The organism is Flagellimonas sp. CMM7 (assembly GCF_021390195.1).
Classification (GTDB): domain Bacteria; phylum Bacteroidota; class Bacteroidia; order Flavobacteriales; family Flavobacteriaceae; genus Flagellimonas.
Genome location: NZ_CP090003.1, coordinates 2,320,828 through 2,377,128 on the forward strand (window position 1 = coordinate 2,320,828; position 56,301 = coordinate 2,377,128).

The 56,301-nt window shown below is 37.0% G+C and carries 61 protein-coding genes (2 of these 61 cut by a window edge); 32 read left to right on the forward strand and 29 right to left on the reverse strand.

Annotated features, from left to right (window positions below):
* The 4 genes in view from LV704_RS10590 to LV704_RS10605 are tightly spaced (at most 19 nt apart) and all read right to left on the reverse strand, a layout consistent with a single transcriptional unit that may run on beyond the window.
* On the reverse strand, positions 1-156 hold the 5' portion of the coding sequence (locus LV704_RS10590) for a hypothetical protein (RefSeq protein ID WP_163420307.1). The gene continues 210 nt to the left of window position 1, outside the view; the window shows 156 of its 366 coding nt (coding positions 1-156); its start codon is at positions 154-156; its stop codon lies off the left edge, out of view.
* Positions 157-173: 17 nt separating this feature from the next.
* Entirely contained in the window at positions 174-1,136 is a 963-nt protein-coding gene (locus LV704_RS10595; RefSeq protein WP_163420305.1) for a sodium-dependent bicarbonate transport family permease, read from the reverse strand.
* Between the two features lie 5 nt (positions 1,137-1,141).
* A complete protein-coding gene (locus LV704_RS10600) occupies positions 1,142-1,435 on the reverse strand; it encodes a hypothetical protein (protein ID WP_163420303.1) in 294 nt (97 codons plus the stop codon).
* Positions 1,436-1,454: 19 nt separating this feature from the next.
* Positions 1,455-1,691, reverse strand: coding sequence for a hypothetical protein (locus LV704_RS10605; protein WP_163420301.1), 237 nt, complete (start codon positions 1,689-1,691; stop codon positions 1,455-1,457).
* A gap of 82 nt (positions 1,692-1,773) precedes the next feature.
* Between LV704_RS10605 and LV704_RS10610 the strand changes: the two genes are divergently transcribed.
* Entirely contained in the window at positions 1,774-2,697 is a 924-nt protein-coding gene (locus LV704_RS10610) for a LysR substrate-binding domain-containing protein (protein ID WP_163420299.1), read from the forward strand.
* 15 nt (positions 2,698-2,712) lie between these two features.
* Here LV704_RS10610 and LV704_RS10615 read toward each other — a convergent pair whose 3' ends face one another.
* From LV704_RS10615 to LV704_RS10630, 4 genes are read right to left on the reverse strand one after another with little or no spacing between them, the layout of a single operon-like run.
* A complete protein-coding gene (locus LV704_RS10615; protein ID WP_163420297.1) occupies positions 2,713-3,054 on the reverse strand; it encodes a hypothetical protein in 342 nt (113 codons plus the stop codon).
* Between the two features lie 3 nt (positions 3,055-3,057).
* Positions 3,058-3,372, reverse strand: a complete 315-nt coding sequence (locus tag LV704_RS10620; RefSeq protein ID WP_163420295.1) for a hypothetical protein — start codon at positions 3,370-3,372, stop codon at positions 3,058-3,060.
* A gap of 49 nt (positions 3,373-3,421) precedes the next feature.
* A complete protein-coding gene (locus LV704_RS10625) occupies positions 3,422-3,799 on the reverse strand; it encodes a hypothetical protein (RefSeq protein ID WP_163420293.1) in 378 nt (125 codons plus the stop codon).
* A gap of 2 nt (positions 3,800-3,801) precedes the next feature.
* Complete coding sequence (locus tag LV704_RS10630) at positions 3,802-4,176, reverse strand: hypothetical protein (protein WP_163420291.1); 375 nt, start codon at positions 4,174-4,176, stop codon at positions 3,802-3,804.
* 147 nt (positions 4,177-4,323) lie between these two features.
* Between LV704_RS10630 and LV704_RS10635 the strand changes: the two genes are divergently transcribed.
* The 6 genes from LV704_RS10635 (at position 4,324) to LV704_RS10660 (ending at position 11,067) form a co-directional block, all read left to right on the forward strand.
* Entirely contained in the window at positions 4,324-5,010 is a 687-nt protein-coding gene (locus LV704_RS10635; protein WP_163420290.1) for a TetR/AcrR family transcriptional regulator, read from the forward strand.
* Positions 5,003-6,670 carry a peptidase domain-containing ABC transporter gene (locus LV704_RS10640; protein ID WP_163420288.1) on the forward strand — a complete coding sequence of 556 codons (1,668 nt, stop codon included), beginning with the start codon at positions 5,003-5,005 and terminating at the stop codon, positions 6,668-6,670. The genes LV704_RS10635 and LV704_RS10640 overlap by 8 nt, the downstream gene beginning before the upstream one ends.
* A gap of 7 nt (positions 6,671-6,677) precedes the next feature.
* Complete coding sequence (locus LV704_RS10645; protein ID WP_163420286.1) at positions 6,678-8,030, forward strand: HlyD family secretion protein; 1,353 nt, start codon at positions 6,678-6,680, stop codon at positions 8,028-8,030.
* On the forward strand, positions 8,014-9,429 hold the full coding sequence (locus LV704_RS10650; protein ID WP_163420284.1) for a TolC family protein: 1,416 nt from the start codon (positions 8,014-8,016) through the stop codon (positions 9,427-9,429). Before LV704_RS10645 ends, LV704_RS10650 begins: the two co-directional genes overlap by 17 nt.
* Positions 9,430-9,463: 34 nt before the next feature.
* Positions 9,464-10,321, forward strand: a complete 858-nt coding sequence (locus LV704_RS10655) for a YitT family protein (protein ID WP_163420282.1) — start codon at positions 9,464-9,466, stop codon at positions 10,319-10,321.
* Positions 10,322-10,440: 119 nt separating this feature from the next.
* On the forward strand, positions 10,441-11,067 hold the full coding sequence (locus LV704_RS10660; RefSeq protein WP_163420280.1) for a thioredoxin family protein: 627 nt from the start codon (positions 10,441-10,443) through the stop codon (positions 11,065-11,067).
* Positions 11,068-11,292: 225 nt separating this feature from the next.
* Here LV704_RS10660 and LV704_RS10665 read toward each other — a convergent pair whose 3' ends face one another.
* From LV704_RS10665 to LV704_RS10690, 6 genes are all read right to left on the reverse strand, one after another.
* On the reverse strand, positions 11,293-12,312 hold the full coding sequence (locus LV704_RS10665) for a hypothetical protein (RefSeq protein WP_163420278.1): 1,020 nt from the start codon (positions 12,310-12,312) through the stop codon (positions 11,293-11,295).
* A gap of 164 nt (positions 12,313-12,476) precedes the next feature.
* Positions 12,477-13,196 (reverse strand): hypothetical protein, encoded by a 720-nt coding sequence (locus LV704_RS10670; protein WP_163420276.1) that lies wholly within the window; start codon positions 13,194-13,196, stop codon positions 12,477-12,479.
* An 87-nt stretch (positions 13,197-13,283) separates the two neighbouring features.
* Positions 13,284-13,970, reverse strand: a complete 687-nt coding sequence (truB, locus tag LV704_RS10675) for a tRNA pseudouridine(55) synthase TruB (protein ID WP_163420274.1) — start codon at positions 13,968-13,970, stop codon at positions 13,284-13,286.
* Positions 13,971-14,011: 41 nt separating this feature from the next.
* Entirely contained in the window at positions 14,012-14,806 is a 795-nt protein-coding gene (locus LV704_RS10680) for an undecaprenyl-diphosphate phosphatase (RefSeq protein WP_163420272.1), read from the reverse strand.
* A 1-nt stretch (position 14,807) separates the two neighbouring features.
* Complete coding sequence (locus tag LV704_RS10685) at positions 14,808-15,071, reverse strand: DUF3098 domain-containing protein (RefSeq protein WP_163420270.1); 264 nt, start codon at positions 15,069-15,071, stop codon at positions 14,808-14,810.
* 9 nt (positions 15,072-15,080) lie between these two features.
* Positions 15,081-15,959: an ABC transporter permease gene (locus tag LV704_RS10690; RefSeq protein ID WP_163420268.1), complete on the reverse strand. Its 879-nt coding sequence runs from the start codon at positions 15,957-15,959 to the stop codon at positions 15,081-15,083.
* 190 nt (positions 15,960-16,149) lie between these two features.
* On the opposite strand from LV704_RS10690, the gene LV704_RS10695 reads away from it, so the two are divergent.
* The 4 genes from LV704_RS10695 (at position 16,150) to LV704_RS10710 (ending at position 21,598) form a co-directional block, all read left to right on the forward strand.
* Entirely contained in the window at positions 16,150-19,209 is a 3,060-nt protein-coding gene (locus LV704_RS10695) for a leucine--tRNA ligase (RefSeq protein ID WP_163420266.1), read from the forward strand.
* 59 nt (positions 19,210-19,268) lie between these two features.
* On the forward strand, positions 19,269-19,523 hold the full coding sequence (locus LV704_RS10700) for a SemiSWEET family sugar transporter (protein WP_163420265.1): 255 nt from the start codon (positions 19,269-19,271) through the stop codon (positions 19,521-19,523).
* 185 nt (positions 19,524-19,708) lie between these two features.
* Positions 19,709-20,809: an alanine dehydrogenase gene (gene ald, locus LV704_RS10705; protein ID WP_163420263.1), complete on the forward strand. Its 1,101-nt coding sequence runs from the start codon at positions 19,709-19,711 to the stop codon at positions 20,807-20,809.
* A 93-nt stretch (positions 20,810-20,902) separates the two neighbouring features.
* Positions 20,903-21,598, forward strand: a complete 696-nt coding sequence (locus LV704_RS10710) for a zinc metallopeptidase (RefSeq protein WP_163420261.1) — start codon at positions 20,903-20,905, stop codon at positions 21,596-21,598.
* A 52-nt stretch (positions 21,599-21,650) separates the two neighbouring features.
* Here LV704_RS10710 and LV704_RS10715 read toward each other — a convergent pair whose 3' ends face one another.
* On the reverse strand, positions 21,651-22,121 hold the full coding sequence (locus tag LV704_RS10715) for an Lrp/AsnC ligand binding domain-containing protein (RefSeq protein WP_163420258.1): 471 nt from the start codon (positions 22,119-22,121) through the stop codon (positions 21,651-21,653).
* A gap of 48 nt (positions 22,122-22,169) precedes the next feature.
* A complete protein-coding gene (locus LV704_RS10720; protein WP_163420256.1) occupies positions 22,170-23,543 on the reverse strand; it encodes a saccharopine dehydrogenase family protein in 1,374 nt (457 codons plus the stop codon).
* A 79-nt stretch (positions 23,544-23,622) separates the two neighbouring features.
* Between LV704_RS10720 and LV704_RS10725 the strand changes: the two genes are divergently transcribed.
* Together LV704_RS10725 and pckA are read left to right on the forward strand one after the other, a co-directional pair.
* Positions 23,623-24,015, forward strand: a complete 393-nt coding sequence (locus LV704_RS10725) for a DUF423 domain-containing protein (protein ID WP_163420254.1) — start codon at positions 23,623-23,625, stop codon at positions 24,013-24,015.
* A gap of 62 nt (positions 24,016-24,077) precedes the next feature.
* Positions 24,078-25,694, forward strand: a complete 1,617-nt coding sequence (gene pckA, locus LV704_RS10730; protein WP_163420252.1) for a phosphoenolpyruvate carboxykinase (ATP) — start codon at positions 24,078-24,080, stop codon at positions 25,692-25,694.
* 59 nt (positions 25,695-25,753) lie between these two features.
* On the opposite strand, the gene LV704_RS10735 is transcribed toward pckA, so the two are convergent.
* Genes LV704_RS10735 through LV704_RS10745 form a run of 3 tightly spaced genes read right to left on the reverse strand, consistent with a single transcriptional unit; the run spans position 25,754 to position 28,815 of the window.
* Positions 25,754-26,497 carry a uroporphyrinogen-III synthase gene (locus LV704_RS10735; RefSeq protein WP_163420250.1) on the reverse strand — a complete coding sequence of 248 codons (744 nt, stop codon included), beginning with the start codon at positions 26,495-26,497 and terminating at the stop codon, positions 25,754-25,756.
* 6 nt (positions 26,498-26,503) lie between these two features.
* The gene (locus LV704_RS10740; protein WP_163420248.1) at positions 26,504-27,160 is read right to left on the reverse strand and encodes a DUF4271 domain-containing protein; all 657 of its coding nucleotides are present in this window, start codon (positions 27,158-27,160) and stop codon (positions 26,504-26,506) included.
* A complete protein-coding gene (locus LV704_RS10745; RefSeq protein WP_163420246.1) occupies positions 27,157-28,815 on the reverse strand; it encodes a glycosyltransferase family 39 protein in 1,659 nt (552 codons plus the stop codon). Before LV704_RS10745 ends, LV704_RS10740 begins: the two co-directional genes overlap by 4 nt.
* Positions 28,816-28,935: 120 nt before the next feature.
* Between LV704_RS10745 and LV704_RS10750 the strand changes: the two genes are divergently transcribed.
* The 3 genes from LV704_RS10750 to LV704_RS10760 are packed head-to-tail and all read left to right on the forward strand — an operon-like array spanning position 28,936 to position 31,426.
* A complete protein-coding gene (locus LV704_RS10750) occupies positions 28,936-29,664 on the forward strand; it encodes a polyprenol monophosphomannose synthase (protein WP_163420244.1) in 729 nt (242 codons plus the stop codon).
* A gap of 1 nt (position 29,665) precedes the next feature.
* On the forward strand, positions 29,666-31,000 hold the full coding sequence (locus LV704_RS10755) for a dihydroorotase (protein WP_163420242.1): 1,335 nt from the start codon (positions 29,666-29,668) through the stop codon (positions 30,998-31,000).
* Between the two features lie 3 nt (positions 31,001-31,003).
* Complete coding sequence (locus tag LV704_RS10760) at positions 31,004-31,426, forward strand: DUF4296 domain-containing protein (RefSeq protein ID WP_163420240.1); 423 nt, start codon at positions 31,004-31,006, stop codon at positions 31,424-31,426.
* Here LV704_RS10760 and LV704_RS10765 read toward each other — a convergent pair.
* Entirely contained in the window at positions 31,423-32,421 is a 999-nt protein-coding gene (locus tag LV704_RS10765) for an NAD-dependent epimerase/dehydratase family protein (RefSeq protein ID WP_163420238.1), read from the reverse strand. The genes LV704_RS10760 and LV704_RS10765 overlap by 4 nt on opposite strands.
* 84 nt (positions 32,422-32,505) lie before the next feature.
* Here LV704_RS10765 and tyrS point away from each other — a divergent pair, with 84 nt between their 5' ends.
* Together tyrS and LV704_RS10775 are read left to right on the forward strand one after the other, a co-directional pair.
* Positions 32,506-33,801, forward strand: coding sequence for a tyrosine--tRNA ligase (tyrS, locus tag LV704_RS10770; RefSeq protein ID WP_163421823.1), 1,296 nt, complete (start codon positions 32,506-32,508; stop codon positions 33,799-33,801).
* Between the two features lie 57 nt (positions 33,802-33,858).
* Positions 33,859-34,245, forward strand: a complete 387-nt coding sequence (locus tag LV704_RS10775) for a hypothetical protein (RefSeq protein WP_163420236.1) — start codon at positions 33,859-33,861, stop codon at positions 34,243-34,245.
* Here LV704_RS10775 and LV704_RS10780 read toward each other — a convergent pair.
* The 5 genes from LV704_RS10780 to LV704_RS10800 all read right to left on the reverse strand — a co-directional run bounded on the left by LV704_RS10780 (position 34,242) and on the right by LV704_RS10800 (position 41,311).
* Entirely contained in the window at positions 34,242-35,228 is a 987-nt protein-coding gene (locus LV704_RS10780) for an acyl transferase (protein WP_163420234.1), read from the reverse strand. The two genes, LV704_RS10775 and LV704_RS10780, sit on opposite strands and share 4 nt — an antisense overlap.
* Before the next feature lie 67 nt (positions 35,229-35,295).
* Entirely contained in the window at positions 35,296-35,619 is a 324-nt protein-coding gene (locus tag LV704_RS10785; RefSeq protein ID WP_163420232.1) for a T9SS type A sorting domain-containing protein, read from the reverse strand.
* A 140-nt stretch (positions 35,620-35,759) separates the two neighbouring features.
* Positions 35,760-36,068: a T9SS type A sorting domain-containing protein gene (locus LV704_RS10790; protein WP_163420230.1), complete on the reverse strand. Its 309-nt coding sequence runs from the start codon at positions 36,066-36,068 to the stop codon at positions 35,760-35,762.
* A 147-nt stretch (positions 36,069-36,215) separates the two neighbouring features.
* Positions 36,216-38,321 carry a hypothetical protein gene (locus LV704_RS10795; protein WP_163420228.1) on the reverse strand — a complete coding sequence of 702 codons (2,106 nt, stop codon included), beginning with the start codon at positions 38,319-38,321 and terminating at the stop codon, positions 36,216-36,218.
* 50 nt (positions 38,322-38,371) lie between these two features.
* Positions 38,372-41,311: a TonB-dependent receptor gene (locus tag LV704_RS10800; protein WP_163420226.1), complete on the reverse strand. Its 2,940-nt coding sequence runs from the start codon at positions 41,309-41,311 to the stop codon at positions 38,372-38,374.
* 181 nt (positions 41,312-41,492) lie between these two features.
* Here LV704_RS10800 and LV704_RS10805 point away from each other — a divergent pair, with 181 nt between their 5' ends.
* Both LV704_RS10805 and LV704_RS10810 read left to right on the forward strand, forming a co-directional pair.
* Positions 41,493-42,179 (forward strand): response regulator transcription factor, encoded by a 687-nt coding sequence (locus LV704_RS10805; RefSeq protein WP_163420224.1) that lies wholly within the window; start codon positions 41,493-41,495, stop codon positions 42,177-42,179.
* The gene (locus tag LV704_RS10810) at positions 42,179-43,234 is read left to right on the forward strand and encodes a cell wall metabolism sensor histidine kinase WalK (protein WP_163420222.1); all 1,056 of its coding nucleotides are present in this window, start codon (positions 42,179-42,181) and stop codon (positions 43,232-43,234) included. The genes LV704_RS10805 and LV704_RS10810 overlap by 1 nt, the downstream gene beginning before the upstream one ends.
* Here LV704_RS10810 and LV704_RS10815 read toward each other — a convergent pair.
* Positions 43,159-44,271, reverse strand: a complete 1,113-nt coding sequence (locus tag LV704_RS10815) for a glycosyltransferase family protein (protein ID WP_163420220.1) — start codon at positions 44,269-44,271, stop codon at positions 43,159-43,161. The two genes, LV704_RS10810 and LV704_RS10815, sit on opposite strands and share 76 nt — an antisense overlap.
* An 86-nt stretch (positions 44,272-44,357) precedes the next feature.
* Between LV704_RS10815 and trmB the strand changes: the two genes are divergently transcribed.
* From trmB to LV704_RS10855, 8 genes are all read left to right on the forward strand, one after another.
* Positions 44,358-45,029, forward strand: a complete 672-nt coding sequence (gene trmB, locus LV704_RS10820) for a tRNA (guanosine(46)-N7)-methyltransferase TrmB (RefSeq protein WP_163420218.1) — start codon at positions 44,358-44,360, stop codon at positions 45,027-45,029.
* Positions 45,030-45,656 carry a LysE family transporter gene (locus LV704_RS10825; RefSeq protein WP_163420216.1) on the forward strand — a complete coding sequence of 209 codons (627 nt, stop codon included), beginning with the start codon at positions 45,030-45,032 and terminating at the stop codon, positions 45,654-45,656. It begins immediately after the preceding gene.
* 3 nt (positions 45,657-45,659) lie between these two features.
* Entirely contained in the window at positions 45,660-45,998 is a 339-nt protein-coding gene (locus LV704_RS10830) for an MGMT family protein (RefSeq protein ID WP_163420213.1), read from the forward strand.
* A 119-nt stretch (positions 45,999-46,117) separates the two neighbouring features.
* On the forward strand, positions 46,118-47,257 hold the full coding sequence (locus LV704_RS10835) for an Mrp/NBP35 family ATP-binding protein (protein ID WP_163420212.1): 1,140 nt from the start codon (positions 46,118-46,120) through the stop codon (positions 47,255-47,257).
* Positions 47,258-47,259: 2 nt separating this feature from the next.
* Positions 47,260-47,499 (forward strand): NifU family protein, encoded by a 240-nt coding sequence (locus LV704_RS10840; RefSeq protein WP_163420210.1) that lies wholly within the window; start codon positions 47,260-47,262, stop codon positions 47,497-47,499.
* 69 nt (positions 47,500-47,568) lie between these two features.
* Positions 47,569-48,627 carry an NAD(P)/FAD-dependent oxidoreductase gene (locus tag LV704_RS10845; RefSeq protein ID WP_163420208.1) on the forward strand — a complete coding sequence of 353 codons (1,059 nt, stop codon included), beginning with the start codon at positions 47,569-47,571 and terminating at the stop codon, positions 48,625-48,627.
* A gap of 42 nt (positions 48,628-48,669) precedes the next feature.
* Positions 48,670-49,017, forward strand: a complete 348-nt coding sequence (locus LV704_RS10850) for a four helix bundle protein (RefSeq protein WP_163420207.1) — start codon at positions 48,670-48,672, stop codon at positions 49,015-49,017.
* Positions 49,018-49,059: 42 nt separating this feature from the next.
* Positions 49,060-49,392: a 2Fe-2S iron-sulfur cluster-binding protein gene (locus tag LV704_RS10855; RefSeq protein ID WP_163420205.1), complete on the forward strand. Its 333-nt coding sequence runs from the start codon at positions 49,060-49,062 to the stop codon at positions 49,390-49,392.
* Here the strand turns inward: LV704_RS10855 and LV704_RS10860 are convergent.
* Positions 49,389-51,125, reverse strand: a complete 1,737-nt coding sequence (locus LV704_RS10860) for an ABC transporter ATP-binding protein (RefSeq protein ID WP_163420203.1) — start codon at positions 51,123-51,125, stop codon at positions 49,389-49,391. The two genes, LV704_RS10855 and LV704_RS10860, sit on opposite strands and share 4 nt — an antisense overlap.
* A 135-nt stretch (positions 51,126-51,260) precedes the next feature.
* Here LV704_RS10860 and LV704_RS10865 point away from each other — a divergent pair, with 135 nt between their 5' ends.
* The 4 genes from LV704_RS10865 to LV704_RS10880 are packed head-to-tail and all read left to right on the forward strand — an operon-like array spanning position 51,261 to position 55,264.
* A complete protein-coding gene (locus LV704_RS10865; protein WP_163420202.1) occupies positions 51,261-52,310 on the forward strand; it encodes a YgcG family protein in 1,050 nt (349 codons plus the stop codon).
* Between the two features lie 54 nt (positions 52,311-52,364).
* Complete coding sequence (locus LV704_RS10870) at positions 52,365-52,574, forward strand: alkylphosphonate utilization protein (protein ID WP_163420200.1); 210 nt, start codon at positions 52,365-52,367, stop codon at positions 52,572-52,574.
* A 10-nt stretch (positions 52,575-52,584) separates the two neighbouring features.
* Complete coding sequence (locus LV704_RS10875; protein WP_163420198.1) at positions 52,585-54,762, forward strand: acylase; 2,178 nt, start codon at positions 52,585-52,587, stop codon at positions 54,760-54,762.
* 4 nt (positions 54,763-54,766) lie between these two features.
* On the forward strand, positions 54,767-55,264 hold the full coding sequence (locus LV704_RS10880) for a hypothetical protein (protein WP_163420196.1): 498 nt from the start codon (positions 54,767-54,769) through the stop codon (positions 55,262-55,264).
* On the opposite strand, the gene LV704_RS10885 is transcribed toward LV704_RS10880, so the two are convergent.
* Both LV704_RS10885 and LV704_RS10890 read right to left on the reverse strand, forming a co-directional pair.
* Positions 55,265-55,909 (reverse strand): hypothetical protein, encoded by a 645-nt coding sequence (locus LV704_RS10885; protein WP_163420194.1) that lies wholly within the window; start codon positions 55,907-55,909, stop codon positions 55,265-55,267.
* A gap of 71 nt (positions 55,910-55,980) precedes the next feature.
* Positions 55,981-56,301, reverse strand: partial view of an acyltransferase family protein gene (locus LV704_RS10890; RefSeq protein WP_163420192.1) — the 3' portion only. 825 nt of this gene lie beyond the right edge of the window; 321 of the gene's 1,146 nt are visible here — the last part of the coding sequence; the start codon falls outside the window, past its right edge — the gene reads right to left on this strand; its stop codon occupies positions 55,981-55,983.

Genomic DNA, 56,301 nt, shown 5'->3' on the forward strand with positions numbered 1-56,301 from the left:
TAATGAATCATGGAGATATAGATAAGACTTGTTTGCGGGCTCCCCAATTTTAAATGAGGCCCCTAGCCTTACTTCATAGGTTTTACGAAAGGGTTTAGAAGAAGTTTTATCAGATTTGTGATTTGGAAAAATAACAGGATATTCTTTCTTTTTCATCTGTCATTACTTTATGGTTAGGAGCATTGTATTATAAACAAGTAAAGAGGCATTCCCAGAGTAATATTAAAAGGAAAGGTGAAGGCCAGTGCCATTGGCACATAAAGACTTGGATTTGCCTTTGGGGCAGCTATTCGCATTGCAGCTGGCACGGCAATGTAGGATGCGCTCGCCGCCAAAATGGCAAATAAAAAGCGATTTCCAACACTTTCGGTAATGAATTGACTGAACCAAGCTACAAAGCAACCATTGATTACCGGTAGACCAATTGAAAAGATAAGGGCAAACCAGCCCTTCTTTATAAAATCATTTAGTTTTTTTCCACTAGTAATGCCCATATCCAAAAGAAATACCGCTAGAAAGCCTTTGAAAATATCTGTAGTAAATGGTTTAATGCCTTCTGCTTGATGTTCATTGGCCAAAAAACCAATGGCCAAACTACCTAAAATCAGTAGTACACTACCATTTGTTACAGAATGATGCAAGACTTTTTTAAAGTTGCTTTTTTCTTCCTTCCCTTTTTTGAAAAAAGCCATTAACAATACTCCTATAATAATGGAAGGTGCTTCCATTAAAGCCATTACAGCAACCATATGCCCGCCAAAATCTATATTCTCAATTTCTAGAAAAGAGATTGCGGTCACAAAGGTGACTGCACTAACGGAGCCATAAGCTGCCGCTATTGCACCAGAATTTTCAACACTAAATTTTCTTCTAAGAATGAAATAAGCGAAAACTGGAACTGAGATGGCTAAAAAAATACCGAATAAAAGTGACCATATTATTTCCATGTTAAAATCACTATGGGAGAGTTCTAACCCTCCCTTAAAACCTATTGCAAAAAGTAGGTATAGTGAAATAAACTTTGATGAATTTTGTGGAATTTCAAGGTCACTCTTTAATTGAACTGCTATGATACCGAGAAAGAAAAATAATAAAGCAGGATTGGTTAGGTTATCAACAAGAAGGTGTAGATCCATTTAGTCTATTCTTCCAAAGAGATTTTTAGAATACCATCAATACGAAGCCTTTTTCCTTCACTTCTTAAGCTATTGATGAACTCATTTGCAATTACTTTTTCTCTTTCCAATTCAGCTATTCTTTCATCTGGATATTTAGTGTTAGCGTCTCTGTCACCTTCACACCATGACAAGCGTTGAAGCTTATGAAAATTTATCTTTTGATCCAATAAAGATGTAATTACGTCACATGCTTCAGATGGTGTAAAGCTGCCATCAACCAATTGAATTTTTTGTTTTGTTTCGATTAAAGTTTCCATTTTCTTGTTTTTAAATTGTTTAAGATTTTTTTGTTTGTCTCTTTCCAATAATGTTAATGGACAATAGACCAAATACGATTGACATTGAGATGCTCAACCATCCAAAGAATAGAAAATCATTGAGCGCAGAAAGTATTAGAATACTAGCGAACATAAAGCCCATTAAAGCATAGTATATTGGATAGAATCTTTCTGCATCTTTTGTTTTCGTCTTTTTGGTTAATAGTTTTTGCGAATGTGAAAGTTTGTACAGCATACTTTTTATTTTGATGCAAAGTTGAAACATTATAATCATATATTTTTATTTATATTTATTATGAAATACATGAATTATATTTATGAACTATACATTGCATCAACTACAAATTTTCTTGAAAATTGTTGAAAAACAGAGCATTACAAAAGCTTCAGAAGAACTCTATCTAACACAACCAGCGGTATCTATCCAGCTAAAAAATTTTCAATCCCAGTTTCCAATTCCGTTAACCGAAATAGTGGGAAGAAAATTGTTTGTAACTGATTTTGGAAGAGAAATAGCTCATTCGGCAGAAAGGATTTTGAATGAAGTGGAAGGGATAAATTATAAAATGCAGTCTTTTATGGGTGAACTGGCTGGGCGATTAAAAATATCTGTGGTCTCAACGGGAAAATATGTGATGCCATATTTTTTGTCAGGCTTTATGAAATCCAATACCGGAGTAGATTTAATAATGGATGTTACCAACAAAACAAAAGTGGTAGAGGGCCTGGAAAACAACGAAGTTGATTTTGCCCTTGTTTCGGTATTACCTGACCATTTAAAACTCAATAAGGTTGATTTAATGAAGAATGTATTGTACTTGGTAGGTAATCCCAACTATTTTGAGCAGATTCTGCTATCTAAAAGTATGTTTGTTAAGGATACTCCTTTAATATTTAGAGAACAGGGTTCTGCCACTAGATTGGCAATGGAAAGTTATTTAAAAAGAAGGCAAATCCAAGTTGGAAAACGTATAGAACTTACTTCCAACGAGGCTGTAAAACAAGCTGTAATTGCCGGACTTGGATGCTCGGTTATGCCATTGATAGGGATAAAAAATGAATTAAGTAATGGGGATTTAAAAATATATCCTAAAAAAGGCTTACCCATACAAACAACATGGAATTTGGTTTGGTTGAGGTCAAAAAAACTCTCTCCTGTTGCTTCATCTTTTTTAGATTATTTAGGAAAAGAAAAGGAAAGAATAATTCAGGAGGATTTTAGTTGGTACGAAAAATACTAGGGATGAACTGAACTATTATCCTTTTGTAATTTCAATAGTGCTATGAATTTTTAATTGGTTGCCATGGCTTCTGGCATCCAGAATAATTTCTGTCATCCTACCTTTTGCCACTTTTAACTCATTTATTCTACTTTCAGAATTAAGATAATCCACCCTGTCAGTATCTTTAAGGTTTAGCAACTGAACGGTATGGAATTTGATTTTGTCATTGAGTAAGGACAAAAGTACCTCTGCTGCATCCGCTGGAGTAAAGCTTCCTTCAATCAGAAGAAAAGATTCAATGTTATCTGCTTTTATAGCAGATGATTTTTTGTTTTGTGAATTGGAACGATAAAGGGACCGCAGCAATTTTTTCATAAACTAAACTTTTAGCGTTTTGGTTTGCAGTTCAAGATTCTGATGTTCATCCATATAAATAATGGGCATTGCATAAATAGAAGGAAGGTTTTCCAAAAACCTTTTTTTAATACGTTTTTTTATTTTGTTGAAGAGCAACGCTTTTGTTGTGCCCATTATTAAAGTTTGTTCCAAACTTTCATTTTGTCCATTCTTTAGTCGTTTATGGAGCATTTTACTTGAAACGAGCGCATTGAGCATTAGTTTTTCATCAATGAGAAAATCCACAATACTATTTGCTTGAGAAGGAGAGCTACACAAAATGTGAATTAAAACCATATGAAATAATTAAGTACTCACTTGCCACATGAGCGATCATCATTATAAATTAGTTGACAAGCATCTCTTTTTTCTGATATGGCATCATTTCACCACTATTAATTGCGCTATTCAGGTTGGCGGTCAATGTGCTGTATGCTTTAAAAAACTTTTTGCCATCAGACCTTTTAAAGGTGATTACAGGATTGTTGCTTTCAGATATTTTGGTAATTGTGACGATTGATTTTTTTAGAGTTGACATATTTGGGATGCCGCCACGCTTGATGATAAAATTCTTGCGAGGCACATTAATATTCTTATATGAAACGCTAATTGGGTCGCCTATAACAAGTTGATCGCCAACCTTTGCTGAACTAGCATAGTTTTCTTGTGCATTCATAATATATGCAAATAAGGAGAACGTCAATAAAAGAATTATAGATTTCATAACTACATAGATTTATTGTTTTCAGTTTTTTCTTTAACCAAAATGGCTTTAATGGTAGGTTTATAACCATAGAAATTTCTGCCATCTTCTCTTCTTAAGACAATTTGTGTACTTCCATCAGGCATAACATTCATCTGATCTATTACCACAATATTCCCGTGAAAATTCATGGTAAGTCCAAACCCAGAGGAAGAATTTAGATGGTTATCAACCATTACAATATCAGAATATGGAATCTCTAGTAACATCCCTTTTTCAGAATCACCTCTGCTCTCAACAAAATGTTTAAAGTTAATGTGTTGTGCTTTATTTTGAGCGGTAACTAGAGGTCCAGATAACAGAATAAAACATAGATAAAATAGCATTTGCTTTTTCATAAGCTTTAGTTTTAAAGAAACTATCTATATAAAGGTACGATTAATCAGTTGTAAAAAAAGCATTACTATTGTTAAATAGTAGTTAAACTATCACATATTAATAGTAATACTGTTATATTTGTTTCAAATCTATAACAGAGTTTATTTATGGAAAGGTTAATGCAGTCAATTCGAATTGGTATCAATGACAAAATATATGTAAAAGATCCCGAATCATCGGACTTAGGAAAAAGAATAATTGAACAGAGCATTTTAATGATTGATGAAATGGGCTTTGAAAGTTTCACATTTAGGAAGCTAGGTGAGCGCATAAAATCCAATGAAAGTTCCATTTATAGGTATTTTGAAAATAAGCATAAACTACTTCTCTACTTAACTTCGTGGTACTGGGGTTGGTTGGAGTATAAAATGGTCTTTGCCACAAATGGCATAACAGACCGTAGTGAAAAACTTAGAAAAGCTATTGAGATTCTTACTCAGACGGTAGAGCAAGATGTTTCTTTTTCTCACATAAACGAGGTATTGTTAAGCAAGATTGTTATTAATGAATACTCCAAATCATACCTTACCAAAGAAGTGGATCAAGAAAATAAGGATGGTTATTTTATCATATATAAAAGATTGGTAAACCGCTTGTATGAAATGATTGTATCCCTCGATAGTGATTATCCTTACCCTTCTAGTCTAGCAAGTACAGTTTTAGAAGGGAGTCTGCATCAATATTTTCTTAAGGAACATTTTCCCATGTTGACAGATTGCAACCAAACCACAACGCCAACACAATACTTTACAGACCTGGTCTTTAGGATCGTAAAACCTACAAAAAATGCCTAAAAATATTCTTACTGCTTGGCAGCGCCTAATGGGCATGCTAGCATTGGATAAGAAAGATGTGCTTCAAGTTTTTTATTATGCCATATTTGCTGGTGTGGTAAATCTTTCTTTACCTCTTGGTATACAAGCAATTATAAATTTAATTCAAGGTGCACAAGTAAGCACATCTTGGATTGTCCTAGTTGTTTTAGTGACTCTAGGCGTAGCATTTGCAGGAGCTTTGCAGTTAATGCAAATGCGTATTATTGAAAATGTTCAGCAAAAGATTTTTACTAGAGCTTCTTTTGAGTTTGCTTACAGATTTCCAAAGATAAAAATGAGTGAATTAAGGAACTATTATCCACCAGAATTGGCTAATCGGTTTTTTGATACACTAACCGTGCAAAAAGGTCTTTCAAAAATCTTAATAGATTTTCCGGCCGCATTGTTGCAGATAGTGTTTGGGTTGTTACTGCTGTCATTTTATCATCCTTTCTTTATCATTTATGGCCTACTTCTATTGTTGCTCATATATGTGGTTTTTAAGTTTACGGCACAACGGGGCTTGGAAACCAGTTTGGATGAGTCCAAAAACAAGTATAAGGTGGCTCATTGGATTCAAGAAATAGCAAGGTCAATAATCAGTTTTAAGCTATCAGGTGGCACTACCCATGGTATTGATAAAAATGACACTTTGGTGGCTAATTATCTAGATGCCCGCGAAAGCCATTTTAAAATTTTAGTGCTTCAGTTTATTCAGATGATTGGGTTTAAGGTTCTGGTAACTGCAGGGCTTTTGTTAATTGGAGGACTACTTGTGCTCAATCAAGAGATGAATATAGGACAGTTTGTAGCTGCGGAAATCATTATTCTTTTGGTTATTAGCTCTGTAGAGAAAATGATTTTAGGTCTAGAAACGTTTTATGACTTGCTTACTTCTTTAGAAAAATTGGGGCAAGTAGTAGATAAAGAACTAGAACCGCAAGATGGTGAAAAACCTTTTGCAAATGATGAAGGATTTGTGGTCGAGCTCTCGGATGTTTCGTATAATGTTCCAGAAAGAGACAAAAAGATTATTGATGATGTCTCTCTGGCTATAACACCTAGCTGTACCATTTTATTGCAAGGACCAAGTGGCTCAGGAAAATCGACCTTGTTAAGGCTAATTGCTGGTATTTTAGAACCTGATCAAGGGAAAATATTTGTAAATGATGTTGCTTTACAAGGAGTAAACCTTAACTATTACCGGTCTCATCTAGGAAAGTCATTAAGTGAGGAATCTCCATTTGAGGGGTCCCTGCTTAACAATATAACATTTGGAAATAAGAATATTTCCCAAGAAGATGTGTATTGGGCATTGGAGAAAACGGGATTGACCCAATTTGTTAAAGAACAACCACACGGATTAAACACAGTTTTGTATCCCGAGGGAAAACAAATACCCTACACCATTTCCAAGAAAATTGTTCTGGCACGCAGTATTGTTACAAGGCCCAAGTTACTTATCCTAAAGGATCCATTGGATCAATTTGCAGAAAATGAAGCTACGGAAATCATGGATTTTTTAACAGATGGTTCTAATGGATGGGCATTGGTCATAGCCAGTGAAAACCCCAAATGGATAGAACGTTGCGGGCGTATCATTACTATGGAAAATGGAAAATTGATTAACGAAAGATAGAGAGACAATGCTAAATATATCACCAAACAGGTTAAACGAAAAGGTTGACATAAGTGACTATAAGGCCGTTAAGAAAGTCTTCTATAGAACACATTATAAGCACTTTAATAGATTTTTGGCTGCTTTTTTTGTGATAGCCATAATTATCCTTTTCCTGCCTTGGACACAAAATATCACCGGGAAGGGTTATTTAACCACATTAAGACCTGATCAACGTCCGCAGACCATACAGTCACCTATTCCTGGGAGAATAGAAAAATGGTACGTTAGCGAGGGAGATTTTGTAAAGAAAGGGGATACCATTCTCTTTATTTCTGAGGTTAAAAGTGAATATTTTGATCCAAATTTGGTAGAACGTACGGGACAGCAAATCAAGGCCAAGTCGATGGCGGTGAATTCTTATGAAGGAAAAGTACAAGCCCTCAACACACAGATTGGTGCATTGTCCAATGAGCGAGGATTAAAACTGGAACAGTCCAAGAACAAATTACTTCAGTCTAGGTTAAAAGTTCAGAGTGACAGTATCGATTTAGAAGCTGCCAAGACCAATATTTCCATTGCCCAAAGACAATATGACCGTGTGGTTCAGCTTCAACAAGAAGGATTAAAGGCTGTTACAGATGTTGAGGAAAAGCGTTTGAAATTGCAGGAAACCCAAGCCAAATTAATTTCGCAAGAAAATAAATTGCTGGCCAGCAAGAACAACGTTATAAATGCTCAGGTAGAGATTAGTAGAGTACGGGCCGAGTATACAGATAAGATTTCTAAGGCACAGAGTGATATGTTCACTGCGCAGTCCAATCAGTTTGATTCTGAAGCGCAGGTTACCAAATTAGAAAACGCTTATACCAATTATGAAATTCGTAACGATCTAATGTATATAAGGGCCCCTCAGAGTGGATTTATCAATAAAGCAATACAATCTGGTATTGGTGAAACCTTTAAAGAAGGAGATAGGTTAGTCGGCATTATGCCATCTGAGTATGATATGGCTGTAGAAACATTTGTTGAACCCATAGACTTACCATTGCTTCATATTGGTGAAAAAGTCCGTATACAGTTTGATGGTTGGCCTGCTATCGTTTTTAGCGGTTGGCCCAATGTTTCCTTTGGAACTTTTGGGGGGGAGGTAGTGGCTATAGAAACTTTTATAAGTGATAATGGAAAATATAGAATTCTGTTGGCTCCAGATAGGGAAGATCAGGCATGGCCTAAAGACATACGTGTAGGTTCCGGGGCCAATACTATGGCATTGCTAGAAGATGTTCCTATTTGGTTTGAGCTATGGAGACAACTAAATGGTTTCCCTCCAAATTATTATCAACCTGAAAATAAAGTTGCCGATGTTAAAAAGAAATAAGCAAGGAATCCAGTTATGGATACTCTTCTTTCTATTCACTTTTTGGGTTCAAGCACAGCAAGATTCTAACGTACTCAATTTTAGTGAGTATTTGGGCTATGTAAAAAAGTATCACCCTGTTGCTAAGCAAGCACAGCTTACCATTGCTATGGGACAAGCTAACTTAATGAAAGCACGAGGAGGATTCGACCCAAAAATTGAAGTGGATTATGACAGAAAGGACCTTAAGGGGACAGAATATTGGGACAGATTGAACACAACGTTTAAAATTCCTACTTGGTTTGGAATTGAGTTAAAAGGAAATTTTGAGCAAAATCAAGGAGAACACATAAACCCAGATGAAGAAGTTCCTGAAGATGGCCTGTACAGCGCAGGGGTGTCAATGTCATTAGGAGAAGGTTTTTGGATAAACGAAAGAATGGCGACGCTTAAAAAGGCAAAATTCTTTAGAGAACAATCAAAAGCGGACCAGGATTTATTGGTGAACCAAGTATTGTACAGAGCTTCTTTGGCTTATTTTGATTGGCTTAGAGCGCATAAGGATGCCATGATTTTTAATGATTTTCTTCAAAATGCCGAGGTGAGATTTGAAGGAGTTAAGCAAAGTGCCTTGGCCGGCGATATTGCCATAATAGATACTGTTGAAGCTAAGATTGCCGTTCAAAATAGAGCTTTGAGTCTGGAACAGGCCAAAGTTAGATTGATGAAAAAATCTTTGGAACTTTCTAATTTTCTATGGATTAACAATATACCCGTAGAATTGCAACCAGAAGTAATTCCAGATGAAAATGTGGAGAGCGAGATTGATGTTACTTTGGAGATCATGGGTAAACCTTTGGATAGTTTTACACTGGAAAATCATCCTAAACTAAGGTCTTTGGAATACAAGATTGATGGTTTGGTTGTGGATAAGCGATTAAAAGCAAATAAGTTACTGCCCATATTGGATGTGCAGTATAATTTCTTAACAGAATCACCTGATCAAATAAATTCTTTGGACATTGACAATTTTAAAGGTGGTGTAAGTTTTCGTTTCCCTTTGTTTTTGAGGAAAGAAAGAGGGGATTTAAAATTGGCAAAGTTTAAACTACAAGATGCACAATTTGAGCGAGACAATGCCCAAGTGGAAATCCAGAATAAGGTAGTTGCTATTTATCGTGAATTGGACTCGTACATTACACAAAACCAATTAATTGCCAATATTGTAACAGATTATAATACTTTATTGAATGCCGAAGAACGAAAATTCAGTTTTGGTGAAAGTTCGTTGTTTTTGATTAATTCAAGAGAAGGTAAACTGATAGATGCGTCACTAAAACAGAACGAAGTACAGAACAAGTTTTTTTATACGAAAGCACGATTATTTAAGAGTCTGGCCATAAACCCAGAAATCTTATAGATGATCTAGTTTTCTTAACCATTAAAATCCCGCAATGAAGATACCCCCAATTTTAAAAGATTTGTTTTTCATTTTAACGGGAATTTTTTCTGCAGCATTTGGTTTGGAGAGCTTTCTGTTGCCAAATAGATTTATTGATGGCGGAGCTACAGGAATTTCGTTATTGGTTACTGAGGTCACTTCCGTTCCATTATGGGTTTTGATTATTTTGGTTAATATTCCATTTCTATTTTTAGGATATCGGGTATTAGGGAAACAATTTACCATAAAGGCAATCTTGGCTATTTTAGGATTGGCTTTGGTATTGGTGTTTATTCAGTTTCCAGAAGTGACCCAAGACAAGTTGTTGGTTGCCGTTTTTGGCGGATTCTTTTTAGGTGCTGGAATAGGGCTTTCTATTAGAGGGGGCAGTGTTCTTGATGGTACTGAGGTTTTGGCTATTTTTTTAAGCAGAAAACTAGGAACTAAAATTGGAGATATCATCATTTTAATTAATATCCTCATTTTTTTAGCGGCAGCTTATTTATTATCAATTGAAGCGGCTTTGTATTCTATGCTAACGTATTTGGCGGCCTCAAGAACTTTGGATTTTGTGCTTGATGGTATTGAAGAATATACAGGTGTAACGATCATTTCTGAGAAAAGTGAAGAGATCAGGGTAATGATTACGGAAAAACTTGGTAGGGGACTGACCATTTATAAAGCGAGCGGAGGTTATGGAAAAAAAGGACAACACAATGAATATGATGTTGTTTATACGGTGGTCACAAGGTTGGAGATTAGGAAGCTCAATATTGAACTCAATAAAATTGATGCCAACGCTTTTGTGGTCATGAACAGCATAAATGATACTAAAGGGGGCATGGTAAAGAAAAGACTGCTAAATCAATAAAGGCTAAATCATTATTTTTCAAGTAATTAAGTTTTGTAAGTTTTCATCTAGGAATACAACCAATGATAAAAGTCAGCTCTTATGGAGTTTTTGAGGCTTAATTTTGGAAAAATTATCACATGGAAGTAATTGAAGAAAATATACAGAAAGAACGTTTAGAACTTGTTCAAAAGGGCATTTCAAACGGAATGTATTATTCAGAATATAGAGATTTGGTACGTCATTTAGCCAAAAATAGACAGACTACAGGCGTTGATCAATTGGAATCACTTATCAATTATACGGAACTGAACGATCGCCGTATGAATAGATGGGACAAGACGCTAAAAATTCCAGTGGAGGTTCAAGAAAGAATTTCCAAGGTAAAATCCAAACTTACCTTTTTAGTGCTGAGTGAAAGCTGGTGTGGAGATGCTTCACCTAGTTTGCCTGTTATGAATAAGATTTCAGAGTTAAACCCAAATATTGAGTTTAAGATTGTACTAAGGGATGAAAACTTGGATTTAATGGATAAATTCTTGACCAATGGCAGTCGTTCTATTCCTAAATTGATTGTTTTGGATAAGGAGAATAAAGAAATCATAAATGATTGGGGGCCAAGATCAAGTGCTGCCACAGAAATGGTTGAAGCCTTTAAGAAAGAACACGGTACACTTACTTCAGAGTTTAAGCAAGACCTTCAAGTCTGGTACAATAAAGATAAAGGGCAGAATATTTTGGCGGATTTATTGGAGCTGCTTTTTTAAATAAGAACCTTTTTTACAAGAGCACTTATCGTCTCGGCTATGTTTAGTACGGGAATTAAAAGTAGTGAACTTTCGATTAAGCACTTACCCAAAACTTTTTATTTTGTTTTATCTTTTTCTTTATAAAGCCAAATCAAAAGATTTGGCGGACTTGGTTAAAAGCTCTGAACTTTGGGTTAAGTACCAAAACCCGTATTAACTATAGCCATTGTTGGCAATAGTTTTTTATTTATATGTCAGTCTCATTCCTTGGCAATATTTGTTTACCACCAAAGAATTCGACCACAAACTTTTATTATTTTCCGCATAGAAAGTATAATTTCCTTTTGGAAGGTAAAACTTTATTACATTTTTAGTCGTTTGACAATCTGGCATCTCATTCCAATACTCATCCATAAATCCACCCCAATAAACCTTGTCTTTAGATTCAAGCACTAAAGATATTTCCCCTCCATTATTCGATTCAGTAACATAAAAGAAAACAACACTTGGATAGTCAAATTCAGGTGTGTTTTTTAATGGCTCTTCTTGATAAAGAAACACTTTGAAATAAACTTTGCTGATTGAGTTGTCAGGAAATATAATTTTCACTTCATATCCACTTCCACTTTTTCTAAAATCATAAACGTCATAGACCATATTCTCTGAACCAATATATTTTATGATTTTTCCATTTTCGATTAAAACTTGTCTTTCCAAAAGAAGGTTTTCGGCCTTTTTATTAATTTCAGCTGTTCTAGCGAAATTTATATTGTACCATCCATTTGAACGATTTTCAACCGTTAGTGCCTTATTCTTTTTTGCAACACGTCTTTGCTTTTTGGTTTCAGAACGCAAAGATTTATTATAACTTTTGTCTTTCTTGAGAGATTTCTTTGCATAACGATAAAGTTTATTCTTTATCCATTGCTTTTGCGAACCGTAATTTTTAATCTTTTCAGTTTTTCGATATGTTTTTACTGATTTATTTCTTGTGGATGTCGATTTGGATGAAAAATAGTTGTAAGCATAATTATCATCTCTTGGAACCCAACCAGCTTTTCCAGTATAAGGATTAGTGTTACCTACAGTTGAAAAATTATCGATATTAGTTGAGTTTGACGCAGTTCGATAGTATGGTTTAACTACAGTTCCGTCACTTCTTGTATAACCTGATACATATATGTGATTCGGATTAACTTGTCCAAATATTGAACTAACAAATCCGATTAAAAAGATAAATATTAATGCTATGTTTCGGGTCATTTTCAAAGTATTGCCAACTAAAAGGATATGAATTGGTTTTAATGATTAATATAAAACGATAAGTGAAGTTCGGGAAATTTAACGTAAGATTCAAGAGACAGCTATTGTATGAATATCTCGGATTGCTAAAATGCTATGGTTGTGACAAACCTAAAATGGATACTCTACTTCCTTTGGAATAAATAGGTGATAGTTCCTATTTGAGAGGCTTTGGAATCTGGACTAAATCTTGCTTTTAATGCATAGGCAATGGCATTGTCTACCAAGCAACCGTTACTTGTTCCAGAACTCTGATCATTGTAATCAGCTTCGGTAACATACCCAGATGAATCTACTTTTATATTGATGACCACTTTTCCACCTTCAATGCAAGTGTAAATAGGTGGTGGTAAGGAATAAGCATTTCGTTCAATTAGAGAATATGAAATAGAAGTACGTTTGTCCTTTAAATTATTGGTAAACTCCTCTTTTTGAGCTTCGCGTTCACCTAACAATTGTTTTTTCTCTTGTCGTTTTTCGGCAAGTTCTTTAAGGTGTGCTTCATATTCGCTGTCCGAGCCAGAAAATTCGCTTGGGTCACTGTTCAAAGCACGTTCTTCCAAAATCTCTTCAAGCGTTTTTAAAGGCTCAGGATTACCAACAGAAGGTTTAGCGGTTTCGTTAAAGGCCATATGGCTTTTAATAGGGTCATTATTGGCCAATTCCTCCATTCTTTCCTCTTCCTCCTTCAATAGTTCCATGATATCCTCATCTGCCAAGCTCATTTCAATAACATACTCTTCCTCTTGTACTCCGCCTAAATGAATGTTGTACAACAACAATACAATGAGAGACATAGAGAAAAAAGTTATTAATAACGATAACTGGTTTCTGTTTAGGTTCATGGTGATATAATAACCGCTTTTTTCTAAAAATATTTTATTCCAATGATTATGCCTAACCTAATTTTTTAAAAGTATTTAACCTTTTGATTATAGATTTTCCTTGAAAACCAATGGAGTAACAGCATTAATTACGTTGAAATCACCTATTTTGGTTCTTCTGAGCTCAGATAAATATGCGCCAGATTGTAGTGATTTTCCAAAATCATGTGCCAAAGAACGAATGTATGTTCCTTTACTGCAAACAACCCTAAAATGGATTTTCGGCATTTTTATCTGTGTAATTTCAAATTCGAAGATTTCTATTTTCCTGGATTTGATTTCCACTGCTATCCCTTCTCGCGCAAACTCGTATAATCGTTTGCCATCTTTTTTCAAAGCTGAAAACACTGGAGGGATTTGCTCAATTTCACCAATAAACTCCTTTGTGGCGGTTTGAATGAGTTCTTCGGTAATATGATCCGTTGGAAATGTATGGTCGACTTCGCTCTCCATATCAAAAGAAGGCGTGGTTCCCCCTAAAGTAAAGCTGCCCGTATATTCTTTAACCTGCCCTTGTAGTTCAGGTATTTTTTTTGTGAATTTCCCTGTGCAGATGATCAATAGTCCGGTAGCCAAAGGATCTAGTGTGCCAGCATGGCCTATTTTAAACTTTTTTAGGTCAAATTTTTTACGGATGCCCCATTTTAAAGCATTAACGGCTTGGAAAGAACTCCATTCCAGCGGTTTGTCTATCAACAGGATTTGTCCGTTTAAAAAGTCCTCTTTGGTTTTCAAGCAGCGTTGAATTTAGATTAAAAGGGATTGGTTAAAAGAAATTACCCCCAAATGCTCCAAGCAATGGCAATAAGACCAACAATCAAGCAATAAATTGCAAAATAAGTGAGCTTGCTTTGGCGTACTATTTTTAGCATCCAGGTACAAGCAGCGAGTCCTGCAATAAAGGCGGCTGCGAATCCTGCACCCATGGCAGCAGTTTCTCCACCTTCAAAATTTATATCTCCGCTTAGAATGTCTTTTGCCACTTTCCCAATAATCAATGGAACGACCATTAAAAAGGAAAAACGCGCGGACTTTGATTTATCAATGCCCAATAATACGGCTGTGGATATGGTAGCTCCACTTCGGGAAATGCCGGGTAACATGGCTACTGCCTGTGCCATACCAATAACAAAGGCACTTCTGTAAGAAACTCCTTTGTCCGTAGTTTTTGCTAAATCTGCCAAGTACAATAAAATGGCCGTAATAATCAGCATAATACCTACAATGATGATTGCCCCATCAAAAAAGACTTCCATAAAATCTTCAAGGAAAAAACCTATCAAAGCAGCAGGAATCATAGAAATGATAATCTTCAATGAAAATTGGGTCTGTTCATTCCATGTAAACTGAAAAAGCCCTTTTATAATATCCCAAACATCTTTTCTAAATACTACTATGGTGCTCAATGCCGTTGCAAAATGTAAAACCACAGTGAACAAAAGACTCTCTTCTGGGAGAGAGTTGCTTCCCAAAATAGCTTTCCCCAGTTCTAAGTGACCACTTGACGATACAGGTAAAAATTCGGTCAGTCCTTGAATAATACCAAGGATGATAGCATCTATAATATCCAAACTATTTTTTCTTTTTGTTAGGGTTCAACAAAATGGCATAAACCTGAATGCCAAGACCAACAAGCACTAAAGTGGGCGCCAAACGGATTCGTCTAAAATTGTATATATCTGGATTAAAGACATTGGGGTCATCACTACCACCTCCGGTCATTAAAATAAAACCAAGTGCAATAAAGGCCAGTCCTATAAAAAGAAAGAGATAATTTCTTTTTTGAAAAATAAATTCCGAGGTTGATTTTTGTATGTTCTTATTTTTCTTACTCATGGTGTAAAGTTAATAATAAAGATCATCTGTTCTTAAGTTCAAGAAACGTTGGGTGGCAATATGGGTACTTGCCCAAGAAATGACGACTCCAAGCCCAAAAACTCCTACAAACAATGCTATTAAAACAACAAGGTCTTGAAATAAGTTCAGTTCTGGAAAATTATTGTTTACGTAGTACAGCACAATCGCAAGGGCAATAAGTGCAAGTGCAGCTCCCAACATTCCCAGTTTTATATTGGTCCAAATAAAAGGTTTACGAATAAATGTTTTGGTGGCGCCAACCATCTGCATCGTTTTAATGATAAATCTTTTGGAATAGATGGAAAGCCGGATCGAACTATTGATCAACAATACGGCTATCAAGGTGAAAGCAGCACTGGCAAAAAGAATCCATAAACTTATTTTACGCACATTATCACTTAGCAGCGAGATAAGGGGTTTATCATAGCTTACTTCAGCTACATAGGTTTTAGCGGCAATACCACTGGCAATTTCTTCAATCTGTTCCGGTGATACAAAATCAGCCCTAAGATTGACATCAATAGCATTTTGAAGCGGATTATAGCCCAAAAACTCGATAAAATTCTCACCAATGTCCTCGCTGTATTGTTCGGCAGCATCCTCTTTGGAGACATAATCGGCAGATTTAGTATAATCGGCCATGGCCAAACTCTTTTGCAATTGTTCAATTTCCACTGGTTTTGCATTATCCTTTAAAAAGACAGAAATGGTTATCTGTTCTTTAAAATGATCGGCAAGTTTTTTAGTGTTTAAAACCAAAAGCCCCAAAACTCCAAGTAGGAAAAGCACCAAGGCGATGCTCAAAACCACAGAAAAATAAGAGGAAATCAGCTTTCTTCGTTGATATCGTTCAATATATTGACTCATAAAGGAAAATCAGTATGTAAAAATAGAAAAGTAAATCGTAATTAGGGGATTAAAGCTATTTTTGCAATTCGAAAAGTTAGACACTATAGGTGTCATTTTGAGAGATAATACTATAGGAGCGAGAAATCTTTGGGTTTAATTTGAGACATCTCGACTGCGCTTTATGTGACATTATAAATTGATTGGTACTATGAACTACGATTTTCAAAAAATCGAAGAGAAATGGCAGAAGTATTGGAAGAAAAACGAAACCTTCAAGGCTTCAAACAATTCAGATAAACCAAAGTTCTATGCGCTTTCCATGTTTCCTTATCCTTCAGGAGCCGGACTGCACGTAGGTCATCCGTTGGGATATATTGCCACGGATATCTATGCACGTTACAAAAGACATAAAGGATTTAATGTATTGCATCCAATGGGGTACGATTCTTTTGGTTTGCCAGCAGAACAGTATGCCATCCAAACAGGGCAACACCCAGCAATTACCACGGAGACCAATATAAAAAGGTATCGAGAGCAGTTGGACCAACTGGGGTTTTCGTTTGATTGGAGTCGTGAAGTGAGAACCTCTGACCCAAATTATTACAAATGGACGCAATGGGTTTTTATTCAATTGTTCAATTCCTGGTACAATAAGAATTCAGATAAGGCTGAAGCTATAACCGATTTGATTTCCATTTTTGAAAAAGAAGGGAATTCAGCAGTGCATGCAGCTTCTGACGACGACACTCCTATTTTTAGTGCAGAAGATTGGGCCAGTTTTTCAGAAAAAACCAAGCAAGAATTATTATTAAAATATAGATTGACGTACTTGGCTGACACCGAAGTAAACTGGTGTCCGGCATTAGGTACTGTTTTGGCCAATGATGAAATTGTCAACGGAGTTTCGGAACGTGGTGGGCATCCTGTTATCCGAAAGAAAATGACACAATGGAGCATGAGAATTACGGCCTATGCCCAACGTCTGTTAGATGGTTTGGATACTATTGATTGGCCTCAACCACTAAAAGATTCGCAGACCAACTGGATTGGTCGCTCCCAAGGAGCATCCGCCATTTTCAATGTCATTTCGAGCGCAGTCGAGAAATCTGGCGCAGTCGAGAAGACTCAAATAGAAGTGTTCACAACCCGTCCCGATACCATTTTTGGTGCGAGCTTTATGACATTGGCACCAGAACATGAGCTGGTTGCTAAAATTACGACCCCAGAACAAAAAGAAGCTGTAGCAGCTTATGTGGAAGCCACGGCAAAACGCTCGGAGCGTGATCGTATGGCTGATGTAAAAACCATATCGGGGGCTTTTACTGGAGATTACGCAGAACATCCATTTACCAAAGAACCCATTCCTATTTGGATCGGGGATTATGTTTTGGCAGGATATGGAACAGGTGCCGTAATGTCCGTTCCCTGTGGTGATCAACGCGACTACGATTTTGCAAAACACTTTAATATTCCAATCCCCAATATTTTTGAAGGAGTGGATATTTCTGAAGAAGCTTTTGCGGATAAAGAAAACACAGTTATTGCCAATTCTGATTTTTTGAATGGACTGACCTACAAGAAAGCGGTGAAATTGGCGATTTATGAGTTGGAAAAACTTGGACAAGGCAAGGGGAAAATAAATTACCGTTTACGTGATGCTGTTTTTAGCCGTCAGCGGTATTGGGGAGAACCCTTTCCGGTGTATTATGTGGATGGAATGCCGCAAATGATTGCAGATGAGCATTTGCCTTTGGAATTGCCCGAGGTTGAAAAGTACCTTCCTACAGAAACGGGAGAGCCACCCTTGGGCAATGCAACTGTTTGGGCTTGGGACACCGAACAATGTACAGTGGTTAATAATCAATTGATCAATCACAAAACGGTGTTTCCTTTAGAATTGAACACCATGCCGGGTTGGGCGGGAAGCTCTCAATACTTTAATAGATACATGGATCCTCACAATGATGAAGCCATTTACTCCCAAGAAGCCATTGACTATTGGGAAGATGTGGATTTATATATAGGAGGAAGCGAGCATGCTACCGGGCATTTATTGTATTCCCGTTTTTGGCAGAAATTTTTGTTTGATAGAGGCATTGCCCCAAAAGATGAGTTTGCCAAAAAGTTGATTAATCAGGGAATGATTACGGGGACGAGTGCTTTTTTATATGGCCTCAGAATTCATCAAAAAGGGAAAGAGTTGCTTAATGTTATTGGAAAAGAGTATAATCTTGATTCGGTGGATGTAGCCTACATTCAAAAGATAGTAGAAGCATTTAATTCACGCCATAGATTTGCGTCCAAATCGTATATTGTTGGCAATGGTAATGAATTGTGGAAAGTGTATAAGGGGCAATATCAAGATATTGAGCTATTTCCTAGGCTTTTTGAAAAAATTAAAAATGAATGGGTTGATATTGAGGATGATATGGCCAAGTATTTATGTGTTGAGGTCTTTGAACTACATGCTGATGTAGAAATGATAGATGGCTCCAATAACTTGAATATTGAGCAATATTTAAATTGGATGCCACAAAGCAAAAATGGATCATGGATTTATGAAGAAGATGGAACTTTTAAAGTTCATCGAGAAATCGAAAAAATGTCCAAATCCAAATACAATGTTGTCAACCCAGATGCCATTTGTGAGGAATATGGGGCAGATTCTCTTCGTTTGTATGAAATGTTTTTAGGGCCATTGGAGCAATCCAAGCCTTGGAACACGGCTGGAATTACCGGCGTGCATTCCTTCCTTAAAAAATTATGGAAACTATATACCACTGTTGATGAAGGTGGGGAACCATCCACAGAAAACCTAAAAACCCTGCACAAAACCATCAAAAAAGTAGAAGAGGACATTGAACATTTCTCTTTCAATACTTCGGTATCCACTTTTATGATCTGTGTGAATGAGTTGACCGCACAAAAATGTACAAGTAAAGCCATTTTGGAACCGTTGGCCATTTTGGTTTCGCCCTATGCCCCACATATTGCAGAAGAGCTTTGGGAAAGATTAGGGCATTCAGCATCCATTGCCGAGGCACCGTTCCCAAAGTTTGAGGAAAAGTATTTGGTAGAGAGCAGCAAAGAATATCCCATATCCTTTAATGGTAAAATGCGGTTTACCATGGAGCTGCCATTAGATATGGGTAAAGATGATATAGAAGCTGCGGTTATGGCCAATGAAAAAACCCAGGTACAGCTTCAGGGGCGCACACCAAAAAAGGTGATTGTGGTCCCAGGAAAGATTGTGAATATTGTAGGATAAAATAGTTCCGATGTCATACTGAGCCTGTCGAAGGATGATGTTATATAAATAAAATGTCCATGGAAACTTTTGAAATTATAGGCCTTATAGCGGCCACATTGACTACATCTTCATTTATTCCACAGGTTTATAAAGCATGGAAGTATAAATCAACAAGAGATGTTTCTCTACTCATGTATCTAGTCCTCTTTATAGGCAGCGTCTTATGGTTGTATTATGGACTTATGATTGAAAGTGCACCTGTAATTCTAGCCAACGGAATTACAAGCACTTTAGTGGCTTTTGTAGTGGTTTTAAAATTGAAGTATAAGTAACCTATGAATATTTAGGGTTCAAATTTATTTTTTATTAAAATTTTAAATAGATACCCCTATAAATTAAAGGTATATTTATTTAAAACACACATTATAATAAGATAACCCCCTATTTTTATCGATTTTATTTCGTATTCTGTTTTTTTTGTAACACTTTTGAAGTGTAAATCAAAAAAAGTAACAAAATGATTGTAGGTGTACCTAAAGAAATCAAGAATAACGAAAGCAGAGTAGGAATGACTCCGGCTGGGGTTTTTGAATTGGTAAAGAACAACCATACCGTTTATGTGCAATCGGAAGCTGGCGAAAGAAGCGGCTTTTTCAATCATGACTATCAACAGGCTGGGGCCACCATTTTGGATACTATAGGGCAAGTATATGCTATAAGTGATATGATAGTGAAGGTCAAGGAACCTATAGCTGAGGAGTATGGTCTTATCCAAAAAGGGCAGATAGTGTTTACCTATTTTCATTTTGCATCCAGTGAAAGTTTGACTAAGGCAATGATTGCTAGTAAATCCATTTGTATTGCCTATGAAACAGTAGAGGACGAAGACGGAACATTACCGCTTTTAACACCAATGTCTGAAGTTGCTGGTCGTATGGCCATTCAGCAAGGCGCAAAATATTTGGAAAAACCAGTAAAGGGCAGAGGTGTGCTCTTGGGAGGAGTTCCCGGTGTAGCCCCTGGAAGGGTTTTGGTATTGGGAGCAGGCACCGTAGGGATACAAGCTGCAAAAATGGCAGCAGGATTAGGGGCACATGTTACTATTTTGGATGTTAATATGAAACGACTTCGGTACGTAAATGATGTAATGCCCAGTCATGTAGTTACTGAATTTTCAAGTGAATTTAACATCAGAAAACTTATAAAAACCCATGATCTAATTATTGGCGGAGTATTATTGAAGGGGGCAAAAGCACCTAATCTAATTACTAGGAACATGCTTAAGGAAATGCGCCCGGGAACTGTTATAGTGGATGTTGCTGTAGATCAAGGTGGGTGTGTTGAAACAACAAAGGCCACTACACATGAAGACCCAGTATATATCATTGATGATGTTGTGCACTATTGCGTAGCAAATATGCCTGGGGCAGTCCCTTACACTTCAACAGTTGCCTTGACGAATGTAACACTGCCCTATGTATTAAAGCTGGCTAATATGGGCTGGCGCAGTGCTTGTAATTTGGATAAATCTCTTGCCAAAGGATTGAATATTGTTGATGGTGAAGTAGTGTATGAAGAAATAACCGAAGCCTTTAACTGGGAGCCTGTGCTCGCATAGCATAACATTTTGTCAGTATAATGACCCTGCCCAACAATGGCGGGGTTTTTGCTTTATTGTTGGTATATTTATATCAATTAAAACACAAAAGCTATGATGACATATTATATATTGATTGGCGGAATTGCGTTAATCAGCTGGTTGGTAAGTAGCCGATTAAAGAGCAAATTCAAAAAATATTCAAAGGTTCATCTACGCAATGGGATGAGCGGTGCGGAAATTGCCCAGAAAATGTTGGATGACCATGGAATACGAGATGTAAAAGTAATTTCAACAGCTGGAATGCTTACCGATCATTACAATCCAAAGAACAAAACCGTTAATTTGAGCGAGGGAGTATACAGCCAACGTAATGCATCTGCAGCTGCGGTTGCAGCCCATGAAGTTGGGCACGCGGTTCAACATGCACAAGCCTATGAGTGGCTAACCATGCGCTCTAAGTTGGTGCCCATTGTAAGCGTTACATCTAGTATGTCAACATGGGTTGTTTTTGGAGGTTTAATGTTAGGTGCAGCAGCTGGCGTAGGTTTTGGCTTTTATATTGCTGTGGCTGGATTGATCATGATGGGATTTGCTACCATATTCAGTTTTGTTACGCTACCCGTGGAATATGACGCCAGTAATCGAGCCCTTGCATGGTTAAAGCAGAAAAATGTTGTGAGTCAAGAAGAATATGCTGGGGCAGAAGATGCGTTAAAATGGGCTGCCAGGACCTATTTGGTTGCAGCTTTAGGTGCTTTAGCTTCTTTGGTTTACTGGGCTTTCCAAGTTTTTGGTGGAAGGGATTAATGAATCTTTATAAAATAAAAAGAACCTGTTTGGAGCAATTCAAGCAGGTTTTTTAAATAGATATCTGTCGATCTATCTGCTGGTTCAATGAAATAAAGGTTTCAGTTCGGGAAACTCCATCTATTGACTGAATTTTTTTGTTCAAGACCATCATTAAATGCTCATTGTCCTTGCAAAGGACTTTAATAAGTATGGACCAATTTCCTGTGGTATAGTGGCATTCCAATACTTCAGGGATTTTTTCCAACTCTTTCACAGCTTGTGGATTGGCCATGGCTTTATCCAAAAAAATACCAATATAAGCCATTGTTGTATAGCCCAGCACTTTTGGATTGATGATAAATTTAGAGCCTGATAACAAACCAGAGTTTTCCAATTTCCGCAAACGTTGATGAATGGCAGCTCCAGAAATGCCTATGTTTCTAGCAATTTCTAAAATTGGTCTTCGAGCATCTTCCATTAAATACCTTAGTATTTTCTTATCAATACCGTCAATTTTAACCGATTTGTTATTGGTTTTCATGAGAATGATTCAAAATTGTAGTTAAAGATACCTAAAAGCGGTAAAACTTTAACTTCCAATAGAATCCGGATTATATCCTAAGTAAGGCACCTCATATTCTCTAAAGTTGATTCCGTAAGTTTTCAATTCTGAAAGAATAGGACTGTAAACTTCACTACTTATGGGAATTTGTACTCCGGGTGTTGTAATCTTTTTGTTTAGGATTTGTAGTGTAGCCATTGCAACTGGCAACCCCACAGTTTTGGACATGGCGGTATAGGTTTGATTTTCGCCCAGTACAACCATGTTGGCGTCTATTTGTTTTTTCTTGCCGTCCAGTTCGTAACCAAACTTGTGGTACATAACGATCATATCCTTTTCATCCTTACCTAATGTCCAACTATCTTCAAGAATATATTGTAGCATTTGCGCTGGGGTAGCATCTTTAAGAGGGATTGTTTTAGAATCATCAAAAAGATTGAGTTCCATTAGTTTGCCCCAACGAATATCATCTTGGTCAATTTTAAGGTAGTGCCTTAGCTTTAACTCAACAGAATCTGTAGGGGAATAAGGTAAAAATTGATTTACAAATTGGCGGTAAGACATTCCTTCAGAATTTTCAATAACATAACTGTCATCCGTCATCCCAAGAATTACAAACATCTGCCACGCTTTGGAAAAACCTACCCTGCGCATAGTTCCGCGATATAAGGTTAAACTGTCTTGAAGGCCGTATGCTTCCCTATATTTTAAAGAATCCCTATTAGGATAAACTTCAAAACTGCCATACCCTTCAACGTCCAAAAGTTCAGTTCTACGAAAAAGTTTTTGGTAAGGTATATATTTATAGGCGCCCTCTTGGATAAATTTAGCGGCTCCACCTTGGCCTGCCACTACTACATTTCTTGGATTCCAAGTAAACTTATAGCTCCATAGGTTAGAGTCATGTTCTGGGGCAACCAAGCCACCTGTAAAAGATTCAAAAAGCAACATTTTTCCGCCTTTATCACGAATGCGATCAATAACTTCCATTGCGCTCATATGGTCAATGCCTGGATCAAGACCAATTTCATTCATAAAGACAAGGCCATTTTTCTTAGCATCATTGTCCAATTTCTGAATTTCCTTGCTCACATAGGAAGCAGTAACAAGGTGCTTTTTAAAATGAATACAATCTTCCGCTATTTTAATATGTAATCTTGGAGGTAACATTGAAACAACAATGGATGCAGAATCTATGGCCTTTCTTCTGTCCTCATCATTGAATATATCCAAGGTAATAATACTACAATTTTGGTGTGAAGAAATGTCTTGAGGAATATTTTCAGGATGAAGGTCACCTATAACTAAATGAAGACTCTCCTCTCCAGATTTTTTTAGAAGATAATCTAATAGATATGAGGTGGACTTTCCTGCTCCAAGAACCAAAATAGTGCGGACCATAGGTTTTGTTTACTTTTGATTAAAACGGATACTAAGGTATCAAATTGTTATATTTTTAAAAATATAGACACATTAAGTTATGAACAAAACAATTTTGACAACGGGAATTTTGTTTGGATTCTTGGCTATTCTTTTTGGTGCATTTGGTGCACATGGCTTAGAAAAACTAGTTGATTCAGAGTCTGTTGATACTTTTGAAACAGGGGTGCGGTATCAAATGTACCATGCACTTTTTTTGTTGATTTTGGGAATTTGGAATGGACCTTCAAAAAGGCAGAAAAAAACGGTATTTCTTACTATCTTCATTGGTACTGTTCTTTTTTCCTTTTCAATCTATTTATTGGCCATAAACAGTTTAATTGCTATAGATTTTAAAAAGATAGCATTTTTAACCCCTATAGGCGGAACATTTTTAATTATTGGCTGGTTTTTACTGGGATACTACGTTTTAACCCAAAAAGCATTTAAATAAATAAATATTAGGTTGTAAAAGCTATATTTTTCTAGCTTTGTGCCAACTAAAAAAACTTAGAAATGAATGCATTTATCCCGGCAACGAAAACGATTTCGTTAAAGTCATATGGAATACTGCACAACAACGTACACTACCAACTCTCTTCTAAAGAACTCCATGATTCAACAATCGCTAAAGACATGGGCAAGGAGGCCTCTTCTGGCGCTCTGGCCGTGCATACGGGAGAGTTTACCGGAAGGTCGCCAATGGATCGTTTTATTGTAAAGGATACAATTACTGAAGACAAAATTTGGTGGGGAGATATAAATATTCCCTTTGATAGTGAAAAGTTTGACAAACTCTATGATAAGGTAATTGCTTATCTAAATGAAAAAGAACTGTTTGTTCGTGATTGTTATGCTTGTGCAGAGGATGCATATAAGCTTAACATTAGAGTTGTTAATGAGTATTCCTGGTCCAACATGTTTGCTTACAATATGTTTTTAAGGCCAACCGAAGAAGAACTTGAAGCCTTCGATCCCGAGTGGACAGTAATCAATGCTCCTGGTTTTATGGCTGATGCTGAAGTTGATGGTACCCGACAGCATAATTTTGCGATTCTTAATTTTTCAAAGAAGATTGCATTAATAGGAGGTACAGGGTACACAGGTGAAATTAAAAAAGGGATTTTCTCTGCATTAAATTTTATTCTTCCTGTGTTTAAAAACACTTTGCCAATGCATTGCTCGGCAAATGTTGGGGAAGATGGTGATACAGCCATTTTCTTTGGTCTTTCTGGAACTGGGAAAACAACACTTTCTACGGACCCTAATCGTAAACTGATAGGAGATGATGAACATGGATGGACTGTAGACAATACTGTTTTCAATTTTGAAGGAGGCTGCTATGCAAAAGTGATAGATCTTTCCAAGGAAAATGAACCTGAGATTTATGGCGCCATCAAACAGGGTGCTATTTTGGAAAATATAATTATGGATGATAAAGGCGTTGTCGATTTCTCAGACACGTCTATTACCCAGAATACTAGAGTTAGTTATCCGATATATCATATTGATAATATTCAACAACCTTCAATAGGTAAAAATGTAAAGAATATTTTCTTTTTAACGGCTGATGCTTTTGGTGTTTTGCCCCCAATATCCAAACTTACTCCTGCACAGGCGGCATACCATTTTATCTCTGGTTATACTGCTAAGGTTGCTGGTACAGAAGCTGGAGTGGTAGAGCCACAACCATCATTTTCTGCGTGTTTTGGAGCTCCTTTCATGCCTTTACATCCTGCCAAGTATGCAGAAATGTTAAGTAAGAAAATGAAAGAATCTGGAGTGGATGTATGGTTGATCAATACTGGATGGACAGGAGGTCCTTATGGAGTGGGAACCAGAATGAAGTTAAAGTATACTAGGGCTATGATCAGTGCTGCTTTAAATGGAGAATTAGGGCTTTACAATTATGATAACTACCATATCCATTCCGTTTTTGGAGTTGCCCAACCTAGGGAATGCCCTGGAGTTCCAACAGCTGTATTAAGTCCAAGAACAACTTGGAACAATGATGAAGCATATTATAAAACAGCTTTTAAACTAACGAATGCTTTTAGGGAGAATTTTAAGAAGTTTGAAGAATATGCAAGCGAAGAGATTAGGCGTGGCGGACCGCAGCGATACGCTTTCTAAAACAAAAAAGGCCCAATCATTTGATTGGGCCTTTTTTGTTTAATATCGATAAAAACCAGTTATTTGTTTACACTGGTTATGTATTTCTGAAGCGCCATTGTCATAGATGGTGTCTCAGGTGTTGGAGCTTGTATATCAATACGAAGTCCAGCATCGGCTGCAGCTTTTACCGTACTATTCCCAAACACAGCTATACGAGTTCCATTTTGTTCAAAATCTGGAAAGTTTTTTAACAAAGACTCAATGCCAGAAGGGCTAAAGAATACCAAAACATCATAAGTAACTTCTCTAAGGTCGGATAAGTCACTAATAACCGTTTTGTAAAAAATACCACGCTTCCAATCTACTTTAAGTTCATCCAAAGTTTGCGGAACTGTAGCTTTTAGAGTATCAGATGAGGGTAGTAAGAACTTTTCATCCTTATATTTTTTTATAAGTGGAACCAGTTCATTGAACATTCGTTTTCCCACATAAATTTTCCGCTTTCTATACACCACGTACTTTTGCAAATAATAAGCAACCGCTTCAGATTGGCAAAAATATTTCATGCTATCGGGAACTTTAAAACGCATTTCTTCTGCAATTCTAAAGAAGTGATCTACAGAATTTCTGCTTGTAAGGATAATCGCAGTAAAGTTATTTAAATCAATTTTCTGCTGCCTTACATTTTTAGCTTCTACTTCCTCAACATGAATAAAAGGTCTAAAATCCACCTTTACCTTTTCTTTTTCAATTAATCGTGAGTAGGGAGAATTTTCTATTTTGGGTTCTGGCTGGGAAACCAAAATTGTTTTTACTTTCATAAGCTTTCAATCTTTTAGATAGCTTCCAACTAACACTAAGGGTGCAATTTCGAGTGCGCAAAGGTACAAAATAAAATAGAAAAAATAAGGGATTATCGCTTTTTGATGGTTCTTCAATAGCCTTGTCAGTCCAATGACATTAATGGAAATAATTAAGATGATAGCAACGGAAATTATGATTTTTGAGTCATTTAGAACATAAATAAGAACTATGTTACTAACGAACATTACCAAACTACTGTAGTTGAGGTAAGAGATTTTGTTAAACAATAATTCTGAAATCAGCCCTTGGGTATTAAAAACATACCCTTGACCAAATTGAAGTAATATCTTGACAATTTGAAAAAGAAGCAACCCTGCCATTATTATCAAGAAAGAGGAAGGATTATTATCGCTTGGTACAGTAAAAAAAACGTTCAGAACCAAGAACAAAAACAGTGAAAAATTAATCAGTTGAAAGATGGTCAATAAAATATGGAACCAATTAAACAGGCGCCCTTTTTTATTATATAGCACAACGTACTTATTGTTAAAAGGCAGTATCATAAAATTCAGGAACCTATTTTGAAAAAGATATTTTCCCAAGGCAAGCACGACCATACTAAAAAATAGAACAATCGTTATCCAATCTAAGGATTCAATGGTTTTATAAACTGGGTTCATTCTTTTAGTTTAACTGGTTTACCATTTAATCCGGGCAGGAGGCCATTTTCTGCAATACCAATTCTAAAGTGCCCAGGATTTTCCATTTTAGACTTTGGCAGCTCAAATTGGAAAAATAAGGTATCCTTAGATTTTAGAACTGTTTCGTTGTGAGACAAGTTCTTGACTTTTAAGGGGACTAACTCCTTCACCTGTTTGTGTTTGTTGGAATAGGCTACCGTGTATTTAAGTTTGTCAAGTAAAATATCAAATGGATAAGGGTTATATACTTTTAATGTAAGAGGGGATTCGTCTAGGGGCTCTTCCACAATACATTGCAGTTTGCGATATGACGAAAAATCTTTTATCAGAGTCCCATAAAAAATAGTGCTATCGGGGTTATAATATGAAATATCCCCACTATTTCTATATTTAGAAACATAAACTATTTTTTTGCCTCGAACACGTTCTTCGGAATCATCTATAGAATATTGGTTTTTTCTATACATGTGATTGTTGAGGGTAAACGTTGGGATTTTTGAATAAAACTCGTACATAGGCGCTCTACGGTATGAATTTTCAAATACTATTGGCGCGTCTTCTGCCTCGGAATTTAGTGCTGCAACCCATTGTTTGTTTCCATGAGTTTCAAACCAGATTGGAAGTAAAGGTTTAAAAACCAACCACGCCCTAGCATAGATTAGAATCACCATACTAACAATACCTATTCTATACATCCATTTTCTGCTTTTGGCATTTTCTAAAAGATGGTTAAAGGCTACAATCGCCATGGGGATAGAGATAATAATAACCCATTGCGTTTGCACTCTTCGATTAAAACTGGATATAAAAAAGAAAATTAGAACTCCATAGGTTAGATGTAATAGTGCCTTGGTGAATTTATTGGCGGACTTGGTTTTGATTAACGATAGATATACCCAATAAAAAAGCAGGCCAAAAATGGCCACAAGGTTTACAAAGTAACCTAAGGTAAACTTGGTAAATGAATACGCCTGATTGGGACGTTCGTAAAGATGGTACTTAATGGACACAAAATCATTTTGGTAAAGCCACAGAAAATGAGGAGTATAGCATACTAGTGCAACGGCAACGGCCAGCCAAGCTTTCGTGTCTTTAACAAGCTTTAAATTGGACAGAAATACAAATAAAATCACCAAAACAGCATGATATTTACTGTACATCAAGGCAGCCATTACAACTCCCATAAAAATTGAGATCCAAATTGTTGGATTGTTCAAAAAACGCCTGTAAAGCAATAAGAACAACGCTGTAAAAAATAATAAAGGTGTATCAGGCAGTGTTAAAAAGCCATAGGCGTTCATCAGGGTCATTGAAAACAGAAGAAGAAAAAAGTGGACTACATAATCTTTCTTTTTCGGGTTATCTATTAACTCCCATAGAATCAAATAGGTGCCCACAGAAAGGACACAGCTCATAAAGCGAACCCCTAACTCTCCATCAAACAAAAAACTACTTAGCTTAATTAAAAAAGCAACCATTGGTGGGTGGTCAAAATAGCCCCAATCTAGGTTCTGTGCATAGTACCAATAATACGCCTCATCATAAATAAGTTCCGTAAAATAACTCTGAACAAGGTTGAGAACAAAAAGAACTGCCAGGAGAATAAGAAAAAGCCTGGGAAACTTTTGGGCCATTAAATGAATTTTAGATAGTCCAAAGTTACAAATATTGATGAATAAGATACGTAGTAATCCATGCTACAACTTGTAAACGCAACTTATAAAACGTTATTTTTGCGGTCTAATCTTATGTGAATGGCAGACGGTTTAGTTATAATACCAACCTTCAATGAAATCGAAAACATTGAAGCCATCATAAAAACTGTTTTTGACCTAAGGAAAGATTTTCATGTTCTTGTGGTTGATGATAACTCACCTGATGGTACTGCTCAAAACGTCAAGAAACTTCAAGAACAATTTCCTGAGCGCTTATTTCTTGAGGTTCGAAAGGAAAAATCAGGTTTGGGAACGGCTTACATTCATGGATTTAAATGGGCTTTAGAAAAGGACTACGATTATATATTTGAAATGGATGCCGATTTTTCTCATCGTCCAGCTGATTTATCCCGATTGCACAGAGCTTGCTTAAATGGGGCGGATGTTGCAGTTGGTTCCAGATATAAAAAAGGAGTTAATGTGGTCAACTGGCCTCTTTTTAGAATTTTGCTGTCTTATGGAGCATCATTTTACGTAAAAATTATCACGGGGATGCGGGTTCACGACCCAACAGCTGGTTTTGTGTGCTATAAAAGGGAGGTTCTGGAAAATATAGATTTGGATTCGGTCCGGTTCATTGGTTATGCATTTCAAATTGAAATGAAGTACAGAGCTTATCTCAAAAAATATAAAATTGAAGAAGTTTCCATCATTTTTACAGATCGGGTAAACGGAAAATCAAAAATGAACTCTGCCATAATAAGAGAAGCTATTTTTGGCGTATTCGTAATGAAGTTAAGAAGTATATTTTTCAAAAAGAGTTTTTAAAATGTCGAGAATCCTACTAAAAAACACCAAGGTTGTTAATGAGAACAACACTTTTGAAACAGATGTGCTTCTGGATGGAGATTTTATAGCTCGTATTGATACGGATATCACAGATGACAATGCCAAAGTCATTGATTTTAAAGGAGACTATTTGTTGCCCGGGATAATAGATGACCAAGTACATTTTAGAGAGCCAGGGCTTACCCATAAAGGAACTATTGCCACCGAAAGCAGGGCAGCTCTAGCTGGTGGGATTACCACTTTTATGGAACAGCCAAACACCAACCCCCAGACAACTACCATAGAAAAACTTGAGGAGAAATTTGCCATGGCCGCAAAAGAGGTCTATGCCAATTATTCCTTTCTTTTTGGAGGCACTAATGATAATCTTGAAGAGTTAAAAAAACTGGATAAAAATGCCTGCTCAGGAGTGAAATTGTTCTTAGGATCTTCAACGGGTAATATGCTGGTTGATGATGAAGCGGTTTTGGAGAATATTTTCAAGAATACAGAAATGGTAATTTCTACGCATTGTGAAGATGAAGGAACCATACGGGCAAATATGGCCAAATACCAAAAAATGTACGGTGATGATATTCCAATAGCGCTTCACCCCATTATTAGGAGCGAAAAGGCTTGCTATCTTTCCTCTTCAAAAGCAATTGCATTGGCAAAAAAGACTGGTGCTAGATTGCATGTATTTCATCTTTCTACAGGGATTGAGACAGATTTGTTCACTAATAAAATTCCGATTGAGGAGAAGAAAATCACCTCAGAAGTATGTATACACCATCTTTGGTTTTCTGATGAAGATTATGCAGAAAAAGGGACATTGATAAAATGGAACCCAGCGGTAAAGACCAAAACGGATAGGGAAAAGCTTTGGGAAGCACTATTAGATGATAGAATAGATGTGATAGCAACCGATCACGCTCCGCACACCATTGAAGAAAAGGATAATCCGTACACTAAAGCACCATCGGGCGGGCCATTGGTACAACATGCACTATTGGCAATGCTTCAAAAAGAGAAAGAAGGTAAAATTAGCATGGAAAAACTGGTGGAAAAAATGTGCCACAACCCTGCCAAGCTTTTTGATATTGATAAGAGAGGTTTTATACGTGAAGGATATTATGCAGACTTGGTTCAGGTAAATAGAAACTCCCAAAATGAGGTTAAAAAATCCAATATTTTTTATAAATGTGAATGGTCTCCATTTGAAGGTATTACTTTTGACTCTAAAGTAGTACGCACGTTTATTAATGGTCATCTAGGATATGAGAATGGAAATTTCTCCACAGAGAAAAATGCCAAAAGGCTTACATTCAACAGATAAAAAATGAGAAAGATAATTTTGCTCTTTTTTGGAATACTTCTTTTTTCTTGTGGAAAAAAAGTGATTGAAAAGCCTGAAAAACTTATTCCGCAAGAAAAAATGGTAGCCATTTTGCATGATTTGGCAATTTTGAACTCAGCTAAGTCATCTTTTAACCATGTGATGGAAAATAAAGGAATAAAGGTTATGGAATTCCTTTATGAAAAACATCAAATAGACAGTACTCAATTTTCTCAAAGTGATTTATACTATGCTTCTGTTCCCCTAGAATACCAAGCTATTTATGAAAAAGTGGAAATGAAGCTGGAAACGCGAAGAGCCACTTTGGAAAGGGCAACGAAAAACAGAAATGATAGTATAAGAAAGGCGCAAAAAAAGAAGACAGATTCAATTGCGAAGTTAAAAGTAGATAAAACGAAATCTTAGTTCTTAAATCTTGTACAGCTAAACGAGATAGCCTCTTCAAGGTTCTCAAACTTAAAAGCAAGGGCTTTTTTAATTTTTTCATTGCTGTAATTTTCCTTTTTGTACAGACCTTTGGCCATGTTTTTAGACAGCCTTCTCCTTTTTCCCAATACCTTGCTTCGCAACCAGTCCCACCGCCAAAAAAATTCTAAAGCCGCAAAGGACACTTTTTTAGTTGGCGCTTCAACTCCAAGTTTTGGGGCAATTTTTTGAAATAGTTCCTGATAAGATAAATTCTCATTTACAAGAATAAACCGTTCTCTTTCTATTTTAGAATCCATTAGTTTCATCATGGAATTTGTTACATCAGAAACGGTGACAAAACCTGTTCCGCCAGGAAGAAAGGATTTTTTGCCCTTTGAAGCATAGGTAAAAAAAGTACCACTTCCAGATTTCCAAAACCCAGGACCTATAACTACTCCGGGATTAACGACAACAACCGCGAGTCCTTCTTGTGAACCCCTCCAGACCTCTAGTTCAGCATCATGTTTTGTTAGCCCATAAACAGATACATTGGTGTCGCTCCATTCATTATCCTCTGTTACCTCTTTGCCTTGAGTGCCCGAACCTATTGCGGCAATGGAACTAACATAGCATAGTTTTTTAATGTTATATTCCAAACAAAGGTTAACAATGTTCGCCGTGCCTTCAATATTGGTTTTGACCAAGGCAGCATAATCATTTGGGTCAAAAGAAATAAGTGCTGCACAATGATAAACGTATTCAATATTTTGAAAAAGTTCCTGTAGCGAAGCGATATCGGTAATGTCTGCCTTTACCCAGGTTATTTTTTCCAGTAATTCCGATGGATTATCCGTGTAGTATCCAAAAATTTTGGAAACGATTTTAAGGGAATCTTGATTTCTATAACTGGCCTTTACTTTTTTTCCATTATTGACCAAATGAAATAGTAAGTGCGAACCTATTAAACCAGTGCCTCCAGTAACTAAAATCATTTAGTAAAAGTACCTATTTGCGGTGGATTTATTCAAGGATGTAAGAACTTCATTTTATATTTGCATCTATTCTAAAATACTATGATGATAAAGAACTTTGTTCAAGAGTTACAATGGAGAGGTATGGTGCATGACATTATGCCCGGTGCAGAGGAACATCTTATGGAGGGAATGCAAGCTGCATATGTTGGGATTGATCCAACAGCAGATTCATTACATATTGGGCATTTGGTAAGTGTGATGATGTTGAGACATTTTCAATTGGCAGGGCACAAGCCTTTTGCTTTGGTGGGTGGAGCAACAGGTATGATAGGAGATCCATCTGGTAAGTCGGCAGAGCGTAATCTCTTGGATGAAAAAACACTTCGCCATAATCAAGAAGCCCTAAAATCTCAACTAGGTAGGTTTTTGGATTTTGAAAGTGATGCTGAGAATGCAGCGGTCTTGGTAAACAATTATGATTGGATGAAAGATTTCTCCTTTCTTGATTTTATCAGGGATGTGGGAAAACATATCACGGTCAATTATATGATGGCAAAGGATTCGGTCAAAAAGAGACTTTCCTCAGATGCCAAGGAAGGAATGTCCTTTACAGAGTTTACCTATCAGTTAGTTCAGGGCTATGATTTTCTATACTTATATCAGAATCACAATTGCACGCTTCAAATGGGTGGAAGTGATCAATGGGGAAACATCACTACAGGTACCGAGCTTATTCGGAGAATTGGCGGAGGAAAGGGGTTTGCCCTTACCTGCCCTTTGATTACTAAAGCAGATGGAACCAAATTTGGTAAGACCGAAGGTGGAAACGTTTGGTTGGATGCTGAAAGAACCTCACCTTATAAATTTTATCAGTATTGGTTAAATACTTCTGATGAAGATGCTGAGAAGTATATTAAAATATTTACTTTTTTGAGTAAAGAAGACATTGAAGATTTGGTTATCAAACACAAAGAAGAGCCCCATCTAAGAACACTTCAAAAGCGATTGGCAGAAGAAATAACTACAAAAGTGCATTCCAAGGCCGATTTGGAAAATGCAATAAAAGCAAGCAATATCCTATTTGGAAAATCTACTTCTGAAGATTTAAAGGAACTGGATGAAAAGACATTTTTAGATGTTTTTGAAGGTGTGCCCCAATCTCAGATTTCAATAGATGAGGTAAATGATGGTTTAGATATGATTGGAGCTTTGGCCGCGAAAACAGGTTTTCTAGCATCAAATGGAGAGGCAAGAAGAGAGTTGAAGCAGAATTCTATTTCAGTAAATAAACAGAAGGTGAAAGAAGACTTCCTCATTACAACTTCTGATCTAATCAACAACAAATTTGTACTGCTCCAACGCGGTAAGAAAAGCTATTTTGTGTTGGTGGTGAGCTAGTTTGCGCAACGTTTTATTGTCTAATGCGTCTAAAAACTATATTAAATCATTTAAAAAATGAAGAAAGTTGGTTTTCTTTTTGTACTTGTGCTAGTTCTAAATAGTTGTTTCTCAGATGATGATTACGTTGTGGACGCCGCGTTGAATTCAACATGGATTTTAAATAGAGCAAGTTGCTTTTGTTTTTTTGATGATAATTTTGATTTTAGCGCCCATACATTAACTTTTGATAGCTCGGAGCAAAGGGTTACGGTGCAAAATTCGGATGATACCCGTTTTATAGCAGATTCAGGGACCTATACATTTACAAATAATGGCAATACTATAAATATAAATGGTAAGCGTTATGCTTACACAATAAGAGGTAGCACACTTGAGCTTACCTTTTTGGACAATCCAGACATTGCGGATGATGAAATTACTTTGTTTTACAGTAAAGGCTAAAGTGCCATCAAATTGCATCCCCTAATATCAGAATGATCAAACCTACCAAGAACTTCAAAAGTGCCATCATCAAAGACCTTTCCTAAATCTTGGGTAGCAATAAAAGAACAAGAGTGTACATTGGCCAAATCAATAATATTTATTCCACCGGTTTTACCAGAAGATTGAATGGAAAGGGGATCTTCAGTGTCTCTGGAGATTACTTTCATCCATGGCGGGGTTTTAAATAACCCATCGCCTATAGAATATGCTTGGGACAATAGCTCTGTCATTCCATATTCTGAATGAATTTTAGATACTCCGAAAGCCTGTTTAAGAATACGGTGCAGTTCATCTCTAATCAATTCTTTTCGCCTGCCCTTCATCCCTCCCGTCTCCATGATTGTAGTATGTTTCAAGTTAACAGGAAATTGTTCTGCTAAATCCAACAGCGCAAAGGAAACACCAATTAATATGGTCTTTGTTTGCGCTTCTTCAAGTTGACACAGTTTTTGACGTAGGGTATTTAAATCATTTAAATAAAAGCCGCTCTGTGGGTGCTTTGATTTGTCTTTTAGGTCATTCACCATATAAACCAAAGAAGAACCCTCTCGTTCCAAATAGGAAGGTAACAAAGCAATTATGCAGTAATCCTCAACAGGGCCGTAAAATGTATTAAAGCCTTTTAGGTAGCTCTGTTGATATAAGCTTAAATCAGGGACATAATGTTTGCTAGTAATGCTACCAGTGGTTCCGCTGCTTTCAAAAATTATTTCAGCTTTTTTATGGGACGAAATTATTTTATGGCTCTTGAAGAATTCTATGGGAAGAAAAGGAACTTCTTCACTGCTGTGGATATTGGAAGGACTTTTTCCTATATGCTTGCAATAGGTCTGGTAGACGATATTGTTTTTAAACTGAAATTGGAAGATTTCAATCACCAGGGACTCAAATTCAGCTTGGGTCGATATAGAATAGATTTGTTGAATTCGTGAGCTGTCCATGAAGGAACAAAAGTACCCAAAAATAAAAAAGCCCTTCTCTAGGGAAGGGCTTTTTTGATAGCATTTTTTATTTTATAACCAGCTTTCGGGTCATTGTTTTTTCCTGTTCAGTTACTTGAAGTACATAGACTCCAGGAACTAATCTGGATATGTTAAGGGTGTTGGTCGAAATTCTATCCGTAAGTACAACATCTCCAAAAACATCATAAACTTTTATCTGTTTACTTCCGTTAGAAGCAGTGGTAATGTATACTTCCTCGCCATAGACGGGATTTGGGTACATTTTAAAACCTTGGAGTTCTTGCGCCTGTTCAGTATTTACACTGACCAGCTCTTGGCCGAAAGTGAATAGGGGTAATGCCATAATGAGAATAAAGTAGATTTTCTTCATAAACGCTGATTTGGGAAATAAGCAATATAAAAGTATGTAAACCTGTTAAAAAAGGCTATAAAATGTTGTGAAACAAAGAATTATGTAGGTAAAAATAAAAAAGATGGTATTTGGTCGATGAAAAGGCTAAAATACAGGAACTACTTAATAATCAGCTTTCTGGTGGCAACTTTATTGTTTTCAAAAACTCTTAGAATATAGACGCCCTTATCCAAACTAGAAAGATTTAGTTCTCTGCCAATAATGGTAGTCTGCAACACTTGGGTTCCCAATACATCAAAAATAAGGATTTGCTTTGGGGCTTTTTTGGTGGTCTCTATATAGATTTTCCCTTGAGTAACTGGGTTGGGGTACAACTTAAACCCGTCTATATCAGCTCCAGCTTGGGAATTCTGAGCGAATCCAAGGGAACAGACAAAAAAGAAGAAGACGAGGTAAAGGTGCTTCATAAAGTATTGGTTACAAAGGGTATGCCACAAATATAAATAATTTGAACGCTGAATTGGGAGTGCTTTAGGAAAAAAGCCACACTTTTCGATGAAGTGCATAAAAAAAGCCCCGCTCTAAACGGGGCTTTTTAAACTATATTAAATCTTCTAATTGGTCGCCCAATCAAAGATGGCTACATCTACAGTTGCAGCAGCATCGTAAGCAGCATTTACATCGATGGTTACATTATCAACAGTAACATTGGTAGTGGCACCACCATCTCTAAAGTCAACATTAGTCGTGTATCCATCAAGAGAAAGACCAGTGATTGCAGCACCAGATTCTTTCTTAAACTGTAATGCAGTACCACCTTGGGTAGAAACACACGTCAAGTTTTCTAAAGTAGGCATGTTATTGTCACCATCAGCTTCAACGGCTGTGGAGAAACCGGCTTCAGTATGTAGTACGTAAGCATTGGTCAAGGTACCGTTCCACCCTTCAGTCCAGTCGATAGCATCGTCCTGGTTGTTTTCCATGTAGAAATTAGAAGCAGAAACTGTACCACCAAAGAACTCAACACCGTCATCGGCACCGTTCAAAATAGCAACGTTGCTAATTGTGGTTTCAGAACCAACTGCATACAATGTAAGACCGTTGTATTGGGATTCAGAATTAATCTGTGCACCAGCGTAGTTGATAATCAAGTAATCGATAGAACCAGAGTCATCAGTATCGTTGGAACCACCATAGATAATGTTGCCTACCTCGGCGGTCGCATCGGTACCCTTGGTAGTGGTAGCATCACCAGCAATAACCAAACCACCCCAATCACCAGGAGTTGTACCGCTAGAAGTCATGACAACAGGATTGGCAGCAGTTCCTTGAATATCAATCATACCACCTTTTTGAACAACAATGTAAGTACTTGTTGCACCAGCAGCCTGCACATTGGCAGTAATGGTGGTGCCAGCTGGAATAGTCAATGTAGTTCCAGACAGAACACTTAAAGTACCTTGTAATTCATATGCTATTGAAGCGTCCAAAGTTAAATCAGAAGAGACATTACCTGTAAGGACTGTAGAAGTACCAACAGTTTGTCCTGTTGCCCAAGAGAAAGAGTTGACATCTACTGTGGCGAGATTGGCGTATAGTTCATTTGGATCGGAGTCTGCACCTTCAATCTGTACATTGGAAACAGCCCCACCATCTCTAAAGTCCAAGATAGTTTCGTATCCAGATATAGAAAGACCAGTGATAGTTGCACCAGATTCTTTTTTGAACTGTAATGCCGTACCCCCTTGGGTAGATAATACAGTCAGGTTAACTAGACTTGGGTTACCGTTGTCTCCATCCGCTTCAACAGCAGTAGAGAAACCAGCTTCGGTATGTAGCACATAAGCATTGGTCAAAGTACCGTTCCATCCTTCAGTCCAGTCGATAGCATCGTCTTGGTTGTTTTCCAAATAAAAGTTGGAGGCGGAAACCGTACCACCAAAGAACTCAACACCATCATCAGTACCATTCAACAAAGCAATATTACTAATGGTGGTTCCAGAACCAACGGCATAAAGTGTAAGGCCGTTGTATTGAGATTCTGGATTGATTTGTGCACCAGCGTAATTGATGATCAGATAATTAATAGTACCAGAGTTATCGGTATCGTTGGAACCACCGTAGAGGAACTCGCCGACTTCAGCACTTGCATCTGTACCTTTGGTGGTGGTGGCATCACCTAGGATAACCAAACCACCCCAATCACCAGGAACTTCACTATCAGATGTCATAACAACAGGATTAGAAGAAGTACCAAGGACATCAATGGAAGCACCTTTTTGGATAACAATATATGTGCTGGTTTCGTCACCGGAAGCAGCTGAAGCAGTAATAGTAGTACCAGCAGGAATAGTTAATTTCGCACCATTTTCAACGCTAACTGCACCATCAAGGATATAGGTTTCGCTAGCATCAAGTGTCAAGTCTTCTGTTATAGGGCTAAGAGTTGTCAAGTTTACAGAAGCGGTACACGCATTTGGACAAGAACCGCCACAATCGACACCTTCCTCATCTCCATTCTGAATACCGTCATCACAGGTTGATTCAACAGGACAAGCGTTACAAGTACCACCACAATCGACACCTGTTTCCGTACCGTTTTGAATACCATCGGAACACGTTGGGCCGTTACCACCATTATCATCACTACTACAACCCGTAAGAACGAGTGCAAATACAGCGATAGAGGCCATTGAAATTTTAAAAATTTTCGTTTTCATAATTAGGGTTTTTAATTTAGATAGTTAATATTTATAAGTTATATACTTTGTTAAAAATTATAAGTCACACCTAGACTAACAGTGCTGCCTAGTTTATAAGATCTTACCGTCTCGGTACGGATAATTCTTTGTGGCGCATTAGGCCCCAAACGTTCATTTATGTCGGTTGAAAAATCTCGAATTTCATTTCGGTTATCCAAGACTCCCTGGGTTCTTTTTATTTCAGGATTTAAAAGGTTTTGGCCATTCAATGATATCTGCCAATGCTCATCAAGTTCTTTGCTTAACCTAGCATTAAGTACCACAAAACCATTTTCAACTATATTGTCATTATAGGAATAATCATAGATGTTAAACCCTTCTGCACTACCCAAAACAAAAATTTTGTCAGACGCATAGTTGGCATTAAGAGATGCGCCAAAAGCATTTTTACCCGCAGTCTTAAGATTTAAATTGGTGTTCATTATAAAGTCAGATGCTCCTTGTAGGCCTGTAGAACTATTGGTTCCAAATTTGAAGAAGTCTGTTGCACTGGCACCATCTGCAGTTGGAACAAGTTTCAAATCTTGTTCATGGTGCATAAGGGTGGCATTAAAAACAAAATTTAAGTCAACTCCAGAATCAACGTCATTTTCCTCATCATAAGTAGGTTTAATCAAGTTGATCTTGCTCTCTAGCTCAATTCCGTAAACCTTTGCCTTTTCTCCGGTATTTTCATAAGTCCAAATACTTTCACCGCCACGCTGCACAGTTCTATTGATAGGATCTGTAATATCCTTATAGAATACTGCTAAGGAGATTAACTGATCATTCGTTGGAAAGAATTCCCATTTAATATCAAAATTGTTTGTAAAAGATGCGGTTAGGTTATCTGCATTACCGGTCACTTCTTGACCAGAAGGAGCTACGTATCTAAAGGGGGCAATTTCCTTGAATTCGGGTAATGTTATGGTTCTGCTAGCGGCCAACCTTAAGGCATGCTTGTCATTAATCGTGTATTTTAAGTTCAAACTTGGATAAAAGTTAGAATAGTCTTGAGTCGTTTCTCCAACAATCCTTGAGCCGCTACCTCCTACATCATAACTAACAAAAATTTCATCTTTTTGCAGTCTAACACCTGCATTTACCCCAAGTCTATTCAACTGAACATTAAAGTCGGCGTAGGCTGCTTGTGAAGTATAATCTCCAGTGTAAACATCCTTTGTTTCTCCGTTGGCGTTTTCACTCAACCTAACAACTTGCAAAGAACCGTTGGCAAAATTTTGGGTATTTAATAAACCATTCAAATTGTCCAAACTGTTGGTTCTTGTGCTAAATCTATCAACACTATTGGATTCTGTTACCCCAACAAATTCCGAGCTAAAATCACGCTCTTTGTTTCGATAGAAAACACCTAATTCAATATCAAATTTTTTACTGGAATCCCCTTCTTCATCTTCTTCATTGATAACACTAATTACATCATTTACATAACCATTATATTCAATATCCTCGATTAATTGTGCAGCTTTTCTTTGATTAAAACCACCTTGTGAGTTCAGTGCTACTGAAGTTTCTGGAGCGGCATCAAAGAATACTTGGTTTCTAATTCGATTGGGTTCATCGGCATTAAGCAAATTATAACCACCTGCCCAATTCAATTGGTTTTTTTCGGATAACTTATGTTCACCCAGAAGTTGCGTGACCAGTAGTTTGGTTTGCTTGGTGTTTTGGTCTTTTACAAATTCCAATGGAATCCCAAAACTCCCAAAGGCACCTGTGTCATCACTAACTTGAGCCTCACCGTTTCTACCAAACTCTATAACTTCATCTTTCAATGTGTTGAGAAATGTGGTAGTAGATTTTATTTTATTCTTATCATTTATGTAATAGGTTAAATCAAATAATGCTGTGTTTGTGATTTCAGACTCATATTTGGTATAATCTGACGCACCTACTTGAACAAAACCATACTCCAAAATTTGATAGATACCTTCATTATGTCTAAAACTCTCATTATGCGACCCGGTTAGGATGAAAGAGAGTTTATTGTCAAAAAATTTTCTCCCAAATGTTAGGTTTACACCATAATTCAATGGGTTTTCCCTAGTGGCAGGATCCCAGGATTGTTCAGTTAATTGTTGAACAAGCGTTCTGTTTGAATTGTAAAACCCAAAAGTGGTTTCATCATCTAAATTTGGTGAAACTAAAAAGTTGTCGTTAACTCCATCTTGGTATACAGATGTGTTCAAACCACCAGAAACACCTATGCTTAACTCTGAACTTCCAACAAGTTCTCTTGAGGCAATATCGATATTACCTGAAGCCTGATCGGCAGAGGTTTTTGCTGAATAGGTTTTGCTGATACTAATGTTTTGGATAACTCTTGTAGGAAATAAGCCTAAGTTTATATTTTTTCTATCTACATTATCAGATGGTATAGGTAGGCCATTTAATGTTGTTGACAGGTATCTATCACCCAATCCTCTAACAAAAATATCACCAGAAGCTTCACTTTCTGTTACTCCAGAAATTTTGGTTGTTGCAGTTTTGGCATCAGAAATACCCAAATCACCGAGTTCCTTTGCGCCAATACTTTCAACAACCGTAACTGCTCTTTTTTGGTCTAGAAGAAGTGCTGTTTGTGAATCTTTTCTTGCCGATGTGGTTACGATAACTTCATCTAAACCAACACTACTGGCACCAAGACCAGTGTTTATCTCAGTTACTTTTCCTATTTCAACAATTACATTAGGAACCTCAAGCGTTTCATACCCTAAAAAACTAAATACCAATGTATAAGCCCCAGATTCGACATTTGTAATTTCATATAAACCATCAAAATCTGACGTTGCCCCTGTAGTTGTTCCTTTAATAAGAACATTCGCAAAAGCTAAGGGTTCGTTGTTTAATTCTTTGTCCGTAAGCTTACCTACTATACTTCCAGTAGTTTCTTGTGCACTCACTTGTATCATAAAAACAAGTGATAAAAGCGTAAAAAAATATTTCATTATCAGTATTCTATAATTGGCGCAAAGAACGCCACGGGTTGTAAAAGCGATGTTAGGGGTGCGTTAAGTATTTATTTGAAAAATGTTACAATATTGTTATGACATTAAATCAATGTTAAGCATTGATGGGGTTATAGTATTATATTTACATTTGGGCGATTAAGACAAAAAATACTATCCCATGAAAACAAAGGACATTAAGATTCTACTTGTTGATGATGAGCCGGATATTCTAGAAATTGTGAGCTATAATCTTTCTTCTGAAGGATATGAAGTCTTTACTGCAAAGAATGGAGTTGAAGGAGTTGCAAAGGCAAAAAAGAAAACCCCCCATCTAATTATATTAGATGTTATGATGCCAGAAATGGATGGCATTGAAGCTTGTGAAATTATAAGAAGTACCCCAGGTCTTGAAAATACCATCATTACATTTCTTACCGCTCGTGGAGAAGATTATTCGCAAGTGGCGGGTTTTGATGCCGGTGCCGATGACTACATTACTAAACCCATCAAACCAAAAGTATTGGTAAGTAAAGTAAAGGCTCTGTTGAGAAGAATAAAAGAAGAAAAAGCTGAAACCGAGGATATTGTAACGGTAGGTAACATTGTAATTAATAGGGAAGAGTACAAAATCATCAATAATGGGAATGAGATTGTACTTCCAAGAAAAGAGTTTGAACTTTTATCATTATTGACTTCCAAGCCAAATAAGGTGTTTAAAAGAGAAGTGATTTTAGATAAGGTATGGGGGAATGAAGTGGTTGTAGGTGGCCGCACTATTGATGTGCATATTAGAAAATTACGCGAAAAAATAGGAGACCATCACTTTAAAACGGTTAAAGGTGTGGGATATAAGTTTGTATTGTAATGGCCATTAGAATAAGGAAATCTTATAAGTTTGCCTTAAGATCATCCCTTCTGATAACTACTTTCCTTGTAGGGATATTACTAGTATACCTTATTTTCAAAGAACAGGTCAACTGGTTGTTTATTGCATTCTTTGCAAGTGCATGTTTTGTTGTTTCCTTTTTTATACTTCAAATTAGAGTAGAACGATTTATTTACAGACGGGTTAAAAAAATATATGACGATGTTTCCTTGTTAGAATCTTCGTCCTTCTCGTCAAAACCTGTCACTACAGACATGAAAACCTTGACCCAAGAAATTGAGAAATTTGCTGAGGACAAGAAAATAGAGATAGATACCCTAAAAATTCGAGAAGAATATAGAAAAGACTTCTTAGGAAATGTTTCCCATGAGTTGAAGACACCCCTTTTTACTGTGCAAGGTTACATACTCACTTTGCTGGATGGTGCTATGAATGACAAGAAAATTAGGGAAAAGTACTTAGCTCGTGCCAACAAGGGGGTTGAGCGTTTAATTTACATTGTAAAAGATTTAGATTTAATTACCAAACTTGAGGTAGGCGGGTTAAAATTGGAACGAGAAGATTTTGACATTATTGAGCTCATTCAAAATGTGTTTGATCTTTTAGAAATGAAATCGAAAAAAAAGGAAATCAGTCTTACTTTTGATATGGAATATATAGATCCTATCTATATAAATGCTGATAGGGAGAAGATACAGCAAGTGGTTACCAATCTTCTTGTAAACTCCATTAAATATGGTCATCCAAATGGAACAACGGAGGTAAGTGTCGAGAACCTTATTAAAAATAAAGTCATTATTAGGGTCACAGATAATGGCGAAGGGATACCAAAAGAGCATATTCCAAGACTTTTTGAGCGTTTTTACCGTGTAGATCAAAGTGGTAGCCGTGCTGAGGGAGGTTCAGGATTGGGGCTTTCCATAGTAAAACACATTATGGAGGCACATGATGAAAAAATTTATGTTGAAAGTGAGGAAGATGTAGGTTCCGAGTTTTCTTTTACTTTGGAAAAAAGTGAAAACAAACTACCGTAATCAATATCAGATTCAAATTGCTTTAACCCTTCAAAAGCATCTATCCTCTTCAAATCATCAAACTTAAAATCGCTTTGATTGCTATAGGGAACTAGATTCTGTTTTTGCAAACGTTTTGCGAGATATTCTTGCTCATATTGCCCTGGGGTAGGTATAAAAAACGCCTTTTTCTCTAGTTTGGCCAAATCCATTATAGTGGTATATCCAGAACGACAAAGTACTTTGGCACTTTGGGTCAAAGCAGTTTGCAATTCTTCGGATTGCATAAAATTGCAAACAGTGATGGTGTTATTCAAGGTCTCAAATTCTTCAATGGATTTATGTTCTTCAATTTTCCCTTTCACAAAAAATATGTTTCCATCAAATTGTTGAAGTTCTTCGAGAAGTTTTTCCTCCAAAATGGTTCGTTGCGGTTCAGGACCAGAAAGTAGAACCATTAAATCGTACTTCTGCTCAACAGCTGTTTTTTTAAACCTACTAAGAGGGCCTAAATATTTAATATTGATTTTGGATTTTTTCAAATGTCCCAGTTTACCAGTAAGGTTTGGTTTGCCCTCAACATCGGGAACCCAGCAAGCATCAAATTTTTTAATGATTTTTTGATGCGCTTTTGAGCTCATCCATGTTGTATTTCCGGAAAGGACATTAAGTTGATGCGTAATAAAAACACAGGGCACTTTTTTGTAAAATACACCTAAACGGTTATCAGAAATAATACCATCCAATTGGTGTTTCTTGACCAATTGTTTTATAGTTTTTTTCTCCTTGTTCATCGCCTTCAATACTTTTGGAGAATCCCACATCATTTTAACTTTAAAATTCTTAGCCTTTTCGGCATAAGTAATCTTGTAAGAAGGCAATTCAAACGTAGTAACGTCTGGAAATTCTTTCCGTAAAAGTGAGCGCGCAACACCATCCGATGCTATAAATGGTTGGTGGCCGTGCTCCAAAAGAGCATTTATAATTGGAATGCATCTTGTGGCATGACCTAATCCCCAATTTAATGGGGCGACCAAAATACGTTTAGAACTTTGCATAACAACAAAAAAACAAAATCATAATTGCTTTTGGATTTCCTTAGTTTTGCCAGAACATTAAATTTTTGCATATCAAAAGAAGTTAAGTGGGAAGCAAGAACAAACTGAAAAGATTTAAGGAGAACGAAACTTTTCCAAATGTAATCCAGCCCCATAGAGATGAGGTTTTAGAAGGATTCAAGTTTAAAGGGAATTGGGCATCTTTTTTTAATAACGAGAATCCCATTGTTTTGGAATTGGGTTGTGGAAAAGGAGAGTACACCGTTGGTCTCGCACAGAAGAATTCAGATAAAAATTTTATTGGAATTGATATTAAGGGAGCCAGGTTTTGGAGAGGTGCAAAATCTGCTCAGGAATTAGAACTAAATAATGTGGCCTTTGTGCGCGCACAGGTTGAACTTGTAGATTACCTTTTTGAACCTGGTGAGGTAAATGAGATTTGGATTACGTTCCCTGACCCGCAAATAAAATACAAACGCACAAAACACCGTTTGACCAACCCTCTGTTCCTTGAAAAATATAAGCACATATTAAAACCGGATGGAATTGTAAATTTAAAGACCGATAGCGAATTTATGCATGGATATACGCTTGGTCTTTTACAGGGATTGGGTTGTGAAATTTTGTATTCCAATCATGATGTATATAAAAACGAAGGAAGTCCGGCCGAAGTTTTGGAAATCCAGACTTTTTATGAAAATCAGTATCTTGAGAAAGCAAAACCAATCACATATATCCAATTTCGGATCACTAACTAAATGATGCACCTGCTAACGCTTTTCTTTTTCACTTTTTTAGCGGCCTTTGGGGCTTCGGCACCGCCTGGTCTGTTAAATATGAATGCAGCTAAAACGAGTGTTGAAAAAGGGAAAAGCAATGGAATTGTTTTTGGGCTCGGAGTGTCCGTCATGGTCATTTTTCAAACCTACATTGCGGTTAGAATAGCAAAGTATCTTTCAAGGAACCCAGAAGTGATCGGTATGTTATTGCAAATTGCCTTAGTGGTATTTGCGATATTGGCTGTTTTTTTCTTTATGAAAGGGAAAAAACAAAACAACCACCAGATTGATTTTGAGAAGGGAAAGAAACGCAGTAGCTTCACAAAAGGCCTTTTTTTAGCTGCAATAAACCTTTTGACCATACCTTATTACAGCGGTTTAAACTCGTTGTTTCATACGCAGGGGTTTATGAATTACAAAGTTATTGACGAGGTGATTTTCATCTTGGCTGCGGGTTTGGGGACTTTTTTGGTGATGTATTTATATGCCTTTTACTTTAACAAAATGGAACGGAAGACCAATCGCTTTTCCAAAAATTCCAACTATATTTTAAGTGGACTAATGTTGGTTTTATTGGTGATTACATTGATTAAAATTTTCTATTAATAGATGGAAGAACCTAACTTTTTCGATAAGGTCTATGAAGTGGCAAAACAGATACCCTATGGCAAGGTTACCTCTTATGGTGCTATTGCAAAATATTTAGGCGCTGCCAGAAGCGCTCGAATGGTTGGTTGGGCCATGAACAATTCAGCGGCAAAAAATGTTCCTGCGCACCGTGTCGTAAATAGAGTTGGTATGCTCACAGGAAAGCATCATTTTGATGGCACCAGTCTTATGCAGCAGCTTTTGGAAAATGAAGGTATAGTTGTAAGAGATAACCAAATTGTAGATTTTAAAAAGCATTTTTGGGACCCAGGAAAGGAATTTGAATCAGAAATTGGATAGCATAAACTCTTGTTATTACACCATCTTCATTTTCAATATACAAACGTCATTATCTAGCCTCCAAGCCTTATCTTTGTAATTTAGAATCAGTTTAAACGACTGCAATTAAAACAGGATTAATGAAGCTGAACAAGGCAGACATTCTTAAGGCATTAGAAAACATATCCGCCCCTGGCGAAGGTCAAAATATTGTGGAAAGTGGGGCAGTGACCAATGTGCAAGTATTTGGAGATGAAGTTGAAGTAGATGTTACCATAAAGAATCCTAGTCTTCAGGCTAGAAAGAAAACCGAAGTGGAGATTTTAAAAATCATCCATAAAGAGGTTTATGAAAAAGCGAAAATCAAGATCAATGTTAAGGTTGATGCTCCTTCAAAACCTAAAGTGAACCAAATTAAAGGGAATCCAATTCCCGGTATTCAAAATATAATTGCCGTAGCTTCTGGTAAAGGAGGTGTGGGAAAATCTACAGTCACGGCTAATTTGGCAGTTACATTGGCCAAAATGGGTTTTAAGGTAGGGTTGTTGGATACCGATATTTATGGGCCATCCATGCCTATCATGTTTGATGTTGCCTTAGAAAAACCTTTGTCCATTAACGTGGATGGAAAGGCAAAGATGAAACCAGTTGAAAATTATGGGGTTAAATTGCTTTCCATTGGTTTCTTCACACAACCTAATCAAGCTGTAATTTGGCGTGGACCAATGGCTTCAAAAGCTTTAAATCAAATGATTTTTGATGCACATTGGGATGAGCTTGATTTTCTTCTATTGGACTTACCCCCGGGAACAGGTGATATTCACCTAAGCATTATGCAGTCGCTACCGGTTACAGGAGCTGTAGTGGTAAGCACTCCGCAAGAAATTGCTTTGGCAGATGCCAGAAAAGGAGTTGCCATGTTCCAGCAAGAGGCCATAAGCGTTCCTGTGCTGGGTATTGTGGAAAACATGGCCTACTTTACACCAGATGAACTGCCTAACAACAAATACCATATCTTTGGAAAAGATGGTGCCAAAAACTTGGCAGAGGATTTGGATACACCATTTTTAGGAGAGATTCCTTTGGTACAGAGTATTCGTGAAGCAGGCGATGTTGGGAGACCGGCAGCATTACAAACAGCCACTCCAATTGAAGAAGCATTTGAACAATTGACTAAAAATGTTGTTCAAGAATTGGTTAGAAGAAATACAGATTTACCACCAACGGAAGCAATAAAGATTACCACAATGGCAGGGTGTGCCGCCGTTAAAAAGAAATGATTATGACGTCAGAAGAGATAAAAACAAATGTTCAAAAAGCCTTGGATGAAATTCGTCCTTTTTTACAAAGTGATGGAGGAGATATTTCATTGATTTCTATAGATAATGGAAGTTCGGTCAAAGTTAAGCTCGAGGGTAATTGCATAGGTTGCAGCGTTAACCAAATGACCCTAAAAAGTGGTGTTGAAATGACCATTAAGAAGTATGTTCCGCAGATTGAAGAAGTTATTAACGTAAGCTAGCCTGACAAAAATCATAAAACCTTCCTGTAACAAACCTTAAGTTGCGCAGATATCTAAACATGATTCTGAATGATTAAAACTGATATACTGATAATTGGTGCAGGCCCTACGGGTCTTTTTGCTGTTTTTGAGGCAGGTCTATTACAGTTAAAATGCCATTTAATAGATGCTTTGCCACAACCAGGAGGACAATGCTCAGAAATATACCCTAAAAAGCCAATTTACGATATCCCCGGGTTTCCAGAAGTTTTGGCTGGAGAACTAGTGGATAATTTAATGGAACAGATAAAGCCATTTCAACCAGGGTTTACTTTGGGAGAACGCGCTGAGAAGATTGAAAAATTAGAAGACGGTTCTTTTATAGTTACCACAAATAAAGCAACGCAACATCATGCACCCATTATTGCCATTGCAGGAGGTTTAGGAAGCTTTGAGCCAAGAAAACCACTGCTGGACAATCTATCCAAATTTGAAGACAAAGGAGTTGCCTATATCATCAAAGAGCCAGAAATCTATCGAGATAAAAAAGTACTAATTGCTGGAGGAGGAGATTCTGCATTGGACTGGTCTATCTTTCTTGCGGATATTGCTTCAGAAGTTACGTTGGTTCATAGGCGAAATGAGTTTCGTGGAGCTTTAGACTCTGTTGAGAAAGTGCAGCAATTAAAGAATCAAGGAAAAATCAATTTGATTACACCTTCTGAAGTAGTAGGGTTGCATGGGGAGGAAAAACTAGAGAGAGTTTCCATCAAAAGAACAGATACTTCACAAGAAATTGATTTAGAAGTGGATAATTTTATTCCACTTTTTGGGCTTTCACCTAAATTGGGGCCCATAGCGGACTGGGGCTTGGAAATTGAAAAAAACGCCATAAAAGTTGATAATACGTTGGACTATCAGACCAATATTCCTGGAATCTACGCTATTGGCGATGTGAATACCTATCCTGGAAAGTTGAAATTGATTTTGTGCGGTTTTCATGAGGCTACCTTAATGTGTCAGAGTGCATATCAACGCATATTTCCAGATAAAAAATATGTTATGAAGTATACCACTGTTGGTGGTGTAACTGGTTTTGATGGAAGTAAAAAAGAGGCTCCCAAGGCTGTTGTAAAAGCTATTGACTAGTGAAATAGTTTGAGGGTGAAATAGTAAAAAAGTGTTGAGTGTATGACAATACAGCGTTTTGAAGATTTAAAAGTTTGGCAAAAATCTCAAGATTTATCCGTTGAAGTATATAGAATGTTTTCAAATATTACGGATTTTGGTTTTAGGGATCAAATAAGAAGGGCTTCGGTACCTATTTCAAATAATATTGCAGAAGGTTTTGAACGAAGTTCCAACGCCAATTTTAAAAGATTTTTATATTTCTCATTGGCTTCAAACAGTGAAGTAAGATCGATGTTATATCAGTCTGAAAGATTAAACCATTTAGATCAACCAAAAGCCGAAGAATTGATTAATGAAACAAACGAGGTTTCAAAAATGCTTTACGCATTTATCAAATCAATGAAATAACTAATTCGCTTTATCACTAACCAACTAGTAAACTATAGGAGAATGTCCGACATAAAGCTTAAGATTATAGATCGTGATGGAGTATTGCATGAAGTTGATGCGCCAACGGATATGAATATGAATTTGATGGAGGTTGTTCGTTCCTATGAACTTGCTCCAGAAGGAACCATTGGAATCTGTGGTGGAATGGCCATGTGCGCTTCTTGCCAATGTTATATAAAATCTGATCATTCACTCCCAGAAAAATCTGATGATGAGGAAGCCATGTTGGCTGAAGCCTTCTTTGTAGAAGATAACAGCCGCTTAGGATGCCAAATCCACATGCAGGATAATTTGGATGGGCTAGAGGTGGAGTTGGCTCCGGAAGAAGCTTAAATCCTCGCCTGATAAGTAAATAGGTTATAATACCTTCCTTCGGAAGCTATTAATTCATCATGGGTGCCCTGCTCTGCAATATTACCATTTTCAATCACCAAAATTTGATTCGCTTTTCTAATGGTGCTTAAACGGTGGGCAATTACAAAAGTGGTTCTTCCTTTGGTCAATTCGGCCAAACTTTTCTGAATCAATGCTTCGGATTCTGTATCTAAACTAGAGGTGGCTTCATCCAAAATAAGAATCTTTGGATCCGCCAAAACAGCACGAGCAATGGCAATGCGTTGTCGTTGCCCACCTGATAGTTTTACACCGCGTTCGCCAATCAAAGTATCCAGCCCATCATCAAATCGGTCTGTAAACTCATCAACATAGGCTGCTTTTACCGCCTGTTGTAGCTGTTCTTCAGAAGCATCAGGCCTTGGAAAAAGAATATTTTCTTTTATAGTGCCTTCAAATAAAAAGTCATCCTGCAATACCACTCCCAAGTGTTGCCTGAAACTGTTTAGGTTAACCTTGGCCAAATCTTGTCCATCAATAGTAATGGTTCCAGAATCTGGATTAAGAAAACTGGCTGCCAACCCAGCTATTGTTGATTTTCCAGAGCCAGAGCTGCCCACTAACGCAATAACTTCTCCTGGTTTAACGCTAAAACTAATATCATGCAAGACCTCTTTGTCTTCCTCGTACGAAAAAGAAACGTTGGAAAAATGCATACTGCCAATGACAGAATCAAGTTGTATCATCCGTTCCCCCTCCATTGACTCTTCATCCATGTTCATCAATTCTTCTGTTCTGTCAAGCCCTGCCAAAGCTTCAGTCAGTTGACTACCAATATTGCTCATTTGTACTATTGGTGCAATCATTAAACCTAGAAGTACAGTGAATTCAACAAACTCGCCAACGGTAAGATTACCTTCAATGATTTTGTAACCCCCAAAGCCCATAACGCTTGTAGTTGCAATACCTAATAAAAAGGTAGAAGAACTGGTCATAAAAGCTGTAGTGGTCAAACTTTTTTTTACGTTTTGATACAAACGGTCAACCCCAGTTTCAAAAACCTCTTGCTCCTGTTGTTCTGCATTAAACCCTTTGATTACCCTGATACCTCCCAGAGTTTCTGTCAACCTTCCTTTTACTTCCGCGTTTATTTTTCCACGATCTCTAAAAATTGGACGTATGATCTTAAAAGCTTTTAGGGCAATCAGCGAAAAAATAATGAGAGGGATAAAAGTAAAAAGGGTCATAAAAACACTAATATCCATTAGTAGAATTAATGAGACAACAGCAGTGATAACTCCACCAACTAACTGAACCAAACCGGTTCCAATTAAATTCCGAACTCCTTCAACGTCAGACATGATTCGCGAGACCAAAGCGCCAGATTTTGTGTTGTCAAAAAAACGTATGGGAAGGGAAAGCACTTTTTTCTGCACTTGCGCCCTTAGTTCAGAAATTAAGTATTGCGCCTGTACACTTAAGATCCTCGTTAGTAAAAAAGAAGTGATTGCTTGCACAAAAATTGCTGAAATTACGCCAGCGACTAGATATTTGAGCATGTCAATATCTTTATTAACGATGACATCATCAATCAAGTGCTTAGAAGCAATAGGGGTTACAAAACTTGCCGCTTTACTAATTGCAATAAGCAGCAATCCAATGAAAACCAATTTTCTTTTGGGCCAGATAATGGTTTTAAATGCCTTTAAAATGCTTACTTTTTTTTCTGCCATTTGGTATTCTTCGAAAGAGAGTGCAAGTTACTTGAAATTCTGTGTAGATAAAATCATAAAGGCAGGGAGTCAATTCATATGAGAGAAACTGCGTAACATATTAGTATATTTAGATGTTCTTGATGGTCAAAATGTATGAATAAGAAAGTGCTGTTTTGTTTTTGGTTTCTGATTTCTTTCTGTGGTTTTGCACAACAACAATATCCTGATTTAAGGGAAATAGTTACCGACAGTGCAAAAATATTTTCTGCACAAGAATTGGAAGACCTAAAAACCAAGCTCACCAATTTTGAAGAAGAAACTACAAATCAGTTGGTGGTGCTTACCATTAAAGATTTAGGTAATGAAACTATTGAAGAATATGCTAACAAGACTTTCAATAAAAACAAATTAGGTCAAAAAGAAAAGGACAACGGTATTCTTATCCTTTTTGCCCACAATGATAGAAAGGTTCGCATTGAGGTCGGTTATGGCCTGGAGCCTTATATAACAGATGCAGTTGCTTCCAATGTTATTAGAAATACCATGATTCCCCAGTTTAAGAAGTCCAACTATTATGAGGGTATAAATCTAGCTGCAGATCAACTCATCGAATTTCTTAACAATCCTGAAGCGCTTGAGGAATTCAAAAAAGAAATGGACGCTAGTGAAAACCAAATGGATTGGGTTGTTAAGCTTGTTATGGGCCTCTTTCTTTCCATATTCATTGCAGCTGGCGGGTTCATATTTTTCAAGGCATATTCTGGTTTAATAGAAATTTTTAGAGGAATGTTGATAGGCAAACTAGGTTTGCTCCAGGGTTTGTTCATGATGGTTTTTAGTTTGATTCAAATCCTTTTTTCTTCTGTTTTCATTTTGATGCCCTTGTTCTTTGCTTCAATGGTTTTTGGTGTTGTTAAGGATATAGATAATATGGATCAGGTGTTTGAACATACTCATTGGCTTTATTACATTCTTGCCACTTTCTTAGGGATAACCATTTTAATTGCCGTTTTGAAAATCTTGCTTAAAGGGAAAGAAGATTTTAAACTTTCGCTCTACAAAAACGATAAGACTTACATGCGTAAAACCTTCTCTTCATCTGGTAGCCATTCTTTTGGTTCAAGCTCAGGTGGAAGCAGCTCTGGGGGCTTCTCTGGAGGAGGTGGTAGTTCAGGCGGTGGTGGTGCAAGTGGAAGTTGGTGATTGTATTAGTAATTCAAGGGGATTTCATTTATTTTCACGGTGTAAACAAACAATATGGATACGAAAGATAGTAATGGAAATGTTCTTGAAGATGGAGATAACGTTCATGTAGTCAAAGACTTAAAGATTAAGGGAATGTCCAAAACCCTAAAAAGGGGAAATGTGATAAAGAATATTAGACTAACCGGTAATCCACAAGAAGTAGAGTGCAGAGTTGGAAAGGCCCAAATAGTATTAAAGACCCAATTTTTGAAAAAAGCTTAAAATTTTTAGAATGAGAACAGTAGCGTTATTAGTTTTTTTAATGATGGTTTCTTGTGGAGAAAAACCACAAACAGAAGTCGAAAAATGGGAGGCCCAAGCTGAAAATATTACAATTATTAGGGATGATTTTGGGGTACCACATATTTATGGAAAAACTGATGCAGATGCTGTATTTGGACTGCTATATGCCCAATGCGAAGATGATTTTAACCGAGTAGAGCAAAACTATATTTGGGCCATAGGAAGATTGGCAGAGGTTGAAGGAGAAGATGCTTTATACAGTGATTTAAGAGCCAGACTTTTTATGAGTGAGGAAGAAGCAAAGGCCAATTATGACAAAAGCCCCGAATGGCTAAAAGAACTTTGCGATGCTTTTGCAGATGGCATTAATTATTACTTGTATACCCACCCAGAAGTAAAGCCAAGATTGTTGACCAAGTTTGAGCCATGGATGCCCATGTATTTTAGTGAAGGTTCCATAGGTGGAGATATAGAACGAATTTCTGTCAGAAAAATAAAAGCTTTCTATGAAAGTGGACTGGAGATTCCAGAAATGGAAGAATTGAAAATGAAAAGGGAGGAGGAAATGGCTGAACCTCAAGGATCCAATGGAATAGCTATTTCAGGAAAATTGACAGCCTCTGGCAATGCTATGTTATTGATAAATCCGCACACCTCATTTTACTTTAGAGGAGAAGTACATGTTGTTTCCGAAGAAGGTTTGAATGCTTATGGTGCGGTGACTTGGGGGCAGTTTTTTGTGTACCAAGGTTTTAATGAGAAAACGGGATGGATGCATACTTCAACATATACAGATGTGATGGACGAGTTCAAGGAAACCATAGTGAAAAATGATGATAATTTGTTTTATCAATATGAAGAAGAGTTAAGACCTGTGGAAACATCAGAAGTGACCTTGAAGTATAAAGATGGTGATGGTGTCAAAGAAAAGACCTTTCCCATGTACCATACCCATCACGGACCAATAACTCATGCGGTAGATAAGCAATGGACAGCTTCTGCGATGATGTGGGAACCGGTAAAAGCATTGGAACAATCTTATACCCGAACCAAAAAAGAGGGCTATGATGGATTTAGAGAAATGATGGATATCCGTACTAACTCTTCCAACAATACGGTCTATGCCGATGCCGAAGGTAATATTGCCTATTTCCATGGAAACTTTATTCCAAAAAGAGATACTATTTTCAATTACAGAGAACCGGTTGATGGAAGCAATCCTAAAACTGATTGGCAAGGTTTGCATTCAGTGGACGAGAACATTCTGGTATTGAATCCTGATAATGGTTGGATTCAGAATTGTAATTCCACACCGTATACATCGGCGCTAGAATTTAGTCCAAAGAAAGAAGACTACCCAAATTACATGTCCATAGACCGGGAGAACTTTCGTGGTGTGCATGCCATTGGTTTATTAAAAGACAAAAATGGTTATACTTTAGATAGTCTTATTGAACTTGCCCATGATCCATATTTACCTGCTTTTGAAGCATTGATTCCTGGATTGATAAAGGCCTACTATGCTCATCATGATAGAAATCCAAAATTACAAGGGGCTATAGATACTTTGGCGGATTGGAATTTTAAGACGTCAAAAGAATCTGTGGCAATGACCTTAGCACATTATTATGGGACCTTAAGCTATAAAAAAGCGGATAGACCTGAAGGGATGACCCCAATACAATTAATTACATATTGGGGCAGTGAATCACCTCAAAAAGAAAAATTGACACTTTTTGAAGAAGTAGTTGACCAATTGGAAACAGATTTTGGAACTTGGAAAATGCCTTGGGGTGAGGTTCACCGTTACCAAAGACTTAATGGGGATATTCGTCAACCATTTGATGACACCAAGCCAAGTAGTCCAATAGGTTTTGCGAGTGGTCGCTGGGGCGCTTTGGCCGCCTATGGAGCGCGATATAATAATGGAACCAAGAAAATCTATGGCACTCGAGGCAACAGTTTTGTCGCTGCTGTGGAGTTTGGGGAAAAAGTAAAGGCAAAAACAATTTTAGCTGGCGGTCAAAGTGGTAATCCTGATTCCCCACATTTTGATGACCAAATCCAAATGTATTCTAATGTGAATTGGAAAGATGCTGCATTTTACAGAGAAGATGTGCTAAAAAGAGCTGTAAAAACCTATAAGCCAGGGGAAACTCAAGAGTAGTAAAATGGTAAGATTGATTGTGCTATTTGTAGTTTTTTCGGTCTTTACGTCTTGTGGAGACGAATACAAACAGATTGATTTAGATAAGCTGGATCCTACACTTAGGAATCATAGCGATGTAATTATTTCGGATTTTATTGCTTTAGCCCCTGAAAACAAATTACATGAATTTAAAAAGAAGGGATACGTAACACCAATGGTTCATGTTGGGATGACAGCACAAAATGGAATTTATAGTGCAGCACCTTTTCAAATAAACAATGAGTTAGGTAGTGATATTAAAGTAGAGTTAATTCAGGTTTTGGATAAGGGACTGGTCTATACTTTTAATTATAAAATAGTATCGGAACTTTCTTCGGAAGGCAAGAAACAGTTTGCTTTGGACATTAATAAAGATAATGGTTTAGCCAAAATATATTTTTATATTAAAAATGAAGGGCAATTCAAAACTGAAAAACGATGGATTAATTTGTTCTCTAATGAGCTTTTCCTGAGAAAATAGTTATTCCTCTTCCTTAATTACGATAAGGCTTGCTTTTGAGCCTGTAGAAAGATTCCAACGATTGTTATGGATAACCTGACCCTTTTCATCAGCTATAACAACTTGAGCGGTATTAGGACCAGATGAGCCTTGGTTCAGCGCTTCAAAATCAAGACGGTTAAAACCTTTTATTAAATCAATATTAACTCCTTTAAAAGAACCTGATAGCAAAATATTATGTTCTACAACCTCCCCATTGAGATATATCTTAACACGATCACCGTCCACGTATTCATGATCTCTACAGACAACTCCAATAAACTTCGCTGTAGTTTTTAAATCGCCCAGATATTGATCGCCAAAGTGTTCTTTAGAGCCCTTTTTCTCTTTTTCTCCAACCTTTGGGTCAATGACCAAATCATGACCAGCCTGTAACAATTCTCTATCCGGCAGCATTTTTACACCGGGCTTATTGTTTTTGGAGGTCAAATTCTCATCAATCACTGAAGGTATGCGCAAAGAAGTACCTTGATTGGCAGGCTTTATGTCCAGATTATTTCGTTCCCCAACTTTTAGTGGGCGAGTAGTGGGGATATCTCCTCCTTGAGCTTGTAGAGCGGTAATGCCCAAAACAAAACTAGCAAGTAAAAAAACAAGTTTTTTCATAGCAACTTGGTCGATACATTGCTTTAAAGTTAACAAATACCTTGCCATCTTGATGGTAAAAGGAAGTTAAATCATCGCCCTGCATTTAATTCACCCTTTTTTTGTTTTAAGCCAAATAAGGGGTGCAACAAGGGTATCCGTAAGATGATTAAATCATAAATCAACCAACTGAGACCAAATGTTCCAATCACTAAAATGGAAGCTTTTGCTACTAATCCCCAATCCAATTTAATTAAATAATAACCAATTGCAACGGTAATGGTCTGGTGTAAAATATAGAAGGGATATACAGCTCTATTAGCATAAGCAAGTTTTTTACTGGACCTATTTAGGTATTTTGCGGAGTAGGCAAAAAGCACAAGAATCCACGACCAAATATTTACTACTTTCAG

What these genes read in the sequence shown, in the direction of transcription:
- LV704_RS10840 (WP_163420210.1), top strand. Translation starts at nt 47,260, where the DNA reads ATGACGTCAGAAGAGATAAAAACAAATGTTCAAAAAGCCTTGGATGAA.
- LV704_RS10855 (WP_163420205.1), top strand. Translation starts at nt 49,060, where the DNA reads ATGTCCGACATAAAGCTTAAGATTATAGATCGTGATGGAGTATTGCAT.
- LV704_RS10685 (WP_163420270.1), bottom strand. Translation starts at nt 15,071, where the DNA reads ATGAGTAAGAAAAATAAGAACATACAAAAATCAACCTCGGAATTTATT.
- LV704_RS10660 (WP_163420280.1), top strand. Translation starts at nt 10,441, where the DNA reads ATGGAAGTAATTGAAGAAAATATACAGAAAGAACGTTTAGAACTTGTT.
- LV704_RS10805 (WP_163420224.1), top strand. Translation starts at nt 41,493, where the DNA reads ATGAAAACAAAGGACATTAAGATTCTACTTGTTGATGATGAGCCGGAT.
- LV704_RS10880 (WP_163420196.1), top strand. Translation starts at nt 54,767, where the DNA reads ATGGTAAGATTGATTGTGCTATTTGTAGTTTTTTCGGTCTTTACGTCT.
- LV704_RS10605 (WP_163420301.1), bottom strand. Translation starts at nt 1,691, where the DNA reads ATGCTGTACAAACTTTCACATTCGCAAAAACTATTAACCAAAAAGACG.
- LV704_RS10630 (WP_163420291.1), bottom strand. Translation starts at nt 4,176, where the DNA reads ATGAAAAAGCAAATGCTATTTTATCTATGTTTTATTCTGTTATCTGGA.
- LV704_RS10725 (WP_163420254.1), top strand. Translation starts at nt 23,623, where the DNA reads ATGAACAAAACAATTTTGACAACGGGAATTTTGTTTGGATTCTTGGCT.
- LV704_RS10620 (WP_163420295.1), bottom strand. Translation starts at nt 3,372, where the DNA reads ATGGTTTTAATTCACATTTTGTGTAGCTCTCCTTCTCAAGCAAATAGT.
- LV704_RS10815 (WP_163420220.1), bottom strand. Translation starts at nt 44,271, where the DNA reads ATGCAAAGTTCTAAACGTATTTTGGTCGCCCCATTAAATTGGGGATTA.
- LV704_RS10760 (WP_163420240.1), top strand. Translation starts at nt 31,004, where the DNA reads ATGAGAAAGATAATTTTGCTCTTTTTTGGAATACTTCTTTTTTCTTGT.
- LV704_RS10850 (WP_163420207.1), top strand. Translation starts at nt 48,670, where the DNA reads ATGACAATACAGCGTTTTGAAGATTTAAAAGTTTGGCAAAAATCTCAA.
- LV704_RS10795 (WP_163420228.1), bottom strand. Translation starts at nt 38,321, where the DNA reads ATGAAAACGAAAATTTTTAAAATTTCAATGGCCTCTATCGCTGTATTT.
- LV704_RS10670 (WP_163420276.1), bottom strand. Translation starts at nt 13,196, where the DNA reads ATGAACCTAAACAGAAACCAGTTATCGTTATTAATAACTTTTTTCTCT.
- LV704_RS10665 (WP_163420278.1), bottom strand. Translation starts at nt 12,312, where the DNA reads ATGACCCGAAACATAGCATTAATATTTATCTTTTTAATCGGATTTGTT.
- LV704_RS10695 (WP_163420266.1), top strand. Translation starts at nt 16,150, where the DNA reads ATGAACTACGATTTTCAAAAAATCGAAGAGAAATGGCAGAAGTATTGG.
- LV704_RS10715 (WP_163420258.1), bottom strand. Translation starts at nt 22,121, where the DNA reads ATGAAAACCAATAACAAATCGGTTAAAATTGACGGTATTGATAAGAAA.
- LV704_RS10625 (WP_163420293.1), bottom strand. Translation starts at nt 3,799, where the DNA reads ATGAAATCTATAATTCTTTTATTGACGTTCTCCTTATTTGCATATATT.
- LV704_RS10710 (WP_163420261.1), top strand. Translation starts at nt 20,903, where the DNA reads ATGATGACATATTATATATTGATTGGCGGAATTGCGTTAATCAGCTGG.
- LV704_RS10595 (WP_163420305.1), bottom strand. Translation starts at nt 1,136, where the DNA reads ATGGATCTACACCTTCTTGTTGATAACCTAACCAATCCTGCTTTATTA.
- LV704_RS10765 (WP_163420238.1), bottom strand. Translation starts at nt 32,421, where the DNA reads ATGATTTTAGTTACTGGAGGCACTGGTTTAATAGGTTCGCACTTACTA.
- LV704_RS10745 (WP_163420246.1), bottom strand. Translation starts at nt 28,815, where the DNA reads ATGGCCCAAAAGTTTCCCAGGCTTTTTCTTATTCTCCTGGCAGTTCTT.
- LV704_RS10645 (WP_163420286.1), top strand. Translation starts at nt 6,678, where the DNA reads ATGCTAAATATATCACCAAACAGGTTAAACGAAAAGGTTGACATAAGT.
- LV704_RS10860 (WP_163420203.1), bottom strand. Translation starts at nt 51,125, where the DNA reads ATGGCAGAAAAAAAAGTAAGCATTTTAAAGGCATTTAAAACCATTATC.
- LV704_RS10775 (WP_163420236.1), top strand. Translation starts at nt 33,859, where the DNA reads ATGAAGAAAGTTGGTTTTCTTTTTGTACTTGTGCTAGTTCTAAATAGT.
- LV704_RS10610 (WP_163420299.1), top strand. Translation starts at nt 1,774, where the DNA reads ATGAACTATACATTGCATCAACTACAAATTTTCTTGAAAATTGTTGAA.
- pckA (WP_163420252.1), top strand. Translation starts at nt 24,078, where the DNA reads ATGAATGCATTTATCCCGGCAACGAAAACGATTTCGTTAAAGTCATAT.
- LV704_RS10650 (WP_163420284.1), top strand. Translation starts at nt 8,014, where the DNA reads ATGTTAAAAAGAAATAAGCAAGGAATCCAGTTATGGATACTCTTCTTT.
- LV704_RS10600 (WP_163420303.1), bottom strand. Translation starts at nt 1,435, where the DNA reads ATGGAAACTTTAATCGAAACAAAACAAAAAATTCAATTGGTTGATGGC.
- LV704_RS10735 (WP_163420250.1), bottom strand. Translation starts at nt 26,497, where the DNA reads ATGAAAGTAAAAACAATTTTGGTTTCCCAGCCAGAACCCAAAATAGAA.
- LV704_RS10835 (WP_163420212.1), top strand. Translation starts at nt 46,118, where the DNA reads ATGAAGCTGAACAAGGCAGACATTCTTAAGGCATTAGAAAACATATCC.
- LV704_RS10615 (WP_163420297.1), bottom strand. Translation starts at nt 3,054, where the DNA reads ATGAAAAAATTGCTGCGGTCCCTTTATCGTTCCAATTCACAAAACAAA.
- LV704_RS10885 (WP_163420194.1), bottom strand. Translation starts at nt 55,909, where the DNA reads ATGAAAAAACTTGTTTTTTTACTTGCTAGTTTTGTTTTGGGCATTACC.
- LV704_RS10845 (WP_163420208.1), top strand. Translation starts at nt 47,569, where the DNA reads ATGATTAAAACTGATATACTGATAATTGGTGCAGGCCCTACGGGTCTT.
- LV704_RS10825 (WP_163420216.1), top strand. Translation starts at nt 45,030, where the DNA reads ATGATGCACCTGCTAACGCTTTTCTTTTTCACTTTTTTAGCGGCCTTT.
- tyrS (WP_163421823.1), top strand. Translation starts at nt 32,506, where the DNA reads ATGATAAAGAACTTTGTTCAAGAGTTACAATGGAGAGGTATGGTGCAT.
- LV704_RS10700 (WP_163420265.1), top strand. Translation starts at nt 19,269, where the DNA reads ATGGAAACTTTTGAAATTATAGGCCTTATAGCGGCCACATTGACTACA.
- LV704_RS10875 (WP_163420198.1), top strand. Translation starts at nt 52,585, where the DNA reads ATGAGAACAGTAGCGTTATTAGTTTTTTTAATGATGGTTTCTTGTGGA.
- LV704_RS10810 (WP_163420222.1), top strand. Translation starts at nt 42,179, where the DNA reads ATGGCCATTAGAATAAGGAAATCTTATAAGTTTGCCTTAAGATCATCC.
- LV704_RS10755 (WP_163420242.1), top strand. Translation starts at nt 29,666, where the DNA reads ATGTCGAGAATCCTACTAAAAAACACCAAGGTTGTTAATGAGAACAAC.
- LV704_RS10690 (WP_163420268.1), bottom strand. Translation starts at nt 15,959, where the DNA reads ATGAGTCAATATATTGAACGATATCAACGAAGAAAGCTGATTTCCTCT.
- LV704_RS10640 (WP_163420288.1), top strand. Translation starts at nt 5,003, where the DNA reads ATGCCTAAAAATATTCTTACTGCTTGGCAGCGCCTAATGGGCATGCTA.
- LV704_RS10780 (WP_163420234.1), bottom strand. Translation starts at nt 35,228, where the DNA reads ATGGACAGCTCACGAATTCAACAAATCTATTCTATATCGACCCAAGCT.
- ald (WP_163420263.1), top strand. Translation starts at nt 19,709, where the DNA reads ATGATTGTAGGTGTACCTAAAGAAATCAAGAATAACGAAAGCAGAGTA.
- LV704_RS10865 (WP_163420202.1), top strand. Translation starts at nt 51,261, where the DNA reads ATGAATAAGAAAGTGCTGTTTTGTTTTTGGTTTCTGATTTCTTTCTGT.
- LV704_RS10790 (WP_163420230.1), bottom strand. Translation starts at nt 36,068, where the DNA reads ATGAAGCACCTTTACCTCGTCTTCTTCTTTTTTGTCTGTTCCCTTGGA.
- LV704_RS10750 (WP_163420244.1), top strand. Translation starts at nt 28,936, where the DNA reads ATGGCAGACGGTTTAGTTATAATACCAACCTTCAATGAAATCGAAAAC.
- LV704_RS10800 (WP_163420226.1), bottom strand. Translation starts at nt 41,311, where the DNA reads ATGAAATATTTTTTTACGCTTTTATCACTTGTTTTTATGATACAAGTG.
- LV704_RS10720 (WP_163420256.1), bottom strand. Translation starts at nt 23,543, where the DNA reads ATGGTCCGCACTATTTTGGTTCTTGGAGCAGGAAAGTCCACCTCATAT.
- LV704_RS10740 (WP_163420248.1), bottom strand. Translation starts at nt 27,160, where the DNA reads ATGAACCCAGTTTATAAAACCATTGAATCCTTAGATTGGATAACGATT.
- LV704_RS10870 (WP_163420200.1), top strand. Translation starts at nt 52,365, where the DNA reads ATGGATACGAAAGATAGTAATGGAAATGTTCTTGAAGATGGAGATAAC.
- LV704_RS10655 (WP_163420282.1), top strand. Translation starts at nt 9,464, where the DNA reads ATGAAGATACCCCCAATTTTAAAAGATTTGTTTTTCATTTTAACGGGA.
- LV704_RS10635 (WP_163420290.1), top strand. Translation starts at nt 4,324, where the DNA reads ATGGAAAGGTTAATGCAGTCAATTCGAATTGGTATCAATGACAAAATA.
- LV704_RS10785 (WP_163420232.1), bottom strand. Translation starts at nt 35,619, where the DNA reads ATGAAGAAAATCTACTTTATTCTCATTATGGCATTACCCCTATTCACT.
- LV704_RS10830 (WP_163420213.1), top strand. Translation starts at nt 45,660, where the DNA reads ATGGAAGAACCTAACTTTTTCGATAAGGTCTATGAAGTGGCAAAACAG.